Raw genomic sequence first — 57,671 nt, forward strand, 5'->3', positions numbered from 1 at the left:
TCGCAGTCCTGATCGGCACCGCGGGATGGGGCAGCCCAGTCCCGCCGAGATGGGCAACCTGGGCGGGCACCCCCACGCTTGCCGCTGGCGGCGCCGCAGAAGATCGAACCGCCAAGGGCGCCAAGGACGCCAACGTGTTGAGATTTCTTGGCGTCCTTGGCGCCATGGCGGTTCCCCCAATGCCGCGCTTTCGGCCAAAGGACCGCACTGCCCGAGAGAGCCATGGGCGGGCATCGCTCGGCGTGGCGCCCTGTCGGGTCGGTAGCCCCCGGCGAGGGCCGCCGGATGGGCAGCCCCGCGCGGGCATCGCCGTGGATGGGAACAACGCGGGCGGGCGCTCCGCGGAGAGCGGCGCGCCCGTCGTCGAGGCTCAGCTGGCCTGGGTCCGCCGTCCGGCGGTCGCGCGCTTCTGGCCGGCCCGCTGCGCGCGCGGCTGCGCCGCCCTCGTGCGCCGCGCGCCGCCGCGCCCGGCGGACGGCGTCTGCCTCGCCGCGCCGCCACGCTGCGGCGCGGCCCGCTTGGCCCCTGCCGCCTTGCGCGCCGTCTTCTGCCCGCCGGCCGCCGCCGGCCCGGCCGCGCCCCGGCCGCGCCCCGCCGTACCGCCGGCGGCGGCCCGCTTCCGCGTCGTGGCCGCCTTCTTGGCGGCGGCGCTCCGCGGCCGGCCCATCTGGCCGGCGGCCGTCTTCCTCGCCGCGCTGCCGGCCCGCTGCTTCGTCCCGGCCTTCGCCCCCGCCGAGGTGCTCCGCGTCGTGCCCGGCCGCGCGGCGGCGCCTGCGCCCGCCTTGCGCGACCCCTTCCTGGCCTGGGTCGCGCGCCGGGTCGGGCTCGCCGCCTTCGCGCCGCCGGCCGCGGCCCTGGTCCGCCTGCCCGACGCCGTCCGACCGGCCTCGCCCTGGGACGTCGCAGGCGAAGCCTGCTCGCGCTCGCCGCTCCCGACCCGCTTTCTCTGCTTGGACGTATCCTTTGCTGTCTCGCCTCTCGGCATAGAGCCCTCCCCCGAGCTCTCTCGACATGAGCTCGCTCGTGGACTCATGGTGCCACAGCCTTTCCTCTTTCCCGGTCGGAAAGTCGGCGGGAAGGACCGGAATCGAAATCAGGATCCGCTGTAGCCCACCCCGGCGGAGGCGCCTATTGCGCGTCAGGACCGCGGCAGATCGGCGCCGCAAATCCGCTCGAAAGCGCTCAGAAATCCCAGTCGAAGCCGACGCGGGCGCCGCCCTTGAGGTTCCACTGCGCGGGGCGCCGGTGGGTCTCGATCACGTGCTCGACCGCGAGGCCCAGGCCGGCCCACGGCATGATGCCCCGCATCCGCAGCGAGGAGACGCCGACCAGCGCGCCGGCGCGCAGCCCCGGGCTCACGCGGAGGTCGTCCTGGGTGAAGTACGCGAGCGACGCGAGCTCGCCTTCGTAGTGCCACGTGCGGGCGTGGTACCGCAGCACCATCGGCAGCGCGGCGACGAAGCTGATGGGGAAGCGGGTCTTCGTCTCGGTCTGCTCGAGCTGCGCCGTGCCGCCGAACTCGCCGCCGGCCAGGAACGTCCAGCGCTCGTCGATCCCGCGGCCGAGCAGCAGCCGCGCCGAGCCGCCGGCGCCGGGGAGGACCCGGCCGCCGGCGCCCTCGAGCACCGCGATGCCGCCCCCCTCCACGTTGAGCGTGGTCCGGTAAGCGTCGGTCTCGCGCCCCCGGAAGGCCGGCGAGGGGCGGAGCCAGAACGGGCACTCGGCCGGCGCGTCGCCGGCGCCGCTCGCGCGGCGCATCGCCTCGGCGAGGAGCGCGCGCACCCGCGTCGCGAACAGGAGATCCGCGACCTCGTCGAGGTCTCCTCCGCGGCGCCGGAACGCCTCCTCGACGGGACCGCCGAGCTCGACGATCCGGCGGTCGAGCGCCGCGAGCGCGGCGGCGCGCGTCTCCGCCGTCGCCGAGCACACGCTCATCAGCGCCGGCGACATGATCTCGTCGATCTCGTACCGGTCGATCGTCCAGCCGAGCGACTGTTGCACCTCGACCATCTTCTCGAGATCGGCGAGCAGGCCGACCACCGCGAGATCGCGCGGCGCGGCCTCGGCGACGGGCGCGGCGATGAGGGACGTCGCGAGCAGCGCGGCGGCGACGCGCGCCGCGAGCCGCGCGGCGGCGACGCGCGCCGCGAGCCGCGCGGCGACCGCCGCGCCCCGCGCCAGCGCGGACATCCTTCCCAGCGCGCCCCGCACGATCGCCCCGCGCATCATCGCGTCAGAAGCAGGTGCCGCCGCCGCAGCTCCTGCCCACGCAGAGCAGCAGCCGGAACGTCTCCGGGCTGTTCATGCACTCGAACCCGCAGACCGCGGAGTCGTTCCCCTCGTCGAGGCAGCCGAAGAAGCACGCCACGTCCTCGGCGCACGCGGCGCTGGTGAGGCACTGGTTGAGCTGCGCGCAGCAGCCTTCGGCCACGCAGCTCCCGCACTCGGACCCGTCCGACGGGCACGCGGGCCCGCCGCAGAGGCCGTTCTGGCAGTTGTCGTTGCAGCACTCGCCCGAGTCCGCGCAGGGCTGGCCGTCGGGCCTGCACTCGGTCACGCACCCGAGCGCCGGATCGCAGGCGCCGCTGCAGCAGCTCTCCGCCGAGCCGCAGCTCGCCCCGTTCGGCAGGCAGCCGACGCAGGCGCCCTCGAAGCAGCTCCCGCTGCAGCACGAGGCGTCGGCCGCGCACCCGCCGCCCTCCGGCGTGCACGGGGTCCGGCAGACGCCGTCCTCGCACGCGCCGCTGCAGCACGCCGCGTCGGACGCGCAGCGGCCGCCGTCTTCGGCGCACTCGCCGCAGGTCAGCCCGCAGAGCCCGGTCACCTCGCCGACGCAGATCTCGTCCCAGCTGGCGTCGCAGCAGAACGAGTCGAACCGGCAGATCTCCGCCACGCAGCCGCCGCACTCCGCCGCGAGCGGCGCGCCGATCGCGCAGGGCCCGTGCGAGCAGGACACGCCCCCGCAGACGCCCTCGTCACAGACGCCGGAGCAGCACGCGTCGGCCGAGCCGCACATCTCCCCGTCCGGGCTGCATCCGCCGCAGACGCCCGCGTTGCAGCGCCCGGAACAGCAGTCCGCGCCCGTGTTGCAGCCGAAGCCGTCGGGCGAGCACGCGAGGCCGCAGGCGCCGCCGCGGCAGACGCCGCTGCAGCACGCGTCGCCGCCTTCGCAGAGCGCGCCGTTCGGGATGCACGGCGCGCGGCAGGCGCCCTCCTCGCAGCGGAGCGAGCAGCACTGCCCCGCGAAGCTGCACGCGCTCCCGCTCGGGAAGCAGCCCTGCCCGCACGCTCCGCCCGTGCAGGCCCCGGTACAGCACTGCGCCGCGCTCTGGCACGGCGCCCCGTCGACCGAGCAGCCCTGGCCGCAGAGCCCCTCGGTGCACAGCCCGGTGCAGCAGTCGCCCGGGGCGGCGCACGGCGCGCCGTCCTGCGCGCAGCTGCCGCCGCCGCAGATCCCGCGCGCGCACGCGGCGCTGCAGCAGTCCGCCGCGCCCTCGCAGGGGAGCCCGTCCTCCCGGCACACCGGCGCGTCCGGCCGTGCGTCGGGGGCGCCCCCTGCGTCCGCGAGCTCGGGCAGGCCGACGAGCTGCTCGCGGGAGCCGCAGCCGAGGGCCAGCGCCATGAGGACCACCAAGAGAAGGATGGGCGCTCGGGAAAGCACGATCCCGAGGCTATCACGGGGGCAGTTCACGACGGGCGGGCGTGACGGTGGGGAAAGCGGCGGGGAGTCGTGCGCGAGGAGCGGGGAGGGACCGGTGGGGGGCCGATGGGGGGCCGATGGGGGGCCGATGGGGGGCCCGCGCGGCGGGGGGCGCGAACGCCGGCAGGGAGCCGTCGGGGAGGGGACGACGACGCGCGGGGGACCTCGGCGGCCCGCCGAACGTTCGGACCCGGGGCCGCTTCCGATGCTACACTCGCCAGCGTGTCGTTGAAGATCGACCAGGATCACGGGCGCTTCCGTCAGATCGTTCGCGGCCGCATCCGCGAGAACCTGCGCAAGTACATCTCGCAGGGCGAGCTCATCGGGCGAAAGGGAAAGGACCTCGTCTCGATTCCGATTCCTCAGATCGACATCCCGCGCTTCCGCTTCGGCGACAAGCAGCGCGGCGGCGTGGGGCAGGGCGACGGCAACCCCGGCGATCCCGTGGGGGGCTCGGACGACAAGCAGCCCGGACAGGGGCAGGCGGGCAGCGGCGAGGGCGACCACATCCTCGAGGTCGACGTCACGCTCGAGGAGCTCGCCGGCATCCTCGGCGAGGAGCTCGAGCTGCCCGACATCCAGGACAAGGGCAAGAGCAAGATCTCGAACGCCCACGACCGCTACTCGGGCATCCGCCGGGTCGGCCCGGAGTCGCTGCGCCACTTCAAGCGGACGTACCGCGAGGCGCTGAAGCGGATGATCTCGAGCGGGACGTTCCGCCCGACGGCGCCGGTCGTCGTCCCCATCCCGGACGACAAGCGGTACCGCTCGTGGAAGACGATCACCGAGCCCGTCGCGAACGCGGTCATCATCTACATGATGGACGTCTCCGGCTCGATGGGCGACGAGCAGAAGGAGATCGTGCGCATCGAGTCGTTCTGGCTCGATGCGTGGCTCACGCGCCAGTACAAGGGCCTGGAGTCGCGCTTCATCATCCACGACGCCATCGCCCGCGAGGTCGACCGGGACACGTTCTTCCACACGCGCGAGTCCGGCGGCACGATGATCTCGAGCGCCTACAAGCTCTGCTCTCAGATCATCGACAACGACTACCCGCCGGACGAGTGGAACATCTATCCGTTCCACTTCTCCGACGGCGACAACTGGTCGATGGACGACACCCTCTCCTGCGTGGACGTGCTCAAGACCCAGATCCTGCCGCGGGTCAACATGTTCGCCTACGGGCAGGTCGAGAGCCCGTACGGCTCGGGCCAGTTCATCAAGGATCTGAAGGAGCACTTCTCGCAGGACGACCGCGTCGTGGTGAGCGAGATCAGGGACAAGGACGCCATCGTGGGCAGCATCAAGGACTTCCTCGGGAAGGGGAAATAGGGCGGCATGAGCAAGTTCGCGCTGAACACCGCGCTCCCCCGGTACCTGCGCACCGAGAAGGAGCGCATCGAGAAGATCGCCAGGGACTACGGGCTCGACTTCTTCCCTGTCGTCTTCGAGATGCTGACGTACGACCAGATGAACGAGATCGCCGCGTACGGCGGCTTCCCGAGCCGCTACCCGCACTGGCGGTTCGGCATGGAGTACGAGCAGCTCTCGAAGAGCTACGAGTACGGCCTCTCGAAGATCTACGAGATGGTCATCAACAACAACCCCTCGTACGCCTACCTGCTCGAGGGCAACTCGCTCACGGACCAGAAGCTCGTGATGGCGCACGTGTTCGGGCACGTCGACTTCTTCAAGAACAACTTCTGCTTCCGGTCCACCGACCTCGACCAGCGCGGCCCGATCCTCGACCCCGTGCGCAGGAGCGACTCCTACGACCCGGACCGCAAGTGGATCGACAAGATGGCGAACCACGGCGCCCGCGTGTCGCGCCACATCGAGCGCTACGGCATCAACAAGGTCGAGGCGTTCGTCGACCACTGCCTCTCGCTCGAGAACCTCATCGACCCGTGGGCCCCGTTCACCGGCCGCCCGGCGCCCAAGGAGGAAGAGGAGCCCACGGACGAGCCGATGGACACGTACAAGCTCCGGGCCAAGGAGTACATGGACTCCTTCATCAACCCGGAGGAGATCCTCGCGGCGCAGAAGAAGAAGCGGCAGGAGCAGAAGAAGCCGGAGCGCAAGGTGCCGGAGCGCCCGGAGCGCGACGTGCTCAAATTCCTGCTCGACCACGCGCCGCTCGATCGGTGGGAGCGCGACGTGCTCGAGATCATCCGCGAGGAGGCCTACTACTTCGTGCCGCAGCGCCAGACGAAGATCATGAACGAGGGCTGGGCCTCGTACTGGCACTCGAAGATGATGACCGAGAAGGTCCTCGATGCGTCGGAGATCATCGACTACGCCGAGAACAACGCCGGTGTCATGGCGACGGCGCCGGGGCGGTTCAACCCCTACAAGGTCGGCGTGGAGCTCTATCGCTACATCGAGGATCGGTGGAACAAGGGCCGCTTCGGCCGCGAGTGGGAGGAGTGCACCGACCTCGACGCGAAGCGCACCTGGGACATGCGGCTCGGCCTCGGCCGCGAGAAGATCTTCCAGGTGCGCGCGCTCTACAACGACGTGACCTTCATCGACGAGTTCCTGACGCCGGAGTTCGTGATCGACCAGAAGATGTACACGTTCGGCTTCTCCGGCCGGAACGACCGGTTCGAGATCGAGAGCCGCGAGTTCAAGGAGGTGAAGGAGAAGCTCCTCTTCCAGCTCACGAACTTCGGCGATCCCTACATCCGCGTCGTCGACGCCAACTACGGCAACCGCGGGGAGCTCCTGCTCGAGCACGTGCACGGCGGCTTCGACCTGCGCGCCGACTACGCGCGCGAGACGCTCGTGGCGCTCGTCCGCTGCTGGAAGCGGCCGGTCGGCGTGGCGACGAAGATGGATAACAAGCCTGTGCTGCTCCGGTACGACGGCAAGGAGCACGCGATGACCCCGTACAAGCTGTGAGCCCCTGCGGATCGATCCGCGGGCTCGCGGTCCTCGTCGCGCTCGCCGGCTGCGCGGGCGCGCCGGCGGACGCGCCCGCGCGATCGGCCCCGCGAGCGCCGCTCGCGATGCCGCCCGCGCCCGCCGCGCCTCCCGCGGCGAGCGGGGCGGCGGCGAGCGGGGCGGCCGCGGGCGCGGCGGAGCCCCGGGCGACCGGCTCGGGCGTCCCGCTCGACGCGCCGTCCACCAGCGAGGACGCGCCGGCGAGCCCTCCGCCGCGCGTCGCGCGCGGCACCGGCACGCCGGCGGACAGGAAGCTCGAGGAGGGCGACGCCGCCTACGCGAGCGGCGATTTCGCCGCCGCGGAGAGGGCCTATCGCGCGGCCGCGCTGCTCGACAGGAGAGACCCCGCGGCGATCGTGGGGACCCAGCGCGCGGCGATCGCCAGGGCGGGGGTGTCCTCCGAGTACAACGGGGCGCCGGGCGACAAGACGCTCCTCGCCGCGATTCCCGAGCTCAAGCGCGCGGTGAAGCTCGATCCGGAGCACGCGCCGGCGCACCTCGAGCTCGGCCGCGCCCTCCTCGTCCTCGGCCGCGCCGACGCGGCGCTCGTCGAGCTCGCGCGGGCCGCGGAGCTCGCCCCGAGCGACGCCGAGGCCCGCTCCGCCCTCGGCGTCGCGCACCTCGCGCTCGGCCACCTGCAGGACGCCGTCCGCGAGCTCGCGCGATCCGCCGAGCTCGCCCCCGGCGACGCCGAGCGGCAGGCGAACCTCGGGACGGCGCTGCTCGCGGCGGGGAAGACGGCCGACGCGATCCGCGCTTACGAGCGCGCCGCGAGGCTCTCGCCGGCCGACGCGCGGCTGCAAAACGATCTCGGGACGGCGCTGCTCGCCGCGAACGATCCGGCGCGCGCCGTGCCGTACCTCGAGGCGGCCGTGGCCCGCGACCCGGCGCGCGCCACGTACCGATCGAACCTCGGGTATGCGTACCACCTCCGCGGCGACCTGCCCAAGGCGACCGCGCTCTACCGCGAGGCGCTGCGGCTCGACGACAAGCTCGGCAGCGCGTGGATCAACCTGGGCAACGCGCTCGCGCAGTCCGGCCAGCTGAAGGAAGCGCGCGCGGCGTACGAGAAGGCGCGCGCGGTGGACCCCGCCGATCCGCGGGTGAAGGCCGTGATGGACGAGCTCGACGCGATCGAGCGGCGCGGCGCCGCGCCGCGGTGACAGCCGTGAATCCGGCGCTGCCGCCCGGGCGCGTGTCAAGCGCAATCGTCGCTCGGAGCGACGCCCCGCCGACGCCCCGCCCGACGACAACCTCCAGCGCTCGGCGCCGTGGGCGGAGAGAGCGAGTTGGCGGGCCAAGCGAGCTCACGCGGCGCGCGGGCCCACGGCCGCGCGCTCGCGGGCGCCGGGCCCGGGAGCGCGCGCCCGCTGCGTACGTCGCTGTGAAATCACCCGCCGGAGAGGGCCACTCGCCCCCGCGCGCCGCGCCCGCCTGCACTGGGTAGGTCGCCCCACCGAGCTCCGCACAGTTCCGTAGCGACTCGCGACCACACGCCATGAGTGATCTCGGCAGTGGCGGGCGTGGCATGAAAGTGTTGACAGGACCGACGCGCTTTCGATTACCTCCCTTGAAGGTGTTCTCGAGGGCTTCGACGGTCGCAGGCGCCGCCTGCCAGGGTCCGCGGGCGACGCGCGGCGCGGCGAATTCTCCGTCGTCGCTGCACGGCGCGCGCGCGCCGATCTGTGGACAACTCGGCCGGCGAACGCCCGCGCCGCGGGCCGGCCACCTGGCGTCGCGCCCGAGCAACAGCGCACGTCGCGGTCCGGACCTCGGCGGGCGCACGCGAAGAACACCTTTCTCCACCTGCGCGGAATATCAGCAACGAATAAATGTGATCTGTACCACATTATCGTTTCGATCCTGTGGCAATCCGGGCACCTCCAAGGCAGTCCTCGTCAGCGCTGTGCTCGTCCGAGTCCACCATGGCGACCTCGAGCGGGAGCGCGACGCACTCGACGCGGCACCCAGACTCCAGGTACTCTGCGTCCTGCCTCCTCTCGCAAACCAACCCCGAGGCCTTGATGTCCGTTTCGAAGCCGACCGATGTAGCCCCGACGCTGCGACCACCGCCGGTCATGGCGCCGAGCGGCATGATCATCTCAGCCAACTTCTCGGTCACTGGCTTCAGCAAGCGCTGGAGCCACTGCCATCAGATGGCGAACTTCCTCGCGCGGTACGCGAGCGCAAACGAGGACGACCCGGAGCGCTACGCGACCCTGCTCTCGACCTTCTTCAACGAGCTGCTTGAAGCCATTTATCGCAATCACGCTCCGTCGGGCGACATCATCATCACCTTCCAGAGGAACAACGGTCGCATCAGCGTGACGGCCGAGGTGCCCGCCAGCAGCGAGAACGTGGCGTTCTACAAGCACGCGGTCCAGCTGCTCAACCAGCCAGATCCGATGGCCTGGTACCGAGAGCAGCTCGAGCACGACGTGCCCGACAACGATGTTACGACTCTAGGTCTGCTAGAGCTCGCTGTAGTTTACGGTTCGACGCTAAGCCTTACTGAACCCAAGAACGGGACCTCGCTGACCTTGAACATCGAGCTGCCGTTTACTGAGGTAGATGAAAATGAGTGCTTCAATCTACCCTGAGAACGCTGTCCCGCCCTCGTCCTCATCGGGGAGCCTCCCGTCGTGGCGCTCATCGGTGACCTTCAACATGCGGGTCGACCAGGACGATCAGGAGGTGGCCCTCGCCGGCATGCTCCGGCCGTTCGTGGGCGACCAGATGCGGGCGATCCGAGGGACGCTGGAGACCGCCGCGAAGAACGCGACAGGCGAGCTCACCCTCGACTTCAAGCGCCTCAAGTACATGAACAACGTCGCCTTCCTCGAGATCAACCGGTTCGTCCGGTGGGCCGTGGAAGAGCGGCCCAACCTCAAGATCCGCCTCATCATCTCGAGCGTCATCCCCTGGGCGATGCGGAAGTTCCAGGTGATGGAGGAGCTCTATCCGAACGTCTCGGTGGAGGTCTACGACAAGGCGCTCTACCCGATCCAGAGCGTGATCGAGGACGAGGATTTCGTCAGGGTCCTCAGGACCCAGGAGAAGATCGTCTATAACCACGAGCGCAAGCTCCTCCACCGGCACGGCCTCCGGCCGGGCATGAAGGTCGCCGACATCGGGTGCGGGCTCGGGGACTTCGCGGTGCGGCTCAACGCGGAGTACAAGCCGGAGTACGTCACGGCGGTCGACCACTCCAGGGCGTTCTTGAAGCACGCCCAGGCGCACGCGCGGAGCCTCGGGATCGAGAACATCGAGTATCAGTACGGCGACGCCGCCGCGCTCCTCATCCCCGACGACTCCTTCGATTTCGTGTCCTGCCGGCTGGCCATCCAGGTGTTCCACATGCCGGACCAGCTGATGAAGGAGCTCTGCCGGATCTGCAAGCCCGGCGGCCGCGTCTACATCACGAACGAGATGCTCGCGTGCGTGACCGGCTATCCGGATCAGGACCTCATCCGCATGGGGTACCGGCGGTACCTCGAGCTGAGCCGGATGGTCGGGATGGACTTCGACATCGGCGTGAGGACCCGCGAGCTGCTCGCGAACGCGGGACTCGAGGACATCCGCAGCGATCTGATCGACATCAACAACATGAACACCGACCCGAACAACTTCGCGAAGGTCGTGGAGAGCTGGATCAAGTTCTGCGGCGACGTCGCCGCTTCGGCGAACGCCGATCCGGTGATCTTCGAGGAGATTGGCATCGGGCTCAGGGCCCATGTCTCTGCCATCCTCAGCGACAAGGGGTACGCGAACTGGCCGATACTCGCCGGCTCCGGGCGCAAGCCAGAACGGCTGATGCGATAGCTTGAGTGAACTGGAGAGGCCGATGAGGCGCCGCGAGCCGACCTATGGAAGCTAAGGAGCGCAAGAAGTTTTCGATCGTTCAGTGGATCGTCGAGAGGTCCTCCGGGCGCTTCCGTACGAAGTTCATGCTCGTGGCCTCGTTCGGCGTCCTCATCGCTCTTGCGTCGAGCGCGGGCACCGCCCTCTACAACGTCACGCGGCTGGAGCAGGAGGCCAGCGCCGAGGTCTACGGCGGGCTGGCTCGGGCGAACGACGAGTACCTCGAGAACTACATCGAGACGACGGCGCTCCGCCTCGACCTCCTGTTCGAGCAGACGTTCTCCGAGCTCCGGATGACGGCGTCGATGCTCCAGACGCTGATCGACAACCCGGACGCCGCGGAGGCCATAGGCACTCTCCCCGACCAGTCGTCCTTCTTCAAGGACGATTTCGAGGTCGATCCGAACGGGAAGTGGACCCAGAACAAGCCGGGCGAGCAGTCCGTCATGAGCGTGTGGCACTACATGCTCGAGAAGGACGGCTCGATCAAGCCGGAGATCCTGAAGGACGTAAAGAAGAACGCGATCTTCGACCTGTTCGCCCCGGCCATCGTCAAGAACGGGAGCGAGAAGCTCCAGGTCTACTACGTGGGGCCGAAGGAGCGGCCCATCATGCGTCTGACGCCCTGGCTCGAGATGGCGCAGACGTTCGACCGGCTCTACCCGGGGCACACGGACAAGAACTTCTGGGACTCCTTCTTCCCGGGCATCTACGAGGGGTGGCAGCGCTGGCTCAAGGACCCCAGCAGCAAGCCCGTCCCGAAGACCGACGTCACCGGCTATCCGCCCTACATCGACGCGGCGACCGGCGGCAACATCGTCACGTTCTTCAATCCCCTCTGGACGAAGGACCGGACGGACTGCGCCGGGGCGGTCGCGATCGACATCACGCTGGATCAGGCGGTGGCCCTCATTCGGCACGTGCACATCAAGACCTCGGGCTTCGCGTTCATGTCGATGTCCGACACGAACGTCCTCGCGATCAACAGCGAGGGGGAGAAGGTCCTCGGGATCGGGACGCGGGACGGGCAGAACGAGGGCGTGAAGGAGGTCAAGCGCCTCCTCAGCCAGAGCCAGTTCCCCGAGGTCGCCAAGATCGCGATGCCGTCGAGCGAGAAGCCGGTGTTCCACCGGGTCTCGATCCAGCGGGCGCCGGGCGAGCCGGCCACGCCGTACGTCATCGTCCTGCGGCGCCTGCCCGGGATGAACTTCTACCGGGGTGAGAAGCCCATCGGGATGGAGTACTGGGTGCTCGGGTTCGTGGTGCCCGAGTCCGAGCTCTTCTCCACGGTGCACACGGCCCAGCGCGCCATCCAGTCGACGGCGGGGAACATCCTGGGCCAGCAGATCATCGTCGTCGTGCTGAGCCTGTTCGCCGTGCTCGTGGGCATCGCCTGGGTCGCGCGGAGGATCACGGCCAACCTCGTCGATCTCTCCGAGGCGGCGCACCGGCTGATGAACAAGGACTACTCGATGCGGGTCAACATCGACAGCCAGGACGAGATCGGGCGGCTCGGGATGACCTTCAACGCGATGGCGTCCGACATCGAGCGGTACACGACCAACCTGGAGGAGCTCGTCAGCGAGCGGACGATGGCCCTCGAGAAGGCGAACGAGGAGATCAGCGAGCTGAACGCGAAGCTCGCGCAGGAGAACATCCGCCTCGGCGCCGAGCTGAACGTCGCGCGCCAGCTCCAGCTGATGGTGCTCCCCGCGCCGAGCGAGCTCCAGGAGATCCCGGGCCTCGACATCGCCGGCTACATGGCCCCGGCCGACGAGGTCGGCGGCGACTACTACGACGTGCTCCGGAGCGACGGGCTCGTGAAGATCGGCATCGGCGACGTCACCGGCCACGGGCTGGAGAGCGGCGTGCTCATGCTGATGGTGCAGACGGCCGTCCGGACGCTGCTCGCGAGCAACGAGCGGGATCCGAAGAAGTTCCTGAGCATCGTCAACAAGGTCATCTACCAGAACATCCAGCGCATCCGCTCGGACAAGAACCTGTCCTTGACCCTGCTCGACTACAGCGACGGCCAGCTCCAGCTCACCGGCCAGCACGAGGACCTGATCATCGTCCGGAAGGACGGCAGCCTCGATCGCGTCGAGACCATGGGGCTCGGCTTGCCGATCGGCATCGATCTGGATATCAGCGACTTCATCGGCAGCATCGAGGTGAAGCTCGAGCCCGGGGACGTCGTGACGCTGTTCAGCGACGGCATCACCGAGGCGGAGGACTCTTCAGAAGAGCAATACGGCATCGACCGGCTGTGTCAGGTGATCTCGCGCAATCACGAAAGGACCTCGAGGGAGATCAAGGACGCTATCATCGAGGACGTCTTGGCGCACGTAGGCTACAACAAAATCCATGATGACATTACGGTACTTGTCATTAAGAGGGTATGAGCAAGGGGGAGACTGGGCATTACCATGAGCGAAATCATCGGCGTCTACTCTTTAGACGATTCGTTCAGCGAGCACATGTCGCTGACGTTGTACCCCGACTCGTTCGCGGTGAGATGGAGCCTGTGTAACCTGACGGCGAATTTCATGGCCGAGTACTTCGGGGAGCTCTTCCCGGAGATCGACGGCGAGGACAGGCTCATCAGCCGAGACGAGGTCTCAGGCGCCATCGGTTACGTTCTGAACGAGCTGGTTGAGAACGCCGTCAAGTTCAATCAGCACGGTGATATCACCGTGACCGTCGGCATCGGGCGTGAGGACCTGGTGTGCCTCGTCAGCAACCAGATCACGAACGCGGCCGTCCCGTCGCTGCGCGAGAAGCTCCTCGAGCTCACGCAGGAGGACCCGGGGGAGCTCCTGCGTCGGCAGGCGGAGGCGAACGCCGAGGACGCAGAGAACGCCGGGTCGGGGCTCGGCTATCTCATCATCATGAATGATTACGGTGTCAGTCTTGGGTGGAAGCTCGATCCGATCTCGGTGAACAGCTTCAGCATCAAGACGATGGCCAGGATTCCTATTTTGAACGAAAGGTCGAGAATGGAAATCAAAGGTGGCAACTACCGGGTTTGGTACGATCCCTCTGAGGTTGTGGTGTACCTGGAGGGCATCCTTCGTCTTGGCGGCACCACCGAGTACGCCCCGATCGAGGAGCTGCTCGACAAGGTCCTGGCCACGAACCCTCCCACCATCACGCTCGACGTCAGGGCGCTGAACTTCCTGAACAGCTCGGGGATCAACGTCCTCTACAAGTTCGCGATCGCCACCCGGAAGAAGGGAGAGCTCCAGCTCATCGTCCGCGGCTCGAAGTCCATCCCGTGGCAGGGGAAGTCGCTGCCCAACCTCAAGAAGTTCAACCAGAACTTCGAGATGATACTCTGTGATTGAGATCGGATGGGATCTTCCGTCCAACCCGAATCGCGTCCAGGTCGAGCCATGACTGCACCTAAGGACATCAGCTCGATGCACTCCAGAGGCTTCATACAGAAGCAGAGTAATCTGGATGCCATCAGGGCGATCGTGAAGGAGCGGCAAGCGTGGAACACTCTCCTGCGCGACGAGGGGAATTTCACAGACTTCATGGAGCGCTGCAGCGCACTCTTGGAGTACGTCGATAAGCTGAAGCTGGACTTCGACGACCTCTCCCTGGTGCACGAGGCGATCCTGGAGCACGCGACCAGCATCGAGAACGAGCTAGAAGGGTACAACCGGGCCATCGACGACGACCTCGCGGTGGCGCGGCAGGTCCAGCGCGCCCTGCTGCCGGAGGCGAGCGGGCCCATCGCCTCGGCGTTCGACATGGCCATCTTCCACAAGCAGCTAGCGCAGGTGGGAGGGGACTATTACGACTTCTTCTATCTCCCCGGCGAGCGCCACGCGATCGGTGTTTACGATATCTCGGGTCACGGAGTATCGTCGGCGCTCATCATGGCGTTCTTGAAGGCCCAGTTCGCCCACGCCACCAAGCGGCTCGACAGCCCCGGGGCGATCGTGGATTGGGTGAACCGGAGCGCTTACTCGTTCCTCCGAGAGGTTCGCCGGTACGCGACGGTGAACTTCGTCATGTTTACGGACCGATTCCTCCGCTACGTCTCGGGCGGAGGGTACGGGCTCCTGGTCCGTCGGGGTACGCCTCGCTCGTTCAATCGGGTGAGCAACTTCATCGGTCTGCGCATCAAGCCGTTTCACGAGTTCGAGCTGCCGTTCGAGGAGGACGACGTCCTCGCCTTGTACACAGACGGGATGTTCGAGGCGCAGGACGCGAGCGGGGAGATATATTCCGTGCAACGTCTCAACGAAATCGTCGTCAAGCACAGCGAGGAGCCGGTGCAGGTCATCCTCGACCGGTGCATCGAGGACTACACGCGGTTCCGAGTGGCGGACGCCGACGACATCACACTGATCATCCTGCGAAGGTGCGCCTGATGAAGCCCGAGAAGAATCATTCGCAGACGTCGGTCGGTGCATCGATATATATCTCTCCGATCGATCACATCACGGGCGACGTGGCCGGCCTGCTTGCGAACTTTCTGGATGCGCTCCTGGTGAGGTTCTATCCCAGACGGATCTGCCAGAAGGTCAACGTGGTCGTCACCGAGCTGGTCACCAACGTGATCCAGCACGGGACCGAGCGTGACAGCGAGGTACGACTCGATCTGAGCATCGATCCCGACCGGCTACTCATCAAGGTTTCCAACCGCGTTACGCCGGAAGAGTACCGTACCGTCAAGGCGGTATTCGACGAGATCTTCGCCGCGGAGGACCCGAGGGAGCTCTTCGCCAGGACGGTGCGCGAGCGGCGCAACGACCGGCGGAGGGGCGGCCTCGGCCTCATTCGGCTGACCGCTGAGAACAAATTCCATCTCTCGACGCAGTACGTCGATGGAATTCTCGTCGTCCAGGCTACTTTCCCTTGAAAAGGCTCCGTATGTTTTCCACGAAAGGTCGCGTATGAAGGCTCTCAGCTATGGAGAAATCACGGATGGCGGGCTGAGCGTCTTTCAGTCGGTCGCCCGGCTCGATGACGACAACCGCCTCGTCTTGACCTTCGAGGGCGCTATCCGGATCGACAACCCGTACCGGTACCTGTCCAGCTACCTCGACGAGCTGGCGCGAGTCCTGCCGCAGCATCCGATCACGTCCACGGTGATGGACTTCGTGAAGATGCGGTTCTGCAACTCGAACGGCTTCTACGTCATCATGGACATCGTGGACGCCGTGTACAACCTGGTGCCCGGGCGGGTGACGGTGCGGCGGATCCTCGACGACGACTGGCAGCACGAGACCCTGCCGATCCTGCTCAACCTGAACGAGGAGCACGTGGCCGCGCGGACGACGTTCGAGGATGTCAAAGAGCCGTAAGCGTGGGGTGGGGGCTCGGTAAGGCGACCGGCGATGGACGCACCTGCGAACGAAGCGGACGTAGCGAGGTTCTTCGCTGTCTGTCCCGATCCGCTCTGCGTTCTGCGGAGCGACGGATCGTTCCTCCGCGTGAGCGGCGCCTGGGAGAGCACGCTGGGCCTCGGGTCCGAGGAGCTGGTCGGGCGGAACCTGCTCGATCTTGTGCACCAGGACGACCTCGCCGCGACGCGGGAGCAGCTGGCGCGGCTCCGGGAGGGGCCGGTCACGCTCGGGATGGAGAACCGGTGCAGGAGCAGGAGCGGCCTCTACGTGTGGCTGTCCTGGTCGATGCTGTCGGTGCCCGGCGAGGGGCTCGTCTACGCCTGGGCGCGCAACGTGGGCAAGCAGAAGCGCGTCGAGCGGGCGCTGATGCAGCGGATCGAGACCAAGATGCTGGTCGCGTCGATCTCGGCCCATTTCATCAATGTGAAGCTCGCGGACATCGACCGCGGCTTTCAGCGGGCGCTCGCGGAGCTCGGCAAGGCGCTGCGCGCCGACCGGACGAGCCTGTTCTTGCTCTCGGAGGACGGGCGGCGGTTCCTGAACACGCACGAGTGGTGCGCCGAAGGGGTCCCGTCGCTGCTCGCGGAGCGGGCCGTCGTCTCCAAGGACGTGTATCCGTGGCTCGTCGACAGGCTGTGCCGCCTCGAGGTGTGCGACGTGCCGCGCGTGGCCGACCTGCCGGATGAGGCAGAGAGCGAGCGGCGAGCGTTCACGGAGCTAGGGATCGCCTCGTTCGTGCGGATGCCTGCGGCGTACGCGGGCCGGCTCGTGGGGGTCGTGGGGATCGACGCGGTGCGCTCGATCCGGGCTTGGGACAAGAGCGTGCGGGCGCTGCTCCAGGTCGTCGGGGAGATGTTCGCGATCACGCTGGAGCGCATGCGCGCCGAGGAGTCGCTGCGCGCCGTGGTCGAGCAGCAGGAGTCGCTGCGCGCGGTGATCGAGCGGCAGGAGTCCGCGATCGAGACGCTGTCGACGCCGATCATCCAGGTCTGGAACAGCGTGCTCGTGCTGCCGCTCGTGGGGACCATCGATCGGCACCGGGCCACCGAGATCACGGAGAAGCTGCTGCGCACGATCGTCGAGACGAAATCGCGGTATGCGATCGTCGAGGTGACGGGGGTCGAAGAGGTCGACTCCACGACGGCGCAGCACCTCATCAGCATGCTGCAGACGATCGAGCTGCTGGGCGCGCAGGGCGTGGTGGCCGGCGTCCAACCGCAGGTGGCGCAGACGGCGTCGTCGCTCGGGATCGATCTCTCGTCGGTCCAGGTGCACCGGGACCTCCAGGAGGCGCTGCGGTGGTGCATCCGGGAGATCCGGGCGGAAGGGCGGCGAGGGGCGCGGGGGCGCGGCGGCCGGTAGCAGGCCGGCGCCACGAGCTCTCTCCCGACGGCCGGCCGTCGCGGTCGTGATCTGGATACGTCCGCTCGGTACGCGCGTGGCGCGTGAGCCCGCGCGCTTGACGCGACCTTCGGGAGCGAATATTTCGTACACGAAGCATCGTGACCGCGACCCTGCCGCCGCCAGAGAGGCCGGAGATCGACGCCATCGTGGAGATGATCATCTATCTCTACACGGAGTCGCGCCGGCTCACGAAGGGCATGGCGAGCGGGTTCGGCCTCACCGGACCCCAGCTCACCATCCTCAAGCTGCTCGAGTCGTTTCAAGATCTCTCGCTGTCCACGCTGTCGGAGCGGATCCGGGCGCAGAACAGCACCGTGACGGGGATCGTCGACCGCATGGAGAGGGAAGGGCTCGTCCGGCGCGAGCGCTCGAAGGCCGACCGGCGGGTCGTGCACATCCGGCTCAGCGAGAAGGGAGCGCGGCTCGCCCGCGAGATCCAGGTGGAGCCGATGGAGATCTTCCGGAGCGCGCTCCTCGGCCTGAGCTCGACCGATCTGCGCGACTTGCTCCGGATCCTGACGAAGCTGCAGAGGCAGGTGGTCGCCCGGGTCGCGCAGAGCGGACCGAAGAAGGGCGACGGCGGCGACAGGGCGTGAAAGGGAGGCAGGGGGCATGAGAGAGAAGCCGACGTTCACCGGGGAACCGCGGAAGCCGAACGAGCGAGACCCCGATGTCTGCGTGGTGACCTGCGCGCTGTCCGGGGTGCTCGCGAACCGCAAGCAGTGCCCCGCGATCCCGTACACGCCGGTCGAGATCGCCGAGGAGGCGAAGCGGGCCTACGACGCGGGGGCGGCGGCGGTGCACATCCACGCGCGCAACGACGACGGGTCGCCGACGTTCTCCCCGGCCGTGTTCGCGAGGATCAAGGAAGAGGTGCGGCGGCGCTGCCCCGTCATCCTGAACTTCTCGACGGGCACCCTCCTCGAGGACGTCAGCGAGCAGTGCGCGGCCATCCGCGAGAGCCGGCCGGAGATCGCGGCCCTCAACATGGGCACCATGAACTACTCGAAGTACTCGCGCGCGCGGAAGAGCTTCGACTTCGACATGGTGTTTCCCAACACGTACGCGAAGATCGGCAAGCTCCTCACCGCCATGAACGAGGCGGGGACGAAGCCCGAGCTCGAGTGCTTCGACACCGGGCACACCCACGGCGTGTGGCCGCTCATCGACATGGGCCTGCTGAAGCCGCCGCTGCAGTTCTCGTTCATCGTCAACGTGCTGGGCGGCATCCCGGCGCACGTGGAGTCGCTCCAGCTCCAGACCAAGATCATGCCGCCCGGCTCGGAGTGGGAGGTGATCGGCATCAGCCACGGGCAGTGGCGGATGCTGGCGGCGGCGCTCGTGCTCGGCGGCAACGTGCGGTGCGGGCTCGAGGACCACTTCTACCTGCCGAGCGGCGAGATGGCGCGGAGCAACGGCGAGCTGTGCGAGGTGGCCGTGCGCATGGTGCGCGACGTCGGGCGCAGGCCGGCCACGGTCGAGGAAGCCCGGCAGATCCTGGGGCTGCACGGCGACGGCGCGGGCGGTCCGGCGGCGGGGGCGGCGTCGTGACGGGCGGCGCGACCGCGGTCGTCCAGGCCGCCTCCGCGGGGGGCGTCCTGCGGCTCACGCTGAACAACCCGGGGCGCAAGAACGCGATCGGGCCGGCGATGGTGAACGAGCTCCTCCACGCCCTCGAGGCCGGCATGGCCGACGAGGCGGTGCGCTGCGTGGTCCTGACCGGCGCGGGCGACGCGTTCTGCGCCGGCGGCGACTTCGCGCAGCTCACCGGCGCCGAGGGGGCGCCGGCGCCCGCGCCGAAGGGCGACTACGCGGACCTGCTGCTCGCCCTGGCGAACTCGAGCAAGCCGATCGTGGCGCGGGTGAACGGGCACGCGCTGGGCGGCGGGCTCGGGCTCGTCGCGGCGTCGCATTTCGCGATCGCCGCCCGCGGCGCGAAGCTCGGGACGCCGGAGATCGACGTGGGCCTGTTCCCGATGATGATCATGGCCGTGCTCCAGCGGCACGTGAGCCGCCGCAGGCTGCTGGAGATGATGCTGCTCGGGCAGCGCCTCGACGCCGACGAGGCCGCGCAGTGCGGGCTGCTCAACCGCGTGGTCGAGCCGGGCGCGCTCGACGCGGCGGTCGACGAGGTGACCCGGGCGCTCGCGGGGAAGAGCCCGATCGCGGTGCGGCTCGGCCTGGAGGCGTTCGCGGCGCAGGACGATCTCGACCTGGAGTCGGCGCTGCCGCTGCTGCGCGAGCGGCTCGCGGGCTGCCTCGCGACCGACGACGCGCGCGAGGGGCTCATGGCCTTCCTGGAGAAGCGGCAGCCCCGCTGGTCGGGCAGGTAGGCGCCGGGGGGCGCGTGGGTGCTTTGCGGGGGACGGGCGAGCGCCGCAGGCCGCGGCGCTCGCTGGCTCTCGGTTGAGGCGGCCCCGCTCGCCGCCGCGCGCCGCGCGCCACGTAGACATGGCGCGCGGCGCGCGGCGGCGAGCGGGGCGCGCAGGATGAGGTGGCCCGTGAACATGCGAGAGCTCGTGAAGGACCTCGAGGCCCGCCGGGAGCAGGTGCGGCGGATGGGCGGCGAGGAGCGGGTGGCGAAGCAGCACGCCCGCGGGAAGATGACGGCGCGGGAGCGGCTCGCCGCGTTCTTCGACGACGGCGTGTGCTTCGAGGTCGGGATGCACGGCACGCAGATGGGGCTCGCGGCCGGGCCGGAGGGGAAGGACCGGCCGCCGGCCGACGCGGTGGTGTGCGCGTTCGGCAAGGTCGACGGGCGGATGGTGTGCGCGGCGGCGTACGACTTCACCGTGAAGGGCGGCAGCATCGGGCAGACGGGCGAGGAGAAGGTGACCCGGCTGCGGCAGATGGCGCTCCGCGGGCGCTGGCCGATGGTGTGGTTCATCGACTCAGGTGGGGCGCGCATCGATCCCGGCTCGATGCACCCGGACAGCATCTCGCTGTTCGCCGGCTCGGGGCACCTGTTCCGCGAGCAGGTGCACATGAGCGGCGTGGTGCCGCAGGTCGCCGCCATGGTGGGGCCGGGCGCCGCGGGCACCGCGTACATCCCGGGGCTCGCGGACTTCGTGCCGATGGTCAAGGACGTCGGCTCGATGGCGCTCGGCGGCCCCCCGCTCGTGCGCGCGATGACGGGCGAGGACATCTCCGAGCAGGAGCTCGGCGGCAGCAAGGTGCACGCGACGAAGAGCGGCGTGGGCGACGCGGAGTACGCGAGCGACGCCGAGTGCATCGCCGCGGTGAAGCGGTACCTCTCGTTCTTCCCGTCGAGCTGCGACGAGGAGCCGCCGCGCCTGCCGGTGACGGATCCCGTCGAGCGGCGGGAGGAGTCGCTGCTCGACCTCCTGCCGGAGAGCCCGCGGCGCGCCTACGACATGCTGAAGCTGATCGACGCGATCGTGGATCACGGCGAGCGGTTCGACCTGAAGCCGCGGTGGGCGCGCTCGATCATCACGTGCCTCGCGCGCATCGGCGGCCAGCCGGTCGGCATCGTGGCGAACCAGCCGACCCAGATGGGCGGCATCCTCGACGTGGACGCCTCCGACAAGGCCGCGCGCTTCATGCAGATCTGCGACGCGTTCAACGTCCCGCTCGTGTTCCTGCAGGACGTGCCGGGCTTCATGATCGGCTCGAAGGTCGAGCACGAGGGGATCATCCGCCACGGGGCGAAGATGCTGCACGTCATGGCCGCGGCCACCGTGCCGAAGATCACGGTGGTGGTGCGCAAGGCGTACGGCGCCGGCTATTACGTGATGTGCGGGCGCGCGTACGAGCCGGACCTCATCGTCGGCTGGCCGACCGCGGAGATCAGCGTGATGGGGCCGGAGGGGATGCTCGGGATCGCGGCGAAGAAGATGTTCGGGGACGCGCCGCCGCCGCCCGAGGTGAAGCAGGGGATGATCGAGGCGCTCCAGAAGAACATCGACGTGATGAAGGTCGCCGGGTGGGGGCTCATCGACGACGTGATCGATCCCCGGGACACGCGCCGGGCGATCGCGTGGGGGCTCGAGCTCGCGCGGAAGAAGCGGGTGGAGCGGCCGGAGAAGAAGCGGGGGATCATCCCCGTGTAGCGCGGGGCTCGGCCGCGCCCGGCGCGGCGGTCCGCCTCGAGGTTACTCGCCGTCCTCCTGCTCCGGCGCCTTCCCCTCCTCGGGCTTCGGCGTCGGCACGGCGCGGGGCGCGGCAGCGTAGAACGGCTCCGGCGCGCTCTTCACGCGGAGCAGCGTCGCGCTCTTGGCGTGGACGACGGCGGTGTACGCGTCCACGCCGAGCCCCGTGCCCGGCTCGTTCGCGTGCAGCGTGGCCGTGACCTGGTAGAGACCCTCGCGGGCGAAGGTGTTGTCGGGGCAGACCTCCCGCAGGAGGAGCGAGAGGTCGACCGACGCGCCGGGCTTCAGCGTCCTGAACATGTCGCGCGGGATCGCCCCCGTCGGCGGGGACGCGTCGCACACGGTCGTGCCGTTCGGCCCGGCGACGTGGAACGCGAGCATGCGCGACCGGATGGCCACGGTCATGGGGCGCTTGCCGGCGTTCTTCGCGCTGACGCGGACGACGATCGAGCGAGGGCTCGCCGCGTCGGACCAGGGCTCGCTCTTGAGCTCCAGGCGAGGCGCGTTGGCGTCCACGATCGGCTCGCCCGGCGCGCCCGCAGCGACTTGAACCGGCTTGTCGGCCGGCGGCTGCGGCGCCTTGTCGGCCGGGGGCTGCGGCGCCTTGTCGGCCGACGGCTGCGCCTCAGGGTCCGCCGCCGAGGGCGGCTCGGCGTCGCCCGCGCCGTCCGCGGGGGCCTCCTTGTGGGGCAGGCCGTAGCTCAGCACGACGGTCGGCGCCGCGAGCCCGGGCGCCGGGGCGAACGCCGGCGGATCGTCGGTCGACTCCGCGGCGAACGGCGGCGAGGGCGCCTTTCTCGACCACTTGGGCGGCGGGCCCCAGCCGTACCACGCCCTCACCACGGCGCCGCCGGCGAGCGCGGCTTCGTCCTTGCCGAAGCAGAGCAGGCGCGGATCGAAATGCTCCACGTACGACTGCCCGGGCGCGAGCAGGAGCGCGCGCCGCTCGGGAAAGCCGCTCGGCTTGAGCCCCGCGGGGGCGGCGCAGCGGGTCGTCTTCTTCGTGCGCTTGTTCAGCGTGTCGATCTCGAAGCGCAGCAGGCGCACGTCCGCCGGGACGCGCATCGGGCGCTCCCCTTCGTTGTCGATCCGCAGCGTCCACGGCCCCTCGGGCGATGGCGCGATCAGCCAGACGCGCGCCGGCGCCGGCGGCAGGGGCGGGGGCTCGGTCGCCTTCTTCTTCGCGCCCGCCCTCGGCGCGGCCGCGCTCGTCTTCGGCGCCGCGGCCTTGGCCCCGCCAGGCGGGGCGGCGGCGTCGGCCTTCGGGCCGTCGGCCGGCGCGGCGGAGCTCGGCTTCTCCGCCTGCTGCGCGGGGCCCGGCTTCTCCTCCGCGAGCGCAGGGCTCGACGCGAGCCCCAGGGCGGCCACCGCGGCCGACGTGAACAGACAGGCGATCCGGACGAGACGTGTGCGCATGGAGGATCCGTTCGGGAGCGAACGCTTCCGCTTTCTTTCTGGGGGCGTCAACCTTAGCGTAGCCGGCAAGCCCGGCCTCCCTCGGGGGCGCCCGGGCGCTCTCCCACCGCTCGAAGCGTGGTCATGCGCGGCCTGTACGCCATCGTCGACACCGATTCGCTCGAGCGCCGCGGGCTCGATCCGGCGGCGTTCGCCGAGGCCGTCCTCGACGCCCGCCCCGGGGGCCTCCAGCTGCGCGACAAGCGCGGCGGGGCCGCGCGCACGCTCTCGCTCCTCCGCGCGATCCAGCCGCTCGCGGCGCGCGCGGGCGTGCCGCTGTTCGCGAACGATCGGGCGGATCTCGCGGTGCTCGCGCGCTGCGACGGCGTGCACGTCGGCCAGGACGATCTCCCGGTGCCCGCGGTGCACCGGCTCGCGGAGCGCGCCGGCGTCCGGCTGCGCGTCGGGCTCTCCACCCACACGCCCGCGCAGATCGAGGCCGCGCTGCGCGACTCGAGCGAGCACCTCGATTACATCGCGATCGGTCCGATCTTCTCGACGTCGAGCAAGGAGCGCCCCGACGCCGTGGTCGGCCTCGAGGGGCTCGCGTCGCTGCGCGCGATGGTCGAGCGGGCGCGGCCGGGGCTGCCGGTCGTGGCGATCGGCGGCATCTCGCTGGAGCGGGCGCGCGACGTGGGCCCGCTCTGCTCCGCCGCGTCGATCATCGCCGCGCTGCTGCCGGCGCCAGGCGCGCCGACGTCGCGCGCCCTCGAGGAGGTGAGCGCGCGGGCGCGGGCGCTCAAGGACGCCCTCGCCGCCGCGGCGCCGCGCGGCGCGGGCGCGGGTGCGCGATGAGCCTCACGCTGCTCGCCGCGGCCGCCGCGGCGGTGGCCGCCACGGTGGGCTACATGGCGGCGCGCCGCGAGCGGGAGGCGCTGTGGGAGGACCGCGACGAGGACGAGCGCGCCGCGCCCGCGGCGTCCCCCGAGGGCGCGCCGTGGGACGAGCTGCCGTTCGCGCTCGGCGACGTGGTCCTGGCCGGGAGCGAGGAGCGCTGGCTCTCGGGCGCGATCGTGGCGCGCGAGCGGGGCGAGATCGTCGCCGCGGTGTTCCTCGCGCCGGAGGGCGCGACGCAGCGGGCGGTGGTGGCCTTCCCCGCGCCGCGGCGCGAGATCCTGTGGCTCGCGCCCGCGGCGGTCGACTCGCCGGACGAGCCGCCGGCGACGCTCGAGATCGCGGGCATGACCCTGCGGCGGCGCGCGCGGCTGCCGGCGGCGCTGGAGCGCCTGGGGCAGGGCGCGCCCTCGCTGGGCGACGCGGGGATCATCGCCCTGTACGAGGGCGGCGGGCACGACGCGGCCGTGGTGCTCGCGAGCGAGGGGCGCATCCACGCCTGGGTCGGGCGGCGCGTCGAGGAGGGCGGGTACGAGCGGCTCGGCGGCGGCGGCGAGGGCTGACGCGGCCTGCGTTGCCTTGACGCGGCCTGCGTCGCCTTGCCGAGCGATCGCGGCGGCCGTCAGCCGATGACGCCGCGCAGCTCCGCGATCAGCGAGGCCATCGCCAGGCTCGGCGAGGCGTTGCGCTCGAGCTGCGCCACGGCGCGCGAGACCGCCGCGTAGCGCCTGGCCGAGACGACGGCGCGGCGCGGATCGGCCGCGACCGCGGCGCGGGCCTCGCGGGCGAGCGCCGCGTTGAGCGCGCGGAGGTCGTCCTTGAGGGCGCCCTTGTCGCGATCCAGCGACTCGGCGAAGGCGACGGCGGGCCCGAGGTCGCGGGCGGCCGCGGCCGTGAGGATGCTCTTCACGAACGCGTCGCGCGAGGCGGTCTGCTCCTCGTCCGCGAGCTCGAGCGCCGTGGAGGCGCTGCCCGCGGCGAGCTCCACGGCGAGGTCGTGCCGCTCCTCGGGCACGCCGTGATCGCGGAGGATGCCGCGGACGATCGGCTCGGAGAGCGGGGCGAAGCGCACGGGCAAGGTGCGCGATCGGATCGTGTTGAGCAGGCGATCGCCGCGCGAGGTCAGCAGGATGAAGTGGGTGCCCGGTCGCGGCTCCTCGAGCGTCTTGAGGAACGCGTTCGCGGCGCCGACGCTGAGGTCCTCGGCGTCGCGGACGATGAACACCCGCGCGCGCCCCTCGTGCGGCGGGTAGGACGCGTGGGCGAGCACGATGGAGCGGACCTGGTCGACCGAGATCTCGGTCAGCTCGTCGCGGCTCCGGCCGATGACGGCGGCGGGGTAGAAGTTCTTCGCGACGATCTGCACGTCGGGGTGGAGCGGCGCCGCGGGGCGGCCCTCGGAGCGCGCGGCCGCGCGCCGGCACGCGTCGCAGCGGCCGCAGCCGAGCGGATCGCCCCCGGTGCAGACGAGCGCCTGCGAGAGCGCGACGGCCGCGAGCTCCTTGCCCACGCCGGGCGGGCCCTCGAAGCGGTAGGCGTGGTGCACGCGGCCCGTCTCGAGCGCGCGCACGAGGGTGCCGACCGCGGTGTCCTGGCCGAGGAGTTGGGAGAACGGCACGGACCGCTCTCTACCACGCCCGGGGCGCGGCCTGATCCCGCTCGAGCGCGAGAGGCCGCTCGTCGCCCGCCCGCCCGCCCGCGCCGCGATCGCGTCGTCCGCGTCGTCCGCATTGCGCGCGGCGGTGATAGGTTGCCGCGCATGCGCGTCCTCGTGCTCGGCGGCACCCGGTTCATGGGCCATTTCCTCGTCTACCGCCTGCTCGCGGCGGGCCACCAGGTCACCCTGCTGAACCGCGGCGCGACGCCCGATCGGTTCGGCGACCGCGTCGCGCGGGTCCGCTGCGACCGCGCGGCCGACGACCTGGCGCGGGCGCTCGGGGGCCGCGAGTTCGACGCCGCGGTGGACTTCACCGCGTACACGGCCGCGGACGGCCGCGCGGCGGCGCGGGCGCTCGGCGGCGGGCGCGTCGGGCACTACGTGATGATCAGCACCGGCTCGGTGTACCTCGTGCGCGAGGGGTGCCCGCGGCCGTCGCGCGAGCGCGACTACGACGGCCCGCTGCTCCCGGAGCCCGCGGGCGAGGAGGATCGCGCGGCGTGGGCCTACGGCATGGACAAGCGCGGCTGCGAGGAGGCGCTCGCGGCCGCCTTCCGGGACGACGGCTTCCCTGCGACCGTGCTGCGCATCCCGATGGTGAACGGGGAGCGCGACCCGCACCGCCGCCTCGAGCGCTACATCGCGCGGGTGCTCGACGGCGGCCCGCTGCTCGTCCCGGACGGCGGCGGGCACGCCGTGCGGCACGTGTACAGCGGCGACGTGGTGCGGGCGATCGTGCAGCTGCTGCTCGTGCCGTCGACGTTCGGGCAGGCGTACAACCTCTGCATGGACGAGACGCCGACGCTCTCGGAGCTGCTCGCGCTGGTGGCCGAGCTGCTCGGCGCGCCGGCGCGCCTGGCGCCGGTCGACTCGGCCGCGCTCCGGGCGCGCGGCATCGACCCGGTCGCGATGTCGCCGTTCAGCGATCGCTGGATGTCGACGCTGGATCCCGCGAGGGCGAAGGCGGAGCTCGGCTTCCAGCACACGCCGCTGCGGCGGTGGGTGGAGACGGTGGTCACGTCGCTGCTCGCGAACCCGCCGTCCGATCCGCCGCCGGGCTACGAGCGGCGCGCCGAGGAGATCGCGCTCGCGGCGGCGCTCGCCGGCGAGGCGGGGGCGGGGAGCGCCGGCCGCGCGTGAGGTAAGCTGGGCCCGCGGGGAGGGCGGGCGCGGCGGGAGGCCTCGCGCCGCCCGCGCGCCTCGCCGTGAAACGTCCGAAGGAGGGAGATCTCGCGATGCAGGATGCAGCACCCAGGCGGGTCTTGGCGGCCATCGACGCCTTCCTGAGCACGCCGCTCGACGCGGCGCTGTCGCGGCATCGCGAGGTCGATCCGGCGGCCGGCGCGCTCGCGTTGTTCCACGAGGTCGCCGCGACGGTCCCCGCGTACCGGCGCTTCCTCGACGAGCACGGCGTCGATCCGGCGGCGGTCCGGACCCCCGCGGACTTCGCGGCGCTCCCGGTGATCACGAAGCAGAATTACGTGCTCCGGCACCCGATCGCGGACCTGTGCCGGGGCGGGCGCGTCGAGTCTTGCGATATGGTCGCCGTCTCGTCGGGCTCGACGGGCAAGCCGACGTTCTGGCCGCGGTCGGTCGCGGACGAGCTCCCGGTCGCCCGGCGGTTCGAGCAGGTGTTTCACGACAGCTTCCGGGCCGACGCGCGCCGCACGCTCGCCGTCGTGTGCTTCGCGCTCGGGTCGTGGGTCGGCGGGATGTACACGACCGCGTGCTGCCGCCACCTCGCGGCGAAGGGATATCCGATCACGGTCGTCACGCCGGGCAACAACAAGGACGAGATCTTCCGCGTCGTGCTGGACCTGGGGCCGGCGTTCGATCAGGTCGTCCTGCTCGGGTATCCGCCGTTCCTGAAGGACGTGATCGACACGGGGCGGGCGCGCGGGGTCGACTGGGCGCCGCTCCGGATCAAGCTCGTGATGGCCGGCGAGGTGTTCAGCGAGGAGTGGCGGAGCCTTGTCGGCGAGCGCGTCGGGTCGACGTCGCCCTGCTACGACTCGGCGTCGCTGTACGGGACGGCGGACGCCGGCGTGCTGGGCAACGAGACGCCGCTCAGCATCGCGATCCGCAGGTTCCTCGCGGGGAGGCCGGACGCCGCGCGCGCCCTCTTCGGGCAGGACCGGCTCCCCACGCTCGTGCAGTACGACCCGGCGGTGAGGTTCTTCGAGCAGCGCGAGGGGATGCTGCTCTTCTCGGGCGACAACGGCGTCCCGCTGGTCCGTTATGCGATCCTCGACAGCGGGGGTGTCTATTCGTACGCGGACATGATGGCGGCGCTCGCCGGCTTCGGGTTCGATCCAGGGCGGGAGCTCGACGGCGAGCGCGGTGCTCGGGAGCTGCCGTTCGTCTACGTGTTCGGGCGCTCGGATTTCACGGTGTCGTACTTCGGGGCGAACATCTATCCGGAGAACGTGGTTGTCGGCATCGAGCAGCCCGGCGTGAAGGAGTGGGTGACCGGGAAGTTCGTGCTGGAGGTCCGCGAGGGCGCGGACAGGGACGCGTACCTCTCGGTGGTGGTCGAGCTCGCGCCGGGGGAGGGGGAGAGCGAGGCGCGGCGCGAGGCCGCGGCGCGGTCAATCGAGGAGCACCTGGTCCGGCTGAACAGCGAGTTCAGGAACTACGTGCCGGCGGGGAAGCGCGCGCCGCGGGTGACGCTGCGGGGGGCGGGGGATCCGGAGTACTTCCCGCTGGGGGTGAAGCACCGGTACACGAGGAAGCCGGGCGGGTGAGGATGGCCGAGGCTTGGGGCTAGAGCGCCGATACGTGAGAATCCCGAAACATCAGCAGATGGGAAGAGAACCGCGAGGGCACAGGGGAAGCAAGGGGGGGAGAAGAAACAGATTCTATCTCTGTCTCCTTGCGTCCCTCGCGCCCTTGCGGTCCCTCTCCTCCACTCCGTGTCCTTCAACCGGAGTTGCTACGCCTTGAGCTCCTCCACACGTCCGGTCGCGATCCGGATCTCCCTCCGCCTCCGCTGCACGATCCAAGCTCCCAGGCCGGCGCTCGCGAAGGCCCGGCGCGCGCGGTGGAGGAGGACGTTCAGGTACGCCTCATCGACGCGGAGCTGTCTCGCGAGGTCGACCGCGTGGATCCAGCCCTGCTCGTCCTCGGGAACGCGCCCGCGAACGGCGTCCTTCCGCCGCTCGCGGGCGAGCAGCAGCAGCGCGTAGAAGGCGGTGAGCTCTCCGAGCTGCCGCACGTCTTCCCCGTCCACCGCGTCGATGCGCACCTGCTTGTCGCGGCCCACGTGAAATCGCAGGGTCAGCGTGCCGAGCGAGGGCAGGGGCTTCGTCTTGGCGGCGACCGGCGAGGCAGGCGGCACCGTGAGCTCCCACCCTTCTCCCTCTCCCGCGACCGTGATCTCCTCCTGTTCAATCGCTTGGCGAAGCGGGCCGTGTTCTTCCGGATGTCGCTCCAATGCCTCCACGAGCCCGTCCGCTGCGCGCCGCGAGCCCTGATGCGCTTGTGGCCTTGTCTCGCCCTGGAGCACCCCTGCGCCGCTCGAGCCCTCCAGCGGCGCCCCCCCGCCCCCGCCCCCCGCCGCGCCCCTGAGCGCCTCGCAGAACGCCGCCACATCCGGGTACCGCTCCGACGCTTCGAACTCGATCGCCCTCTCGAGCACCTTCCGCACCGCGTCGCTGCACGGCAGCCTCTCGATCACCCGCCCCGGATACCGCATCATGATCGGCGGCAGCTCCCCCCCGTGCAGGCAGAACACCGCCGTCATGCCGAGCCCGTACACGTCCGCGCGCGCGTCCGCGTCCTGCGGGCGGTGCATCAGCTCCGGCGCCGCGTAGAGGAAGGTCCCCAGCGCCCCGCTCCTCGTGCCCCCCGTCGTGTCGCGCGCCCAGACCAGATCGAAATCCGTGATCCGCGGCAGCCCCTCTCCGTCGAGCAGGATGTTCGCCGGCTTCACGTCCCGGTGCACAAGCCCCCGCCCATGCGCGAACGAGATCGCCTCCCCGGCGCGCAGGATCATCGGGATCACGCCCTCTGCCGGCAGCCGCTTCCCGACGACCGCGCTCTGCACGTCCTCGCCGTGCACGAGCTCCATCACGAAGTAGTGCCAGCCGCCGTCCTCGCCCTTCGGCTCCAGGATGCGCACCACGCCGGGGTGGTCGAGCTCCGCCATCGCGCGCGCCCCGCGGAAGAACCGCTCCCGCCGCCCCTCGTCGCCCGCGAGGTTCGGGTGCAGCACCTTGATCGCCACCGGCTGGTCGCCCCGCCCCGCGTCGAGCGCGCGCCACACCGTCGCGAACCCCCCGCGGCCGATCCGCTCGAGCAGCAGGTACCGGCCCTCGCTGAGCTCCTCGCCCACGTGGAGCTGGCCGCCTTCCCGGCGCTTGCGCCGGAGGTCGACGATCTCCTGGTCCACCTCCACCGTGCTCGCGCCGGCGGCCTTCAGCCTCACCCGCCGCATCTGCGCCGCGGCGATCTGCTTGTCGATCGCGCGGATCGCCTCCTCGGCCTCGCGCAGCGTCGCGGCGAGCGCGCTCGCCGGTGCGGCCCTCTCGGGCGCCGCCTCCGGCCGCGCGCTCGCGGCCGCCTCCTCCACCGCCGCGCGGATGCCCCGGACCACGTCCCTCCAGGCCTCGTCCGGGTTGGCCCAGCTCGTCACCGCCCCGCCGTCCCGCGGCAGCGCCTCCAGGTCCGCCAGCGCGGTGCCCTCCCGGTCGCACGCGCGCACCAGGATCGGCACCACGCGCGCCTCGCCCCGGCGGTGCCGCTCCAGCGCGGCGCCGAGCTCCCGCTCGTAGCAGCTGTCCGAGGCGAGGAACGCCTCGCTCACCAGCAGCACCACCACCTCGGCCGCGGAGAGCTCCGCCGCGATCGACGCGTCGCGCGCCGCGCCGGCGCCGATCCGGCCGCGGTGCCACGTGCTCACCAGGCCCTGCCGCTTGAGGGCGGCGAGGTGCCTCTCGAGCGCTTCGAGGTGCGGCCGATCCGCGGGGGCGTAGGAGATGAAGACGTTGACCGCCATGCGCTGAGGAGCGTCGCTGCGGCGAGCGCGCTGCGTCCCGACCGTCCGCTCCGCGCCGACCAGGCTACCAGAGGCGGCGCTTGCCTCGACACTCCGCGGGCTCCACGCCCCCATGGCCGTGGAAAGGAGCTATCAGGGCGGTCTCCCCGGGGCGCCGGGCAGCGACCCGTGACGTCGAGGATCCACGACGCCGGCGCGGAGCCGCCCTCGCCGGCTCGATCAGCCTCTCGGCCGGGTCGACGCCCGGCCTCGCCGGCCAACGTCACCACGCGCCCCGCCGGCCGCCGCCTCGATGTTGCCGGCGGCGTTCGTCCCCGCCACGTGCTCGCCGCCTCCCGGCGCGCACTGCTCGTCTTCGCCGCCGTTGCATTGCATCACGTCGAGCGAGGCGTGCCGGTACGGAAGGAACGGCAGCGCGTCGCGCCTCGTGACCTCGACGCGGCCACTCTCGTCGATCGTCAAGGTGAACGTGCGGTCCACGTCGCACGTCGTCTCGGGGTCCGTGAGCTTGCCGCGCACCTGGAAGCTCGCGGTCGTGGCTCCGTCGTCCATGACGGCATGGATGTTCCTCGAATCGAAGGAGGTGCCGATGGAGGTGATGGTCATCCCCGAAAGGGCCGTCACGATCGGGGGGTCGACCCATGCGCCCTCGTGGTTCAGCTCGATCCACAGAGCGCCGGGCTGCTGAGGATCCCTGGTGAGCGTCCCCCTGGCCCACAGCGCCGAGCCGTCGGCGACCTCGTCGCACACGAGCGGCGGAGGCGGAGGGTTGATGTGGCTGTCGTCCTCACACGCGGTGAGCCCCGCCGCCGCGACCACGAGCAGCAGCTTCTTCGTCCGTTTCCTGTGACCCATCGCCCTGTCCTTCCCGCGCTTCCGTGCGCGCTCGCCCACCACGCCCGGTCGCAACGCGGCCGCCGGCCGTAGGGCGGGCATCCTAGCGGCGGTGAGCAGACCAGCCACCCACCGGCACGAAAACATCCTCGCTACGTCGCGATCCCCTCGGTGCAGCCTGAGCCCGGCGGCCGGCAGCGCCCTCGCGCTGCGGGAAGCGCCCCTCGCTCTCACTGTTGGTCTCCTCGCCCTTGCTGTGAGAAGGATGCCCAGATCATGCTCGATCCCTCCCCCCCGCTCGTCGTCCTCGGCTGCGGCTTCACCGGCGCGGTGGTCGCCGGCCTGCGGCTGGCCTCCGGCGGCCGCGTCGTCGCGACCACGCGCTCGTCCGAGCGCGCCGCAGAGCTCGCCCAGGCCGGCATCGAGGTGAGCGTCCTGCCGGCGCTCACCGCCGCGGCCGTCGACCGGCTCGTCGGGGACGGCGCGGACGTGCTCGTCGCCTTCCCGCCCGACGGCGCGACCGACGCCTCGATCGCGCCGTCGCTCCGCCGCGCTCGCGCGATCGCGTACGTCTCGTCGACCGCCGTCTACGGCGACGCCACGGGGCGCATCGACGAGGCGACGCCCACGTCGGCCGACGGCCCCCGCGCCGCCGCGCGCCTCGCGGCCGAGGCCGTGTACCTCGAGCGCGGCGCCGTGGCGCTGCGCGCCGCCGGCATCTACGGCCCGGGCCGCGGCCTGCACCAGCGGCTCTTGCGCGGCGACTTCCGCATGACCGGCGAGGGCGATCGGCAGGGCAGGAACGTCGTCTCGCGCATCCACGTCGAGGACCTCGCGCGCCTCGCGCTCGCGGCCCTGGAGCGCGCCGCCCCCGGCGACGTCTTCGTGGTCGCGGACGACGCGCCCGTGCCGCAGATCGAGGTCGTCCGCTGGCTCTGCGCGCGGCTCGGCCTGTCGCTGCCGGCCGGCGCGCCGCGGGAGGATCTCCACGAGACGCTCCGCCACGATCGCGCGGTGGACAACGCGAAGATCAAGCGCGCCCTCGGCATGACGCTGCTCTACCCGAGCTACCGCGAGGGGTTCGAGGCGTGCCTGGCCGTCGAGGCCGCGGCGCCGGCCCTCGCCGCGGCCGCGGGCGCCCCGCGGCATCGCGGGTGATCGAGGTCGCGCGCTACAGCACGTCCGAGCCCTTCCTCGTGACGACGATATCGTCGCTGCCGCCCGCCGCGCCGCCGGCCGCGGGCGGAGCGTCGGCCGTGCCGTTCTCGCCGACGCTTGACAGCGTATACCCATCTCCGCCCGGGCTCCGCTCGTACACGAGCGGGCCTGTCCCACAAGGGTCCTGCGGGAGCGCCCGCAGCGCCTCCGGATAGCCGCCGTCCGCATACCTCCGCTCTGCCTCGACGGCCGCGCGGGCCAGGAGATACGACGCCCGCAAGGCGCAATCCCGCCTCGCGGTCCTCTGGAGATGCTCGGCGTCCAACATGGCACCGAGCCCGGTGACATCGGTGGCGAGTGAATCGGCGGCGATCTCCTGAAAGCGCGCGACCTGGGGAGCATCGCGCTGCGCGCCGAGCGCGATCTGCTCCGCGGCGCGCAGCTGCGCGTCGAGCGGCGGGAGGGCGTGACCGAACACGGCGGCCATCGGGAGGACCGCGGTGAGCGCGCGGGCGCCGGTCGACGACGCGAGAGGGCGGAGCTCCTCCTCGGGGAGGGGCCCACCGTCGCTCAGGCTCATCGCCATCTGGCGGAGGTGCAGGCGCTCTCTCCGGAGCACGTCGACGAGCCGCGGCAGGTGGCGCCCGCGCTCCTCGAGCGCGCGGTCCAGCTCGGCGAGCTCCGCCGCGGGGAGCCGGGGCGCGCCGGCGACGAGGGCCGCGGCGCGGCGGTAGGCGCGCTCCGCGTCGTGAATGCCGATCAGGCCGGCCATGGCCGAGCCCGCGGACAGGTCCGCGCCGACCTTGGCGACGGTGAGATAGCGGTCCAGGGCGCCGCGCGTATCCCCCTTGGCCTCGAGCCAGCGCCCCTGGACCAGGACAGCGCGGTTTGCGTGCCACACTGGATAGATGGGACCGTAGTCGATCCACGCGCCGCCCTCCGGCAGCTCGTAACGGGAGCAACGCGCCGTCTGCCGGAACGCGTCGATCTCCGGGCGGCGCCGCTCGACCTCGGCGGCGAGCTCGGGGGAGAGCGGCGCGCCCGGCGCCGCCTCGAGCGCTCGCTTGATCCACTCGGGATGGACGTCCAGCTGAATCGACGCCGTCCTCGCGTAGCTCGCCCCGCAGTCCTCCTGCGCGGCGCCCTCGCCGGCAGGCCGCGCGCGCTCGCGGATCCGCGCGCGCTCCGCGTCCCATTCGGCCTGGGTGGCATCCCGGTAATCCCGGAGCCGGGACTGACCCCACGCCGACGCGCCGGCCCGGACCAGCGCGAGAAGCGCGGCCGTCGCCGCGAGCCCGATCCCCACACGTCTCACCCTCCCGAGGAGGCGCCCCTTGCTGTCTGTCATCGCACCGAAAAAGCCCGGGCGCGACGAATCATTCCGTGCCTTTTTGTCAACTGGATCGCACGGAGATGCTCCCGACTCGGGGCGGACAGAGACGGCCTCTCGAACGGCCAGGCCCGGGGATCCGCGACGCGAAAAACAGGGATCGACGCGCGCGAGGTGCACGATTACGCTCGAAGCCGCTGAAGGAGCGTGCATGAAGCTTACGTGTTGGACATGGCTTGTGCTGGCGGCCGTCGCCGCGGGCGCGGGATGCGGGGATGACGAGGGCGGGACCGGCGGCGCCGGGCCGGGAGGCTCGGGCGGGGCGAACGCCGGAGGCGGAGGCTCGGGCGGGGCGGGCGACGGCGGCGGAGGCGGCGCGGGCGACGGCGGGGCCGGCGGAGAGGCTCCGCCGATGCCGCCGTGCGGGCCGCCCGACCCCACGCTCGCCGACCGCGACGCGGACGAGCTGTATGCGGCCGACGAGGTCTCGCGCTTCGACTTCCTCCTGCCGGAAGAGCGCTGGGCCGAGCTCAAGGCGAACGCCCGCGACGAGGAGTACGTGGAGGCCGAGGCTTGCTACATGGGCAAGCGCCTGGGCGTCGTCGGCCTGCGCTTCAAGGGCGGTTATGGCACCCTGCAGATGTGCTTCGACGAGGAGGGAAACCTCACCTGCCCGAAGCTCAGCATGAAGGTGAAGTTCGACGAGTACGTCGACGGTCAGCGCTTCTACGCGCAAGAGCGGCTGAACTTCCACTCGATGATCTGGGATCCGACGAAGCTCCACGAGCGCATCGCCTATGGCCTGTACCGCGAGATGGGCGTCGCGGCCCCGAGGAGCGGTTGGGCCACGCTTTATGTGAACGGCGAGCCCCAGGGGCTCTTCTCGATGGTCGAGGAGGTGGACGGCCGCTTCCTGGAGAGCCATTTCCCCGGAGGGCCGGACGGCGACCTCTACAAGGAAGCGTGGCCGGTCACGGACGACGCCAGCTACTACGCGGAGCGCATCGAGACGAACGAGGACGAGGCCACGCACGAGCGCTTCGTCGCGTTCGCCGCCGCGCTCTCGTCCGCCGAGGGCGACGAGCGTCTCGCCGCGCTGTCGCAGTGGGCGGACGTCGAGCAGCTGCAACGCTACATGGCCGTCGACGAGGCGATCGTGAACTGGGACGGGGTCACGACCTTCTACGTCGACCCCGCCGGCGGCGCCAACAACCACAACTTCTACATTTACGACGAGCCCTCCTCGGGCAAATTCCACCTGATCCCGTGGGATATGGACCAGACCCTCGGCGCCAGCACCTACTTTGGCCAGGTGCCCCGCTGGACCGAGGCGCCGGCGACCTGCCCCGCCGTGGTCCCGGTGTTCATGGGCGCCGAGCGGGTGCGCGTGCCGGGATGCGACGCGCTGTTCGGCGCCTTGAGCCAGGACCCCGCGGGCTACCAGGCCGCGCTCCAGGCGCTGCTCGACGGGCCGTTCGGCGAAGGGAAGCTCGAAGCGCAGGTGGACGCGTACGCGGCGCAGATCCGCGCCGCCGTCGAGGAGGATCCGCTCGGGCCCGGCCTCGCCGGGTGGGAGCCGGCGGTCGCGCGCCTCAAGAGCGAGGTGCCGATCCTGCGCGAGCGCCTGCGCCGGTTCGCCAGCGACACGCCGCTCGTGCCGTTCTCGTTCACCGCGGCAGGGGTCAACGATTTCGAGGCGGCGGACGCGGTCGAGCTGTACGTCGGCACGCTGCTCGCCACCAACAACGCGTCCGGCGCGGTGCAGGGCCTCACGCAGGACGCGCCGCTCAGCGGGGCGCAGAGCCTGCTCCTGAGCTTCGACTTCCGCGACGAGGCGTACGCCTGGGGCCAGTACGTGTACTTCACGGTGCCCCTCGCCGAGGGCTCGGTCGACGTGACGGCGCTCGAGGGCGTCCGCTTCCGGGCGCGCGCCGACGCGGCGCGCCGGCTGCGCGTCGACGTCGAGAGCCCCGCGCAGAGCAACGGGCTCAGCGGGGTCCGCCACGGCTGGGACGTGCGGCTCGGCGTCGAGCCGCAGCTCATCGAGCTCAAGTTCGCCGACATCGCGCTCCCCGGCTGGGCGATCGACCAGGGGCTCGACCCCGGCGACGACGTGAACGACGTGCTCGCGTCGATCATCGGCCTCGCCTTCAGCCCGGAGATGAACGGCGTCGGCGCGAACGGCTTCCTCGGCCGCGGCAAGGCCGACTCGGGCGCCGTCGTGATCGACGATGTCGAGCTCTTCGGCGCGACCTCCGGCGATCCGTGATCGGCGCACGCGGAGGCCCGAGGCGAGCGCCTCGGGCCCGCGGAGACGTCGCTTCGGGAGGCCCTCTCGCCGCCCGGTCCCCCGGACGCGAGCGGCAGATCTCCGGAGCGCGGGTTAAGCTCGGTCCACGCTAGCCGCTGCGCCGGCGCCCCCACCGCGGGGCCATGCTCGCGAACACGTCGTCTCTTCGGATCAAGAGGTGAAAGAGCGCCGCCGCGAGGTGCTGGAGGAAGACGCCGAAGAGCAGCAGGGCGAGGTAGGTGTGAGCGCGGCGCAACGCCGCGTGAAGCGCGGGGCTCTGCGGCGCGATCGAGGGCAGTTGAAGCCCGCCGAGCAGCGTCACCGGATAGCCGCCCGCCGAGAGCATCGCCCAGCCGACGATCGGAATCGTGAACATCAGGACATAGAGCACGATCTGCGATGCGCCCGCCGCGCGCCGTTGCCAGGCCGGCATGTCCTCCGGCAGCGGCAGCGGCGGCGCGCGGCGCGCGAGGCGCACCCCCAGGCGGACCGCCGCGAGCGCGAGGAGCACGACGCCCAGCGACCGGTGCGCCGGCAGCAGGAAGGTCCGGGCGCCGCTCACCGTCGAGGCCATGCCGACCCCGATGAACAGCATGGCGACGATCGCGGCGGCCATGGTCCAGTGCAGGGCGCGCGATAGAGGGTGAAACGTTCGCGGAGGGCTCATCGGCGCGCGCCCTCCCCGGCGGGGCCGCGGGACAGCGCGCTCGGCGCCGGCCCCTCGCCGGCGCGGCGCGCGAGCGAGACCGCGTAGGTCGAAGAGCGCGCGCTCAGCAGCGGATCGTCCGACGGCTCGATCCCGGCCGGCAGGATCAGCGGATCGAAGGTGATGTCGCGACACGGCCCCGCCTCCTCCGTCGCGGCGCGCTCCACCACGAGCGCGCCGACCTCGACCTGCTCGCGATCGCGGGGCCACTCGCGGGTCGCGTCGCCCGTGGGATCGCCCGGGGCCGCGAGCGTCACCCGCATCCGCCAGCGCAGCGGGCCCCGCGCGAGGCGCGCGACGACCTCCTCGAAGAGGAAGCTCGGCGGCCTCGAGGCGAGCGTCGCCTTGTCCAGCGCCTCCAGCGGGGCCTCGGGCACCATCGACCAGCGGACGTCGCGCGCCGGGCCGGCGCCGCCGGTGAAGCGGAACGCGTTCACGCTGTGGTAGGTGCCGTTCGCGAAGCTCGACGGCAGATCGCCGTCGCGCAGCCGGGCCATGAAGGCGCGCGTCTCCGGGTGCGCGGCGAGGAAGCCGTCCACGCGCGCGGCGTCCGGCTTCCCCGTGGCCGCGACGGGCGAGGTGGCGCGCTGAAAATCGAGGAACGCCGCGGGCGTCGCGACCGGGAAGACGGGGATGTGGTTCATGGCGGTGCGCCATGGCTCGCCGTTCGGCAGCGAGAAGCTGAGGGCCATGCTGCGGAGCGCGACGCGCCCGTCCGGCGCGTACGGCATGCCGCCGCCCGTCGAGAAGCGCCCGACCACGGGGACCTCGCCGCGCGCGAATACGCTCGCCCTGGAGAGCCGCGCGCCCGCGCCGCTCGCCTCGAAGCGCCCGGTGAAGCAGACGCCCTTCGCGTGCGCGCGGCGAAAGCCCGGGTGCACGCCGTCACGCCCCTCGAGCGCGTCGACGAGCTTCGCCGGGGTCAGCCGCGAGGGATCCAGGACCCCGGCCGCGAAGGCGAACGCCGCGGCCGAAGCGGCCACGATCGCGAAGATCAGCGAGGCACGGGCGATCTCCCCGGCCCTCGCGCGCAAGAGGCCCTGGAGGCCCCCGCGGGAACGCAGAAATCCGAGCATCACGAGCTCCTCCGCCATCGCGGCGGCGTGGGATGATGCTGCCGTGACGCCCCCCGAGGGGCGTTATTCCGTGGACGACAAAGAAGATCCCCCATGGAATAACCGCCGCGCGGGCGGCGTCTCGCGGCCGTGGAGGGCTTGAAGCCGAGGAGCGGGCAGGAGCGGCGATGAGCGATCTGAACGACGAAGAGCTGCGCGCCCTGCTGCCGGGCATGCGGAGGTTCGCGGTCTCGCTGACGCGCGACGCGAGCGCCGCCGACGATCTGGTGCAGAGCTGCCTCGAGAGGACCCTCTCGCGCTGGCGGACGAAGCGCCCGGACGGGAGCCTGAAGGCCTGGCTGTACGCGATCATGTACCGCCAGTTCCTCGACAGCCGGAGGCGCGCGGGGCGCGTCCGGCGCTTGCTGGAGGCGTTCGGCGTCCACGCCGAGGGCGAGCACCCCGGCGAGGAGACCGTCATCGCGCGCTCCTCGCTCGGCGCGTTCGACAGGCTCTCGGACGATCAGCGCGCGGTCCTTTTGCTGGTCTCGGTCGAGGGGTTCTCCTACCAGGAGGCGGCCCAGGCTCTCGACGTGCCGATCGGCACCGTGATGTCGCGCCTCTCCCGCGCGCGAGACGCCTACCGAGCGCTGACCGAGGGCGAGGCGGCACCCGCCCGGATCCGGAGAGTGAAATGAGCCGCAACACCCCGACCGAGGACGAGCTTCACGCCTTCGTGGACGAGCGGCTCGATCGTGATCGAGCGCGCGACGTCCAGGCGTACCTGGCGTCGCACCCCGACGAGCGCGCGCGCGTCGCCGCCTACCGGCGGAACGCCGAGGAGCTGCGCGCCCAGCTCGCCGGGGCCTCGCTGCTGCCGCCGAACCCGCGCCTCGACCCGCTCGCGATCCGGCGCGATCTGCGCCACCGCTCCCGGCAGCGCGCGATGCTCTGTGCCTCGCTCGTGGTCGCGCTCGGGCTCGGCGGGCTCGGCGGCTGGAAGGCGCGCTCCATGAGCCTCATCGGGTTGCCCCCTCCCATGGAGGACGCGCTCGTGGCGTACCGCACCTTCGCCACGGACCGCGAGCGGCCGGTGGAGATGACGGCGGGGGAGGGGATCGACCTTCAGGCCTGGCTGTCCGTCCGACTGGGGCGCCCGGTGGCGCTGCCCGATCTGGCGCCGTTCGGGTTCGACCTCCTCGGGGTCCGGCTGCTCGCCACGGACGATGGCGCCGCGGTCCTGCTGATGTACGAGGATCGAGGCGGTCAGCGCGTGAGCTTCTATATCCGCCCGACCCGGCCCCTGTTCGAGCTCACCGGCACGCGCCGCGACGGCGGGCTCGCGACGAAGTACTGGTTCCGAGACGGCTACGGGTTCGCCGTGGTCGGCCGCGCGGACGACCCGCGCCTCAGGGAGGTCCAGGAGGCCGCGCGGCTCTCGATGTGACGCCGCGGCCCGGCCCGGGCGACGACGATGCTGCTGTCCTTCATGCGCCGAGAGGTCGCCTGCGCTCCGCGGCCACACTGGCACGCTCACGGGAGAGCGATCCTCGTCGTGCATGCACGGCTCGACCTGGACTCGACGGCGCGCCGGCCGCGCTGAGCGAACCTTTCTCGTGGATGTGCACGAGCTCCGACAGGCCAGACCGCTCATCCAGCGCTGTCGATGTTCTACGCCTGGAACGCCGCCGTTCCAGAGCGCCGCCTGGCGTTGCCCGGGTATCGCCGCATACTCCGGACGTGACCATGCGGAGATGAAATGAACAAAAATGAGCTTGGTAATAGGTTAGGTATCGCAATCTGCGCCGGCGTCACGTTTGGTCTCTCCACGGCTTGCTCGGGCGAAGGCGCGTCGGACGAGCCGCTCGAGTCGCTCGAGTGGCAGTCGTCCGAGATCATCGGCGGCGAGATCGCCGAGGCGAGCCCCTGGGCCGTCCAGGTCTTCGACGTGCGCGGGGACACGGGCGACTTCTACCAGTGCACGGGCACGCTCGTCGCGCCGCGCTGGGTGCTCACCGCGCAGCACTGCATCGCGGATGAAGGCGAGACGTCGGCGGTGCGCATCGGCAGCAACACGTACCGCGAGGGCCGGCGCATCGAGGTCGACGCCGTCGAGGTGCCCTCGGCCGAGGTCGACATCGCGCTGCTTCACCTGACCGAGGACGCCGGCGGCGCGGTCGTCGAGCTCGCCCCCGCGGGGCCGGCCGTGGACGGGAGGGACGCGACGGTCTACGGCTGGGGGAGCGAGGGCACGCCGCTGGTGATGGCGCCGTCGCTCAAGAAGGCGATCGTCCACATCGACGGCCGGCGCTCCGACGACGAGCTCCTGGCGACGGGCGTGACGGGCTCGGGCTGGAGCGGCGACTCCGGCGGCCCGTGGTTCGTCGACGGGCGTCAGGTCGCCGTGTTCTCGGCCTCGAGCGGCCAGGACGGCACCAACGTGCACGCTTCGCTCGCCGGCGTCGACGTCGCGCGCCACCGCGCGTGGATCGACGCGACGATCGCCGGCGGCCCCACCGACCACCCCGACGACGAGGTCGTGCTCCACGACCTCTCGGACTTCTCCGGCGTCTCGCAGGGCTTCGGGATCGGCCGCCACAACCTCCCGGACATGGCGATCATCGGCAACGACCGCGCGAGCGCGATCGAGGTCCCCGCCGGGCTCCGGGTCACGGTCTTCTTCCACCACAACTTCGAGGGCGAGGCGCGCGTCTTCACCTCGGACGTCGATCTCGTGGCCGCGGGCTTCAGCGATGTCATCTCGAGCTTCGTCGTCTCGCGCGCCTCGGACCCGCAAGAGGACGTTGTCGCCCTCTACGAGCACGCCGACTTCTCGGGCGACTCGCTCCTCTACGGCGTCGGCGGCAGCTACCTCATCGGCGGCGCCTGGGACAAGCGGATCAGCTCCGTCCGCGTCCCCGACGGCTTCACGCTGACGCTCTACGACCTGTTCTTCAGGTATTCGCCCCAGTCGCGCGTCATCACGGCGGACGCGAACCTCGACAGCTACGACTTCGACGACCAGACCTCGAGCTTCATCGTCGAGCGCCCGTAGGAGCGAGGGCGCGCGGGCGGCTCGCGCGCCGCGCGCCCTCGCGAGCTTCAGCGCATCTCACCGCCGCCGGACGCGCGGCGCTGCCCGCGGGCCGGCCGGCGGCGCACCCCGCGGCGGAACGCGAGGCCGGCGGCGAGGAGCAGGGCCGCGACGCCGCCCGCGGAGGGCGTGTCGGCGCCGAGGCGGCACCCGCAGCCCGACGACTCGCCGCTCCCGGAATCGCCGCCGCCCGCGCCGGCGGGCGGCGCCCCGCCCGAGCCCGACGCGGGGGCCCCACCCGAGCCGGACGCGGCGTCGCCCGCCCCGGACGACGCGACGGTGTCGAGCCCCGCGCCGATCGAGGTGGTGGCGGTGGTCGGCGGCGGCGGCGCCTCGACGCACGCGCCCGCCTCGCACCGCTCGCCCGCGGGGCACGCGACCCCGTCGCAGACATCGACGCACGCGCCCTCGCGGCAATACGTGCCTTCGTCGCACGAGACGTCGGCGCACGCGGCCTCCACGCACCGGCCGCTCTCCATGTCGCAGCGCTCGTTCGTCGGGCACCCGCGGCAGTTGCACTGGAGCACGCACACGCCGCCTTCGCACACCTGGCCGGAGTTGCACACGACGTCCTGGCACGGGTCGATGCAGCGCCCGGCGCGGCACACCTGGTCGTGCGGGCACACCACGCCGTCGCACGGCGCGCTGCACTCGCCCCCGCGGCACACCTCGCCCACCTCGCACATCACGTCGACGCAGGCCTGCTCGACGCACAGGCCCCCTTGGCACACGAACCCTTGCTCGCACGGGAACTCCGCGGACCCGCAGCGATCCACGCAGCGGCCGCGGTTGCACACCTGGCTCTCCGGACAGGGCGCCTCCTCGTCGATGACGTCGTCGCAGTCGTTGTCGACGCCGTCGCACTGCTCGGCCTGGCTGCCGGGCAGGACGAAGGGAGTGCAGATCACCTGCCCCTGAGCGTCGCAGTCGGAGATCCCGAGGCGGCACGCGCCGACGTTCTCGTCCACCTCGCAGGGCTGGCCGGCCTCGGGGCAGGTGATGCCGGAGAAGCGGAACAGGAAGTCCTCGTAGTCGAGATCGTTGCCGTTGACGCCCGCGGCGCCGGCCGCGTTCTGGAAGTCGAGATCCTCGAAGCCCAGGTAAAACGTGTTGAGCAGCTCGTTCGATCGATAGATGAGGTCCGAGTACCACGGGCCCGGCGTCTCGCACGCCGTACACGCCACGTTGAACCGGTGCTCGGTGTAATGGTATTGCGTGGCGTTGTTGTTCCCGGTGCCGTTCGGGTTGGGGATCAGCACGAAGCCGATCAGCCCGCCGGCGTACGCGGGGCTCTCCCGGATCGACACCGCTGTCAGCTCGCGCATCGCGGCCGGCGGCAGGCTGGTCGAGAAGGGAAAGAGGATCTGGATATCGCTCTCCGGCGCCGCCGTGTTGAGGTTGGCGCCGGTGTCCACCGAGACGTACTTCGGCGGGTCGTCGCTCGCGCGGCTGTCGTCGACGTTGTACCAGCCGACGGCGAAGTTGGCGCCGCCCCCCTTGGCGATGTACTTGCCGCTGAACTCGCAGAGCGGCGAGAACACCTGCGGCTCCACCGCCGCGTCGGCCACGACGTCGATCATCTCGTCGATGTTGTCGTTGTTCGCTGACCCGTTGAGCAGGTCGCTCAACCGTCCGGTGACCGCGGGGATCGTGGTGCCGTTCGGTTGCACGATGTCGGCGCGCGCCGTCCCGCTCGCGCCGAGCGCCGCCGAGAGGGCCACACACCACGCAAGGGCAGACGGTTTGCTGAAGCTGAAGATCGACCAGCGCATCGGGCCTCCTCTCCTGGCAGGACGCGTGAGTCCGAAACGAAAAGTGGACGCCAACTTCGCCGCCTTGTCCAGACGGCGCGCGTTCGCCAGATCGGCGACCGATGTGCACGGTCGACCCACGTGAGGACACCGTGTGATCTGCGCGGAGCGAGCTCCCGCGCTCGGCCGCTCACGCCTCGCGCTTGCGCGCGCTCACGCCTCGCGCTTGCGCGCGCTCACGCCTCGCGCTTGCGCGCGCTCACGCCTCGCGCTTGCGCGCGCTCACTCCTCGCGCTTACGCACGATCGCCGCGAGCTCACGGATGAGCTCGGTCACGCCCTCGCCCGTCGCGGCGCTGACGAGGTGGAGCTTCACCTTCGCCTTCGCGAACCGTGCCTTGAGCTTCGGGTAGGCCTCGCGCACCTCGGTCAGGTCGGCCTTGGTCAGGGCGACGACCTCGGGGCGGTCCGCGATCTCCGGGCTGAACTTCTTGAGCTCCTTGCGGAGCGCCCGGTAGTCGGCGAGCGGCTCGCGGCCGTCGCCGGGATCGAGCGTCACGAGGTGGAGGAGCGCCCGCGTCCGCTCCACGTGCTTCAGGAACCGGGTGCCGAGCCCGACCCCCTCGCTCGCGCCCGGGATCAGCCCCGGGATGTCCGCGATGACGAAGCTCGACCCGCCCGAACGCACCCCGCCGCCAATCTCGACCATGCCGAGCGTCGGGGTCAGCGTCGTGAACGGGTAGTCGCCGATCTTCGGCCGGGCGGCCGAGACGGCGGCGACGAAGGTGCTCTTGCCCGCGTTGGGGAAGCCGAGCAGGCCGACGTCGGCGAGCACCTTCAGCTCCAGGCGGAGCTCGCGGGCCTCGCCTGGCTCCCCCGGCTCGGCGCGCCGGGGGGCCCGGTCGTGCGGCGACTTGAAGTGCAGGTTGCCGCGGCCCCCCTTGCCCCCGCGGGCGACCACGACCCGCTGGCCGTGCTCGGTCACGTCGGCGACCAGCTCGCCGCTCTCCGCGTCGAAGATCTGCGTCCCCACCGGGAGCTTCTCGACCCGGTCGGCGCCGGCGCGCCCGTGGCAGTCGCTCCCCATCCCGTGCTCGCCCCGCTCGGCCTCGAGGGTGCGCGCGTAGGTGAAGTCGAGTAGCGTGGACAGGCCTTCGTCGCCCACGAAGACGACGTCCCCGCCGCGGCCGCCGTCGCCGCCCGCGGGGCCGCCGAACGGGATGTACTTCTCGCGCCGGAATGCGATCGCTCCATTGCCGCCATCCCCCGCGATGACCTTCAGACGGCACTGATCGACGAACCGCATGGTGGCGGCTCATAGCATAAAACTCAGGAAAGACCCCACAGCGGAAGGCAGCCCCGTGCATCGGGCCGCCCGCCGGACCGCTCGACCAGGAGATCCCAGGTGCGCGCTCGAATCCTGATCGTGGACGACAACACGAGCCTCGCCGGAAACCTTCGCGACGTCCTCGAGGGCGCGCGCGAGCTCGACGTGGAGGTGGCCCTCGCCCCGAACGGCAAGCAGGGGCTCGCGGCGGCCCGCCGCGACGGCTTCGACGTGGCCGTGGTCGACGTCAAGCTCCCGGACGCGAGCGGGCTCGAGCTCATCGCCCCGCTCCGGGCCGCGGCCCCCCACGGCGAGATCGTCCTCGTGACCGGCTTCGCGACCGTGGACACCGCCATGGCCGCGCTCCGCGCCGGCGCCTTCGCCTTCGTCCTCAAGTCGTTCCGGCCCGAGGAGCTCATCTCCACGGTGGCCCAGGCGATCGAGAAGATCTCGCTGAAGCGGGAGCGGGAGGAGCTCGAGCGGCGGTACCGGGCGATCGTCGACGCGGCGGACGTGCTCATCCTCGGCCTGAACGCCGACGGCCGCGTGGCCCTCTTCAACCCGCGCCTGTCCGCGCTGACCGGGGTGGGCGGCGACGCCGCGCTCGGCATGCCGTTCTGCGAGACGCTGGTCGACGAGTCCGAGCAGCGCCGGTTCAACCAGTCGTTCCAGAGCGTCGTCGAGGGCGACGCCGCCGCCGCCGAGGTCGAGGTCGGCGTCCGGGACGCGGTGGGGGCGATCCGCCGGGTGCGCTGGCACCTCTCCGGCGTCCGCAGCGGCGGGCGCGGCGGCCGGACCGACCTCGTCTACGGCATCGGCATCGACGTGACCGAGCGGCGCGCGCTCGAGCGGCGCGCCGCCGACGCCGAGGCGCTGAACGCGATGGCCCCGCTCGCCCTCGGGCTCGCGCACGAGATCCGGAACCCCCTGAACGCCGCGGTCCTGGAGCTCCACCTGCTCAGCCGCGGCATCGACCGCCTCTCCGACGAGGCGATCCGCGAGCCCATGAAGCGGCGGGTGGGCATCGTCGAGGCCGAGATCGGCCGGCTGGGCCGGCTCCTCGGCGAGTTCCTCGAGCTCGCCCGCCCGCGCGCCCCGCACCGCGAGCCGGTCGACCTGGCCCGCGTCGTGCGCGACGTCCTCGACCTGGAGGAGGAGGCGCTCGCGAGCCACCGCGTCGAGGTCGTCCGCGATCTGGCCGACGACTGCTTCGCGCTCGGCGACGTGGAGAAGCTCAAGCAGGTGGTCCTGAACCTCGTCGTCAACGCGCTGGACGTCATGCCCGACGGCGGGGTCTTGCGGGCGTGCGCGTCGGGGGACGCGCACGAGGTGTGGCTGTCGATCGGGGACACCGGGCCCGGGATCGACCCGACGATCCTCGCCGAGATCTTCGATCCGTTCTTCACCACGAAGGCGGCGGGCACCGGCCTCGGGCTCGCGATCGTCCGGAAGATCGTGGACCAGCACGCGGGCCGGGTGGAGGTGAGCACGCACGCGGCCGAGGGGACGACGGTCCGCGTGCGGCTCCCCCGCTTCACCCCCGAGCCGGTGCCCGTGTCTCGCCCCACGACGAGCTCCCTGCCGCCGCGGGGGGCCGGGATCTGAGCGGCGCGGGCTCAGCCGACGATGCGCATGGGGGGCTTCAGGGGCAGGGGCGGCTTGGAGCCGGGGGCCGAGGGGATCGCGGACGGGGCCGGCTTGGGGACCTCGCCCTCGAGGGCGGCGAGCGCCACGAAGAGCCGGTCCATGCCGTAGTCGAGCGCCACCTCGCGCTGGAAGACGTGGGCGACCTTGATGAGGCGCAGCGACGTCTGCTTGCCGAGGTCGATCTCGCGCTCGAGGAACGCCTCGAACGAGCCGTAGCCCTTCGCCTGATACAGCTCCTGCTGCTGGATCTCGGCGAGCACCACCCCGATGTCGAAGAACCCCTTGTCGAGCCGCTTGCGGAGCGTGCGGATCTTCTGGGTCTGGTTGTGGAGCTCGGCGATCTTCGCCTTGATCTCCTCCGCGCCGGTGGGCACGCGGATGGTCGCCCGGGCGCTGCCGGGGGGCGCCGGCTCGGCGGCCCGGGCCCGCGCCTCGGCGGCGTGCTTCGCGGCGTGCCGGGCAGCCCAGGGCGCAGCGCCGCGGAGGCCGAGCTTACGCTTCGAGGCGCTTGACGCCGATTTCGAATCTTCCTTGATTACCGGATTCACGGGTTTCGCAAGCTGAGCTTCAGCGCCCCCCTTGGCGCTCGAAGAGGCCTTCTTCTTCGTGCCCGTCGCCTTCTCGGAGCTGCCCTGCTTTGTGATCTTCGGCATGTCGCTGCGTCCCCCGCTGGGTACGAGATCGTCGCGGCCCTTCGCCACAAGCGCGCCGCCCGCGCGGGGGAAAGACCCGCACGGCTGTCAAGCCCAATTGGCTCGACAGGTCGTCGCCTTACCAAAAAATCGACCACCCCGTCCACTATGTTTCGGGGGAGGCTCCTCTCTTTCCCGTTGGTCAGCATGACCCAAGATCGGCCCGAGAGCCAAAACCCATGAGCATCGCACGCTTGGGGCTCTCTCGGACAGCGGCGACCGCCGCGTGCGCGCTGTTTTGGCCACGTTGGCCTACAGCACGATCCCGGCGGGCTCGACGCGCCGGTCGAGCGAGGCCCCCCGCGCCGGCGCCGGCGCCCGCGTCGGCCTCGTGGCGTCGTCGTCGTTCCTTCCACTTCCACGGCGCGCGCCCGCGCGATCTCCAAGCGCGGGGGGCGGTCGTGGTAGATCGCGGTGCATGACCTCTCCGCCCGCCGGTCGCGGCTCCGCTGACGTCTCCCAGGCCGCTGATGCGTCGCGTCGTTCGAGCGACGTGCCGCGGGGCGCGGCGAGCAACCGGATTGCCGTGGTGGTGAACGGCAACGCCAAGAGCGTGACGGCGGAGGTGATCGAGACGCTCGATCAGATCCTTGACACGGGGGATCTGTTCGTGTCGCGGCGGGTGGAGGAGAGCGAGGGCATCGCGCGGATCCTCGTCGACCGGGGTTACGGCACGATCCTCACGGGCGGGGGCGACGGGACGTTCACCGTGGTGGTGACGGCGGTGGTGAACGAGGCGAAGCGGCGCGGGCTGCCGCTGCCGCGGTTCGGGCTGCTCCGGCTGGGGACGGGCAACTCGCTGGCGTGGGTGCTCGGCGCGTCCGGGGGCGCGGGCGCGAAGCCCGGGCTGGCGGTGGATCTCCAGCGGCTGCGCGCCGAGGCCGGGAGCCGCAACCTGCGGCTCGTGGAGGCCGAGGACATCCTGTCGCCGTTCTGCGGCTTCGGGATCGACGCGGTGATGCTGCGCGACTACAACGCGGTGAAATCGGCGCTCGCGCGCGGCCCGCTGAAGCGGCTCGCGCCGGGGCCGGTGGCGTACGCCGTCGCCGCGACGACGCGGACGATCCCGAGCTACCTCGTGCGGCGCACGCCGCACTGCCGCATCATCAACGAGGGCAACGACGCGATCCGCGTCGGCGAGAAGGGGACGATCCTCGGGGCGCCGATCAAGAAGGGCGGCGTCATCTACGAGGGTCCGGCGAAGATCGCGGCGCTGTCGACGATCCCCTATTACGGCTTCGGCTTCCGGATGTTCCCGTACGCCGACGATCGCCAGGACCGGATGCAGCTGCGCGTGTCGATGATCTCGCCGATCACGTTCGTGCGGAACTTCTCGAGCATCTGGAACGGCGAGTTCGACGACCTGGAGACGGTGTTCGACTACTTCGTGGACGAGGTGACGATCGAGATGGATCCGGCGACGAGCTTCCAGATCGGCGGCGACGTCCGCGGGGACCGCTCGCGCGTCCGCGTGCGGCTGACCGAGCCGATCCGGATCGTCGACTTCTACGCGCCGCCGCGGGGGTAGCGCCCGAGGAGCGCGTCCCGCCTGGGGTTCCATCCGCCCCGGGCGCAGCTGCCGGGTCCCGCATCGGGGGCCCGCCCCCGCACGAGCGGCACAGATCGACGCGCGACCAATCTGGCACAAGTGCTTGTCGCGCCCGGCACACGCTGGCAAACGCGTCGAGACAGGGGCGCTCTTCGCTGCCTCGATGCATGCAAGATCAATGGTTTGCCGGGCGGAGGGGGGCTGGCGCGTGGCTTGCTCGGGAGCTGTGCCATGAACACGACCTTTTCACGGGCTCGCTTGGGTTTCATGGGAACGCTCTCCTTCTCGCTGCTCCTCGCGGCGGTGCCGTTCGGCGCCGGGTGCGTCGGAGAGGTGATCTCGGCGGAGGGCGAGGGGAGCGACGACAGCGCGCTCGAGGGCGCGGAGGAGGTGACCCCCGAGGACGGGAATGAAAACGGAGGGAGCGGCGGGAACACGCCCGGCGGCGAGGAGGCCGAGGCGGCGTGCACGGTCGGCGAGTCCCGGAATTGCACCGACCACGGGATGGGCGGCTACGAGCTGTGCGAGGACGTGGAGGGGGTGCCGACCTGGACCGGGTGTCAGTCGAGCAGCGTCAGCACGCCGCTCGTGCTCTCGTTCGATCAGCGTCCGGTCGAGTACCTGACCGCGATGAACGGCGCGTTCGATCTGAGCGGGCTCGGGGCCACGATCGCCACCGACTGGCCCACCGCGGCGACGCCGTGGCTCGCGCTCGATCGGGACGGCAACGGGGCGATCGACGGCGGCGCGGAGCTGTTCGGCTCGGCGACGGTGCTCGCGAGCGGGGCCCGCGCGGACAACGGGTTCACCGCGCTCCGCGAGCTCGACTCCGACGGAGACGGCAGCATCACGGCGCGGGACGAGGCGTGGTCGCGGCTCGTGCTGTGGAGCGACCGCGACGCGAACCGCGCCTCGAGCGCCGGAGAGCTCGAGCCGCTCGCGTCGCGCGGGCTCGTCGCGATCGAGCTCTCGTACGGGCGCGACCGGCGCTGCGACGGGCGCGGCAACTGCGAGATCGAGCGCGCCGCGTTCACGTTCTCGGACGGCGCCGCAGCCCGGACGGGCGCGGTCATCGACGTGCACCTGCGCTGGCAGTGACGCCACCGCCGGCGGGCGACCCCGCGCGCCCGCCGGCTCGACGCGGCCACCGGCGCGCCGCGGGCAGCGCGAAGAGGAGGTCGCGTCGACCCGTCGACGCGCGCATGCCTGCGCAGCACACAAAAAGACGGGCTCCCGCGAAGGAGCGGTGGGCGCGCGCTCCGGCGGGAGCGAGACGGCGTCTCGACAGCATCAGGGAGCCGGGAACCGGCGCGTGTGGGGGCTTCCCACGAAAGGCGGTTGCACCGAAGATGGCGCCGCGCGGGTGACATGTGACGCCGCGTCATCGACGGGCGAGTCCCCCTTTTCCCTGGAGCGACAGAATGAGACTACGATGGACGACCTGCCTCCTCATGCTGGGGCTGACGGCCAGCGCCGCGGCGTGCGGGGACGATGACGGCACCCCGAGCTCGAGCACAGGAACGGGCGGCGAGGGCGGCGCGGGGGGCGGAGGCCGGGGCGGCGAGGGCGGCGAGGGGGCGACGGGAGGCGGAGGCCGGGGCGGCGCGGGCGGCGTCGGTGGCGCCGGAGGCCTCGGGGGCTCCGGCGGTGAAGGCGGAGTGAGCGGTTCCGGCGGCGGTGGCGGCACGGGCGGGATCGGCGGCTCGGGCGGCGGTGGCGGCACGGGCGGTGATGGCGGCACGGGCGGGATCGGCGGCACGGGCGGCAGTGGCGGCACGGGCGGCAGTGGCGACACGGGCGGCAGTGGCGGCTCGGGCGGGAGCGGCGGCTCGGGAGGCGGTACCGGTGGCTCCGGCGGCGGCATCGGGGGCGCGGGCGGCTCTGGCGGCGGCATCGGGGGCGCGGGCGGCTCCGGCGGCGGCATCGGGGGCGCGGGCGGCTCCGGCGGCGGCATCGGCGGCACAGGCGGCTCCGGCGGTGGCACAGGCGGCTCCGGCGGCACAGGCGGCTCCGGCGGCGGCATCGGCGGCACAGGCGGCTCCGGCGGCGGCATCGGCGGCACAGGCGGCTCCGGCGGCGGCATCGGCGGCACAGGCGGCACCGACGGCGCGGGCGGTGACGCTGGCGCGGGCGGCTCCGGCGGAAATCTCGACCGGCCCGACGGCGCCGCCTGCACCGACGACGCGATGTGCGCGGGGAACTTCTGCAACCGGGAGGACCTCAACGGATGGCCCTCCGGCTACTGCATCAGCTCGTGCGAGCACACCGGCGGCACCTGCCCCGGCAACGGCATCTGCATCGAATCCGGCAGCAACGGGCACCTCTGCTACGGGGCGTGCACCACCTCGAGCGATTGCCGCCCCGGCTATGCCTGCGTCCCCGCCTCCGACGGGACGCTGAGCTGCCGGCCGGCGTGCACCGAGGACGCGCAGTGCCCGACGCGCGGCAGGTGCAACCAGCTCACCGGCCTTTGCCGGATCTACGAGGCGAGCTGCGCCGACGGCGAGGACAACGACCGCGACGCGGCCGTCGATTGCGACGACGACGATTGCGGCGAGCCCTGCGTCGCGATGGTCGCGGAGGCCTGCGCGGCCGCGCCGCGCCTGCCGCCGGAGGTCTCGGGCGACACCTCGCTCGGCACGGGCGCGTTCAAGGCCGGCTGCACGGGCGGCGGACGCGAGGACGTGTACCTGTTCGTCCCGCCCGAGGAGCAGTACGGCACGCTCTCGGTCGCGCTCGAGTCGGACACCGGCCAGGGGCTCTACGCCCGCGGCGCGTGCGAGGACCCCACCACCGAGCTCGCGTGCGCCGAGCCCGCTGCCGGCGGGGGCGCCGAGGCGATCGAGGTCGCCCTGAGCCCCGGCGAGCCGGTGAGCATCGTCGTCGACGCGCATGCGCGCGGCGAGGAGGGCCCGTATACGCTGCGCTCCACGTTCACCCAGGCGATCTGCGGCGACGGCGCCGTCACGCGGCCCGAGCAGTGCGACGACCCGGACGCCTTCGCCGCCTGCGCCGACGACTGCTCCTCGGTCTGCGAGGGCGCGCGGGAGGCCATCGTCGGGGTGAACACCGGCGACACGCGGACCGGCACGATCGCCCTCCGGGGCGACTGCTCCATGCCGGACACGCGCGAGGACGTGTACCGGTTCACGCCCCCGGCGGACGGCACGCTCACGCTCGTGATGTCGTCCGTCACCGATCAAACCCTGTCCGTGAGGTCGAGCTGCCTGTGGGCGAGCTCCGAGCTCACGTGCGAGGACGCCGAAGGGCCAGGCGTCGGCGACGCGCCCGCGATCGAGACGCTCGCGCTCGAGGTGACCGGCGGCGTCCCGCTGTTCATCGTCGTCGACGGCTTCTGGTCCCAGGCCGACGCCGGGCCGTACTCGCTCGACGTGTCGTTCGCGCCCTGAGCGCCGGCGCCGCCGCGCGCCACCATCCCAACCCGGCCTGCGCTCCGGCGCGCTCCGATCCCCCCTGACGACTCCCCCCTGGAGGGCGGCGCCTCCAGGCCGAGGGGGCGCGCCCTCAGCGCGCCGGCGCGGGCGCGGACCGCCCGGGCCGCGGAGCGCGCGAAGGCGCGAAAATGCCGGCGTGCGCGCGGCCGAGCGCCGGAACCGGGGAGTGGCACGCTTCCTGTTTAAAGGCGTCGCGTGACGCTCGGCGCGGTCCAAGCGGCGAGCAGGGCGACCCGGGCGACGGATGGACTCGACTCCGTCGCACCCGCGGCGGACCGCCCGCGCGTCAGATCACGTGTCGTTCAATTAAATAACGGAAAGAGAGCTCAATCATGAAGCGTGCAATGAACCTCCTCGCCTCGTCCCTCGTGTCCTCGTTCGCGCTCGTGGGTTGCGTCGCCGACGCGACCGACCTCGACGCGGAGCTGGCCGGCCTGGAGGAGGTCGAAGAGACCTCGCAGGCGCTGTGCGTCGCCCCGCCGACGGCCGACCAGACCGCGGCCCAGTCGAACTCGAGCGACGTCGGCAGCTTCACCCTCCGCGAGTCGCCGGACAACACCTACTACAGCAGCAAGGGCAACTACGTCGTGGAGGTCACCAACGTGAAGAACGCGTTCGCGTCGACGCAGACGGCGATGGCGTACAGCGTCAACGCCGGCAAGTCGAAGAGCGTCTGCGAGCACACGACGACGACGGCGACGCTCTACGGCTTCGACGAGGTCGAGGGCTGCTGGGTGCAGATCGGCGCGACGAAGAGCAAGACCGGCGTGTACTACCCGGGCGGCGGCTTCATCCAGCCGAGCTGCGATGACGTCGTGAGCTGGTCTATCCCGAAGACGGTGACCAAGGTCCGCATCCAGGGCAAGTCGGTGCTCCAGACGACGTTCGGCCCGGCCGGTCAGAAGATCGCGGAAGGCACGAGCTGGAGCCACTGATCCAGCGCGGAGGTTGGGGGAGCGCGCGGCCTCCTGCGCGCTCCCCGCTCGTCGAGGCCTGTCGCCAGGCGGCGTGATCAGGCTCAGTCGTAATACTCGTTGCCCAGGTGGGTGATGAGGTCCTCCCCCATGAGCCAGCGCATCGTGTTCTTGAGCTTCATCGACTGGATGAAGAGGTCGTGCTCCGGGTACAGCGCCGGCGCGGTCATCGGGCTCTTCCAGTAGAAGCTCAGCCACTCCTGCGTGCCGCTCAGCCCGGCGCGCTGCGCGAGATCCAGGAGCAGCGCGAGGTCGAGCACGATCGGCGCGGCGAGGATCGAGTCGCGGCAGAGGAAGTTGATCTTCATCTGCATCGGGTAGCCGAGCCAGCCGAAGAGATCGATGTTGTCCCAGCCCTCCTTGGCGTCGCCCCGAGGGGGGTAGTACTCGATCCGCACCTTGTGAAAGAGCTTGCCGTAAAGCTCGCCATGGACGTCGGGCTTCAGGATGTGCTCGAGCACCCCGAGCTTCGAGACCTCCTTCGACCGGAACGACTCCGGGTCGTCGAGCACCTCGCCGTCGCGGTTGCCGAGGATGTTCGTCGAGAACCACCCCGCGACGCCGAGCATCCGCGCCTTGAGCCCCGGGGCGATCACGGTCTTCATCAGCGTCTGGCCGGTCTTGAAGTCCTTGCCGGCGATCGGGACCTCCTGCTTGCGCGCGAGCTCCCACGCGGCCGGGAAGTCGACGGTGAGGTTCGGGGCGCCGTTCGCGAACGGGATGCGCTCCTTCAGGCAGGCCCAGGCGTAGATCTGGGAGCTCGAGATGGCCGGGTGGTCCTCGGCGAGCCCCGACTCGAAGCGCGCCATCGACTGGTGGACCTCCGCGGGCGGGATGTGCACCTCGGTCGAGCCGCACCAGACGGCCACGGCGCGCGCGGCGCCGCTGTCGCGCAGGAAGGCGCGGAGATCTTCCCGGACCTGCTCCACCATCTCGGCCTTGCTCGCGCCCTTCTTCACGTGGGTGCCGTGGAGCCGCCGCACGTACTGTGGGTAGAACACCGCGGGCATCGGCCGGATCCGCTCGAGCTCGTCGCGGACGGCGTCGAGGTGGCGGCGCTCGAGCACGTCCGCGTGCCGCGCCGACTCGTAGGCGTTGTCGGGGAAGATGTCCCACCCGCCGAACGCCAGCTGATCGAGCGCCGCGAGCGGCAGGAAATCCTTGATCTTCGGCGCGCGGTGGTCGGTGCGCCGGCCGAGCCGGATCGTGCCCAGCTGCGTGAGCGACCCGATCGGCGGGGCGAGCCCGCGCCGCGCGAGCAGGGTGCCCGCGATGGTCGTCGTGGCGACGGCGCCCAGCCCCGGCAGCAGGACCGCGAGCTTGCCCTCTGCCTTCTTGATCTCTTTCGGCTGCTTCACGTGACGTGTTCCCCCCCGGTCGCGGGCGCTCCTCGGGCAGAGGCGGGGCGTCCGCCGGTGCCGTGCGCGCGGCGCGCCGGCGCCTGCCGGGGCCGCGCGGCGCTGCGACCGCCGGGAGCATGAGGCCCGGCGGCCGCGATCACCACGGCCCGGCGCGCGCGCGCGGGCGTTTCCGGCGCGCTCCCTTCGTCGGTTTGCGGCGCGCCCTGCGGGGCAGCGCCTCGGACGGCGGCGGTCAGGCGGCCGGAGACGGCTGGAGAGGGCGCGCGCAGGGGCTCCGGCGCGGTCAGGTCGGACGCTTGCCCGTGCTCGTCAGTCGTCGTCGCCGTCGAGCAGGCCGTGCACCGAGAACGCGACGGCCTCGAACGGCTCGGCGTGGACGCGCTCCTCTCCCTGGGCGTCCAGGACCACGAGATAGCCGTCCTCCGTCCTGCGGTAAACGATGAGCGTCTCGGCGATCGGATCGATCAGCCAGTAATGAGGTACGCCCGAGCGCCTGTAGGTGCGCATCTTCTTCACGACGTCGTTGCGCTCGTTGGAGGGCGAGAGGATCTCGCAAACCCAGTCCGGTCGCACCGAAATGGGACTTTCCCTGGGGAGCTCGGGCAGCCGCTCCCTGCGCCAGCCGGCGATACCCGGGCGGTAGATCTCGCTGCCTTCGAACTGGACCTCGGTCTCGGTCAGGAAGCGCCACCCGCCGGGCCACGGCCCGCCTGGGCGACGATCGTACGGGCCGCCGAGCCGGATGGTGAGGCGCGCCTGGGAGCTGCCGTGGCGTGGGCTCGGCATGGCCTTGCGCACGAGGTCGCCGCCGATGATCTCGTGAAACCGCTCCGGCTCCGGGATGGCGAGGAGGTCGGCGACCGTGGCGGGCGCCTTCTTCAGCGCGGCGGGCGGCATGGCCGGAGGATAGGCCTTCCGGCTGCGGGGAGCCACCCGGGGCCGGTACGGACGCCTCCAGCGTGCGGCGGTCAGGGCGCGGCCGGCGGGTAGCCGGCGGCGGGGGTCATCGCCTCGATCCAGGCGCGGATCGCGGCGACGGCGTCCTCGTCGACGCGGCGGGTCGCGAGCGGCGGCATCTGCTCGGGCGGCGCGCCGGGCGCGTCGCGCCGGGCCATGGCGCGCAGCAGGGTGCTGCGATCCGGATCGCGGGGCCTCAGCCGGTAATAGCGCGCTCCCGGCGGCGCGCCGGGCGGGCGCAGCTTCGCTGGCTGGTTGATCGCCGTCTGGTAGGCGCGCGTGCCGCGCACGCCGCCCACCCGGCCGGCAGCGTCGATGTCGAGGCGCAGCTCGAAGTGCGTCGCGACGCCGAGCGGATGGTGGCACGAGACGCCGCAGTTCGCGTGGAGCAGGCCGAGGGCGCGCCGCTCCGTCTCGGTCCCGGGCACCTCGAGCGCGTCCGCGCTGGGCAGCGCGCCGCCGGCGCTCGTCGAGAGCAGGCCGCGCTGGACCAGCTCGGGGTACGTCAGGCCGCTTGCGCCCCGCGCGGCGAGCTGGATGGCCTCGAAGCCGAGCGGGTTGTCGGTCTTGCCCGCATGGCAGCGGATGCAGTCGACCTGCGCCGGGATCGCATAGCCGTCCGCGCCGGGCACGTGGGGGACACCCGCCTTGACCTGCGGCGCGCTTTCGCCGTCCTCGGACCAGACGTAGGTGGCGCGCGTCCAGCGATCCTCCGCGGTCTTCCAGAGGAGCCTCGTCTCGAGCCGGCGGCCCCCGGCGGACGCGGGCGTCCGGAACTCCTTCCACAGCTTGGCGCCGACGGGGAAGATCCAGTCGTTCATCCTCGAGACATCGATGGTCGAGCCCGAAGGGAGGTAGATCCATCGCGTCTTCTCGGCGCCGTCGCTCCACAGCTCGAAGGCCGGCTTGAACTCGCGGACGCCCGCCGCGATCGCGCGCGCGCCGAAGTCGCTGTACAGGCCGGTACAGCGGAGATCGTGAGGATCCGTGTCGCCGTCCTTGCAAGGCGGCTCCCGGGGCGCCGCGGGCGCGCTCTCGGCGGGGCGCTCGTCCGCTGCGGCGACGCGCGCGGCCGCTCCGGCGTGCGGGCGGACCGGCGCCGGCCCGGGCGGGGCCGACGCGGGCGGGGCAGGCGCGGGCGGGGTCGACGCGGGGAAGCGATCGGCCCGGGGCGTCTCCTGCGCGCCGCAGCCGCCGCAGCTCGCCAGCAGCAGCGATGCGAGCACGGCTTGCCAGAGGTGGCCGCTCATGATGAAGGTGGAGGCGGAGGTGTCCGCTTGCCCGAGAGACCGATCCACCGGCGCGCGGGGCGCGCTGCCTGGCTGACGAGAGCGTGCCATCGGACCGCCTGGTGCCTCCTGCTCGCGGGCAGTGTACCCGCCTGCGACCGGCGCGTGCAGGTCGCTGGGCCGCCCGAAGAGCCGCGCGAGGGCGTCGCCGCCGGTCCGGCCGCGGCAGGGAACGCGGCCCCGCCGCCGGCGCAGGCAGGCGCGGCGGCCCCGGGTCCGGCGCCCGCGGCGGCGGACGGCGCGGCCGCCGCGCAAGCCGCGCCCGCGGCGCAGGGCGCGCCCGCGCCGCCGCCGGCGAACGCGGCGGAGCTCGCCCGGCCGGCGAAGTGCGGCGGCGTCCCGCCGCTGAAGCTCACGCTCGTCGCGAGCGGGCTCGATCAGCCGACGTACGTCGCCGCGCCGCCCGGCGATCCGGCGCGCCTCGTGGTGCTGGAGAAGGCGGGGACCCTCCGGCTCGTCAAGGACGGCGCGGTCCAGCCGGCGCCCTTCCTCGACGTGCGATCGCGCGTGTTCTTTCCGGCGCCCAACGCGGAGGGCGGCCTGCTCGGGCTCGCCTTCCACCCGGATTACGCGAAGAACGGGCGCTTCTGGCTCCACTATTCGTCGGCCCCGCGCGGCAACGTGGTGATCGAGGAGTGGAAGCGCGGGGCGCAGGGCGCCGACACCGCCCATCCCGAGCCGGTCCGGTCGCTCGTCGACGTGAAGCACGGCGCCTGGAACCACGTCGGCGGCATGCTCGCCTTCGGCAAGGACGGTTACCTGTACGCCGCGATCGGCGACTCCGCGCGATCGCCGAGCCCGGCGGCCGATCTCACCTCGAAGCTCGGCAAGATCCTCCGCATCGACGTCGATCAGCCGACCAAGGCGCCGGCGGGCAACATGACCAGCGGCGATCCGATGATCTGGGATTACGGGCTCCGCAACCCGTGGCGGTTCAGCTTCGACCGGCTCACGGGGGATCTGTACATCGGCGACGTGGGCCAGAAGAGCTGGGAGGAGATCCTCGTGGAGCGCCCTGGCCAGGGCAGGAACGATTACGGCTGGGAGGCGATGGAGGGCGCCCATTGCTATCCTCCGGGCGCGACGTGCAAGCCGCGCGGGCTCCCGCCCACGGTGGAGCACCCCCGCAGCGAGGCGGGCTCGATCGTCGGCGGTTATGTGTATCGCGGGGCGAAGATCCCGTGTCTGCGCGGCCGTTACGTGTATGGCGATTACGTGACAGGCCGCTTCTTCTCCTTCGTGTGGGACGGCAAGGCCGCGACCGATCGCGTCGAGCTCACCTCCGCGCTGAGCCCGAACGGGCTCCCGTCCTCGTTTGGGGAGGACGCCGCCGGGGAGATCTATGTGGTGATGTTCAACAACGGGCGCATCTACCGGATCGACCCGGGGTGAGGCGCCGAGCCCGGCGCGCCCCCGGCGAGGCGCGTCACCCGGCGCGGGCGAGCTCGTCGCGCGCCTCGGCCGTGATCTCGAGCGAGCGCACGCGCGCGGCATGATCGAAGATCGACGAGCTCACCATGAGCTCGTCGGCGCGGGTGCGGGCGATGAACGCGTCGAGCCCCCGCCGCACGGCCTCGGGCGAGCCCACGACCGTGCAGGACAGCGCCTGATCGAGGCCGGCGCGCTCCATCGGGCTCAGCTCGCGCTCGAAGCCGTCGACCGGCGGCGGCAGGGGCCCCGGCCGGCCGCGGCGCAGGTTGACGAACGCCTGCTGCAGGGACGTCGACAGCCGGCGGGCCTCCTCGTCGGTGTCGGCGGCGAACACGTTGATCCCCAGCATGACGTGGGGCTGCGCGAGCTGCGCCGAGGGGCGGAACTCCCGGCGGTACACCGCGATCGCCTGCGCCATGTGGCCCGGCGCGAAGTGCGAGGCGAAGGCGTACG

Annotated in this window: 48 protein-coding genes (2 of these 48 running past the window's edge); 31 read left to right on the top strand and 17 right to left on the bottom strand. The window is 71.6% G+C overall.

The annotated features are described in order from the left end of the window. Nucleotides 1–12, top strand: the 3' portion of a protein-coding gene (locus tag WME83_RS11220; protein WP_437319265.1) for a hypothetical protein. 204 nt of this gene lie to the left of the window's left edge; the window shows 12 of its 216 coding nt (coding positions 205–216); its start codon lies beyond the left edge, outside the window; the stop codon is at nt 10–12. Between the two features lie 358 nt (nt 13–370). Here the strand turns inward: WME83_RS11220 and WME83_RS11225 are convergent, their stop codons facing one another. The 3 genes from WME83_RS11225 to WME83_RS11235 form a co-directional block, all read right to left on the bottom strand. After that, nucleotides 371–985, bottom strand: coding sequence for a hypothetical protein (locus WME83_RS11225; RefSeq protein WP_437319266.1), 615 nt, complete (start codon nt 983–985; stop codon nt 371–373). A gap of 197 nt (nt 986–1,182) precedes the next feature. After that, nucleotides 1,183–2,190: a hypothetical protein gene (locus tag WME83_RS11230; protein WP_437319267.1), complete on the bottom strand. Its 1,008-nt coding sequence runs from the start codon at nt 2,188–2,190 to the stop codon at nt 1,183–1,185. A gap of 43 nt (nt 2,191–2,233) precedes the next feature. After that, entirely contained in the window at nt 2,234–3,622 is a 1,389-nt protein-coding gene (locus WME83_RS11235) for a hypothetical protein (RefSeq protein WP_437319268.1), read from the bottom strand. Between the two features lie 300 nt (nt 3,623–3,922). On the opposite strand from WME83_RS11235, the gene WME83_RS11240 reads away from it, so the two are divergent. From WME83_RS11240 to WME83_RS11310, 15 genes are all read left to right on the top strand, one after another. Further along, on the top strand, nt 3,923–5,032 hold the full coding sequence (locus WME83_RS11240) for a DUF444 family protein (protein ID WP_061624955.1): 1,110 nt from the start codon (nt 3,923–3,925) through the stop codon (nt 5,030–5,032). A gap of 6 nt (nt 5,033–5,038) precedes the next feature. Continuing rightward, complete coding sequence (locus WME83_RS11245) at nt 5,039–6,601, top strand: SpoVR family protein (protein WP_437319269.1); 1,563 nt, start codon at nt 5,039–5,041, stop codon at nt 6,599–6,601. Then, nucleotides 6,598–7,806, top strand: a complete 1,209-nt coding sequence (locus WME83_RS11250) for a tetratricopeptide repeat protein (protein ID WP_437319270.1) — start codon at nt 6,598–6,600, stop codon at nt 7,804–7,806. The genes WME83_RS11245 and WME83_RS11250 overlap by 4 nt, the downstream gene beginning before the upstream one ends. 861 nt (nt 7,807–8,667) lie before the next feature. Further along, nucleotides 8,668–9,243: a hypothetical protein gene (locus WME83_RS11255; protein WP_237245226.1), complete on the top strand. Its 576-nt coding sequence runs from the start codon at nt 8,668–8,670 to the stop codon at nt 9,241–9,243. 55 nt (nt 9,244–9,298) lie between these two features. Next, nucleotides 9,299–10,465, top strand: coding sequence for a class I SAM-dependent methyltransferase (locus WME83_RS11260; protein ID WP_129574225.1), 1,167 nt, complete (start codon nt 9,299–9,301; stop codon nt 10,463–10,465). Nucleotides 10,466–10,509: 44 nt separating this feature from the next. Further along, complete coding sequence (locus tag WME83_RS11265; RefSeq protein WP_437319271.1) at nt 10,510–12,906, top strand: PP2C family protein-serine/threonine phosphatase; 2,397 nt, start codon at nt 10,510–10,512, stop codon at nt 12,904–12,906. Between the two features lie 24 nt (nt 12,907–12,930). Beyond that, on the top strand, nt 12,931–13,848 hold the full coding sequence (locus tag WME83_RS11270) for a slr1658 superfamily regulator (protein ID WP_012234413.1): 918 nt from the start codon (nt 12,931–12,933) through the stop codon (nt 13,846–13,848). A gap of 75 nt (nt 13,849–13,923) precedes the next feature. Beyond that, complete coding sequence (locus WME83_RS11275; protein ID WP_148314768.1) at nt 13,924–14,886, top strand: SpoIIE family protein phosphatase; 963 nt, start codon at nt 13,924–13,926, stop codon at nt 14,884–14,886. Continuing rightward, a complete protein-coding gene (locus WME83_RS11280; RefSeq protein WP_236644532.1) occupies nt 14,886–15,377 on the top strand; it encodes an ATP-binding protein in 492 nt (163 codons plus the stop codon). The genes WME83_RS11275 and WME83_RS11280 overlap by 1 nt, the downstream gene beginning before the upstream one ends. A 34-nt stretch (nt 15,378–15,411) precedes the next feature. Then, nucleotides 15,412–15,822, top strand: a complete 411-nt coding sequence (locus WME83_RS11285) for a hypothetical protein (RefSeq protein ID WP_020734190.1) — start codon at nt 15,412–15,414, stop codon at nt 15,820–15,822. A 33-nt stretch (nt 15,823–15,855) separates the two neighbouring features. Next, nucleotides 15,856–17,226 carry an STAS domain-containing protein gene (locus tag WME83_RS11290; protein WP_437319272.1) on the top strand — a complete coding sequence of 457 codons (1,371 nt, stop codon included), beginning with the start codon at nt 15,856–15,858 and terminating at the stop codon, nt 17,224–17,226. Nucleotides 17,227–17,366: 140 nt separating this feature from the next. Beyond that, nucleotides 17,367–17,864 (top strand): MarR family winged helix-turn-helix transcriptional regulator, encoded by a 498-nt coding sequence (locus WME83_RS11295; RefSeq protein WP_437319273.1) that lies wholly within the window; start codon nt 17,367–17,369, stop codon nt 17,862–17,864. A gap of 16 nt (nt 17,865–17,880) precedes the next feature. Next, nucleotides 17,881–18,819 (top strand): 3-keto-5-aminohexanoate cleavage protein, encoded by a 939-nt coding sequence (locus WME83_RS11300; protein WP_437319274.1) that lies wholly within the window; start codon nt 17,881–17,883, stop codon nt 18,817–18,819. Next, nucleotides 18,816–19,601 (top strand): enoyl-CoA hydratase/isomerase family protein, encoded by a 786-nt coding sequence (locus WME83_RS11305; RefSeq protein ID WP_437319275.1) that lies wholly within the window; start codon nt 18,816–18,818, stop codon nt 19,599–19,601. The genes WME83_RS11300 and WME83_RS11305 overlap by 4 nt, the downstream gene beginning before the upstream one ends. 174 nt (nt 19,602–19,775) lie before the next feature. Continuing rightward, nucleotides 19,776–21,338 (top strand): acyl-CoA carboxylase subunit beta, encoded by a 1,563-nt coding sequence (locus tag WME83_RS11310; protein WP_437321984.1) that lies wholly within the window; start codon nt 19,776–19,778, stop codon nt 21,336–21,338. Between the two features lie 42 nt (nt 21,339–21,380). On the opposite strand, the gene WME83_RS11315 is transcribed toward WME83_RS11310, so the two are convergent. Beyond that, nucleotides 21,381–22,793: a hypothetical protein gene (locus tag WME83_RS11315; RefSeq protein WP_437319276.1), complete on the bottom strand. Its 1,413-nt coding sequence runs from the start codon at nt 22,791–22,793 to the stop codon at nt 21,381–21,383. A 123-nt stretch (nt 22,794–22,916) separates the two neighbouring features. On the opposite strand from WME83_RS11315, the gene WME83_RS11320 reads away from it, so the two are divergent. Both WME83_RS11320 and WME83_RS11325 read left to right on the top strand, forming a co-directional pair. Continuing rightward, nucleotides 22,917–23,627 (top strand): thiamine phosphate synthase, encoded by a 711-nt coding sequence (locus tag WME83_RS11320; protein WP_437319277.1) that lies wholly within the window; start codon nt 22,917–22,919, stop codon nt 23,625–23,627. Continuing rightward, nucleotides 23,624–24,229 carry a hypothetical protein gene (locus WME83_RS11325; RefSeq protein ID WP_437319278.1) on the top strand — a complete coding sequence of 202 codons (606 nt, stop codon included), beginning with the start codon at nt 23,624–23,626 and terminating at the stop codon, nt 24,227–24,229. Before WME83_RS11320 ends, WME83_RS11325 begins: the two co-directional genes overlap by 4 nt. 59 nt (nt 24,230–24,288) lie before the next feature. Here WME83_RS11325 and WME83_RS11330 read toward each other — a convergent pair whose 3' ends face one another. Further along, entirely contained in the window at nt 24,289–25,284 is a 996-nt protein-coding gene (locus WME83_RS11330; protein ID WP_437319279.1) for an ATP-binding protein, read from the bottom strand. 141 nt (nt 25,285–25,425) lie between these two features. Between WME83_RS11330 and WME83_RS11335 the strand changes: the two genes are divergently transcribed. After that, nucleotides 25,426–26,463, top strand: a complete 1,038-nt coding sequence (locus tag WME83_RS11335; protein ID WP_437319280.1) for an NAD-dependent epimerase/dehydratase family protein — start codon at nt 25,426–25,428, stop codon at nt 26,461–26,463. 95 nt (nt 26,464–26,558) lie between these two features. Continuing rightward, entirely contained in the window at nt 26,559–28,067 is a 1,509-nt protein-coding gene (locus tag WME83_RS11340; RefSeq protein WP_437319281.1) for a phenylacetate--CoA ligase family protein, read from the top strand. A 188-nt stretch (nt 28,068–28,255) separates the two neighbouring features. Here WME83_RS11340 and WME83_RS11345 read toward each other — a convergent pair whose 3' ends face one another. Continuing rightward, entirely contained in the window at nt 28,256–30,319 is a 2,064-nt protein-coding gene (locus tag WME83_RS11345) for a protein kinase domain-containing protein (protein WP_437319282.1), read from the bottom strand. A 219-nt stretch (nt 30,320–30,538) separates the two neighbouring features. Next, the gene (locus WME83_RS11350) at nt 30,539–31,174 is read right to left on the bottom strand and encodes a hypothetical protein (protein WP_437319283.1); all 636 of its coding nucleotides are present in this window, start codon (nt 31,172–31,174) and stop codon (nt 30,539–30,541) included. A 255-nt stretch (nt 31,175–31,429) separates the two neighbouring features. Between WME83_RS11350 and WME83_RS11355 the strand changes: the two genes are divergently transcribed. Then, nucleotides 31,430–32,311: an NAD-dependent epimerase/dehydratase family protein gene (locus tag WME83_RS11355; protein WP_437319284.1), complete on the top strand. Its 882-nt coding sequence runs from the start codon at nt 31,430–31,432 to the stop codon at nt 32,309–32,311. 13 nt (nt 32,312–32,324) lie between these two features. On the opposite strand, the gene WME83_RS11360 is transcribed toward WME83_RS11355, so the two are convergent. Then, a complete protein-coding gene (locus WME83_RS11360; RefSeq protein ID WP_437319285.1) occupies nt 32,325–33,617 on the bottom strand; it encodes a hypothetical protein in 1,293 nt (430 codons plus the stop codon). A 235-nt stretch (nt 33,618–33,852) separates the two neighbouring features. Here WME83_RS11360 and WME83_RS11365 point away from each other — a divergent pair, with 235 nt between their 5' ends. Continuing rightward, nucleotides 33,853–35,910 carry a CotH kinase family protein gene (locus tag WME83_RS11365; protein ID WP_437319286.1) on the top strand — a complete coding sequence of 686 codons (2,058 nt, stop codon included), beginning with the start codon at nt 33,853–33,855 and terminating at the stop codon, nt 35,908–35,910. Between the two features lie 130 nt (nt 35,911–36,040). Here the strand turns inward: WME83_RS11365 and WME83_RS11370 are convergent, their stop codons facing one another. Continuing rightward, entirely contained in the window at nt 36,041–36,598 is a 558-nt protein-coding gene (locus WME83_RS11370; RefSeq protein WP_437319287.1) for a cytochrome b, read from the bottom strand. Then, nucleotides 36,595–37,713: a catalase family peroxidase gene (locus WME83_RS11375; RefSeq protein WP_437319288.1), complete on the bottom strand. Its 1,119-nt coding sequence runs from the start codon at nt 37,711–37,713 to the stop codon at nt 36,595–36,597. Before WME83_RS11375 ends, WME83_RS11370 begins: the two co-directional genes overlap by 4 nt. Before the next feature lie 167 nt (nt 37,714–37,880). Between WME83_RS11375 and WME83_RS11380 the strand changes: the two genes are divergently transcribed. From WME83_RS11380 to WME83_RS11390, 3 genes are all read left to right on the top strand, one after another. Then, a complete protein-coding gene (locus WME83_RS11380; RefSeq protein WP_437319289.1) occupies nt 37,881–38,390 on the top strand; it encodes a sigma-70 family RNA polymerase sigma factor in 510 nt (169 codons plus the stop codon). Further along, nucleotides 38,387–39,139 (top strand): anti-sigma factor family protein, encoded by a 753-nt coding sequence (locus WME83_RS11385; protein WP_437319290.1) that lies wholly within the window; start codon nt 38,387–38,389, stop codon nt 39,137–39,139. Before WME83_RS11380 ends, WME83_RS11385 begins: the two co-directional genes overlap by 4 nt. Before the next feature lie 312 nt (nt 39,140–39,451). Further along, on the top strand, nt 39,452–40,747 hold the full coding sequence (locus tag WME83_RS11390) for a trypsin-like serine protease (protein ID WP_437319291.1): 1,296 nt from the start codon (nt 39,452–39,454) through the stop codon (nt 40,745–40,747). Nucleotides 40,748–40,794: 47 nt separating this feature from the next. Here the strand turns inward: WME83_RS11390 and WME83_RS11395 are convergent, their stop codons facing one another. Continuing rightward, complete coding sequence (locus tag WME83_RS11395; RefSeq protein WP_437319292.1) at nt 40,795–42,558, bottom strand: hypothetical protein; 1,764 nt, start codon at nt 42,556–42,558, stop codon at nt 40,795–40,797. A gap of 261 nt (nt 42,559–42,819) precedes the next feature. Then, nucleotides 42,820–43,842 carry a GTPase ObgE gene (obgE, locus tag WME83_RS11400; protein ID WP_437319293.1) on the bottom strand — a complete coding sequence of 341 codons (1,023 nt, stop codon included), beginning with the start codon at nt 43,840–43,842 and terminating at the stop codon, nt 42,820–42,822. 99 nt (nt 43,843–43,941) lie between these two features. Between obgE and WME83_RS11405 the strand changes: the two genes are divergently transcribed. After that, entirely contained in the window at nt 43,942–45,468 is a 1,527-nt protein-coding gene (locus tag WME83_RS11405; protein ID WP_437319294.1) for an ATP-binding protein, read from the top strand. Nucleotides 45,469–45,479: 11 nt separating this feature from the next. On the opposite strand, the gene WME83_RS11410 is transcribed toward WME83_RS11405, so the two are convergent. Then, nucleotides 45,480–46,163, bottom strand: a complete 684-nt coding sequence (locus WME83_RS11410; protein WP_437319295.1) for a hypothetical protein — start codon at nt 46,161–46,163, stop codon at nt 45,480–45,482. A gap of 457 nt (nt 46,164–46,620) precedes the next feature. Between WME83_RS11410 and WME83_RS11415 the strand changes: the two genes are divergently transcribed. The 4 genes from WME83_RS11415 (at nt 46,621) to WME83_RS11430 (ending at nt 52,141) form a co-directional block, all read left to right on the top strand. Then, nucleotides 46,621–47,730 carry a diacylglycerol/lipid kinase family protein gene (locus WME83_RS11415; RefSeq protein ID WP_437319296.1) on the top strand — a complete coding sequence of 370 codons (1,110 nt, stop codon included), beginning with the start codon at nt 46,621–46,623 and terminating at the stop codon, nt 47,728–47,730. A 288-nt stretch (nt 47,731–48,018) separates the two neighbouring features. Further along, complete coding sequence (locus WME83_RS11420) at nt 48,019–48,849, top strand: calcium-binding protein (RefSeq protein WP_437319297.1); 831 nt, start codon at nt 48,019–48,021, stop codon at nt 48,847–48,849. Between the two features lie 323 nt (nt 48,850–49,172). Continuing rightward, nucleotides 49,173–51,161 (top strand): hypothetical protein, encoded by a 1,989-nt coding sequence (locus WME83_RS11425; protein WP_437319298.1) that lies wholly within the window; start codon nt 49,173–49,175, stop codon nt 51,159–51,161. Nucleotides 51,162–51,538: 377 nt separating this feature from the next. Then, on the top strand, nt 51,539–52,141 hold the full coding sequence (locus WME83_RS11430; RefSeq protein ID WP_437319299.1) for a hypothetical protein: 603 nt from the start codon (nt 51,539–51,541) through the stop codon (nt 52,139–52,141). Between the two features lie 83 nt (nt 52,142–52,224). Here the strand turns inward: WME83_RS11430 and WME83_RS11435 are convergent, their stop codons facing one another. From WME83_RS11435 to WME83_RS11445, 3 genes are all read right to left on the bottom strand, one after another. Beyond that, nucleotides 52,225–53,538 (bottom strand): inositol-3-phosphate synthase, encoded by a 1,314-nt coding sequence (locus tag WME83_RS11435; protein ID WP_437319300.1) that lies wholly within the window; start codon nt 53,536–53,538, stop codon nt 52,225–52,227. A gap of 312 nt (nt 53,539–53,850) precedes the next feature. Continuing rightward, nucleotides 53,851–54,438: a Uma2 family endonuclease gene (locus tag WME83_RS11440; RefSeq protein ID WP_437319301.1), complete on the bottom strand. Its 588-nt coding sequence runs from the start codon at nt 54,436–54,438 to the stop codon at nt 53,851–53,853. A 71-nt stretch (nt 54,439–54,509) separates the two neighbouring features. Then, nucleotides 54,510–55,838, bottom strand: a complete 1,329-nt coding sequence (locus WME83_RS11445) for a hypothetical protein (RefSeq protein ID WP_437319302.1) — start codon at nt 55,836–55,838, stop codon at nt 54,510–54,512. A gap of 54 nt (nt 55,839–55,892) precedes the next feature. Here WME83_RS11445 and WME83_RS11450 point away from each other — a divergent pair, with 54 nt between their 5' ends. After that, on the top strand, nt 55,893–57,179 hold the full coding sequence (locus WME83_RS11450) for a PQQ-dependent sugar dehydrogenase (protein ID WP_437319303.1): 1,287 nt from the start codon (nt 55,893–55,895) through the stop codon (nt 57,177–57,179). A gap of 34 nt (nt 57,180–57,213) precedes the next feature. Here the strand turns inward: WME83_RS11450 and WME83_RS11455 are convergent, their stop codons facing one another. Next, nucleotides 57,214–57,671, bottom strand: partial view of an LLM class flavin-dependent oxidoreductase gene (locus WME83_RS11455; protein ID WP_437319304.1) — the 3' portion only. 544 nt of this gene lie beyond the right edge of the window; 458 of the gene's 1,002 nt are visible here — the last part of the coding sequence; its start codon lies beyond the right edge, outside the window; it ends in the stop codon at nt 57,214–57,216.

It is taken from the genome of Sorangium sp. So ce385 (genome assembly GCF_051474135.1).
Classification (GTDB): domain Bacteria; phylum Myxococcota_A; class Polyangia; order Polyangiales; family Polyangiaceae; genus Sorangium; species Sorangium cellulosum_D.

Bases quoted from the DNA above. Each gene is read 5' to 3' on its own strand.
- WME83_RS11365 (WP_437319286.1), top strand. From the start codon at position 33,853: ATGAAGCTTACGTGTTGGACATGGCTTGTGCTGGCGGCCGTCGCCGCG.
- WME83_RS11430 (WP_437319299.1), top strand. From the start codon at position 51,539: ATGAAGCGTGCAATGAACCTCCTCGCCTCGTCCCTCGTGTCCTCGTTC.
- WME83_RS11230 (WP_437319267.1), bottom strand. From the start codon at position 2,190: ATGTCCGCGCTGGCGCGGGGCGCGGCGGTCGCCGCGCGGCTCGCGGCG.
- WME83_RS11340 (WP_437319281.1), top strand. From the start codon at position 26,559: ATGCAGGATGCAGCACCCAGGCGGGTCTTGGCGGCCATCGACGCCTTC.
- WME83_RS11290 (WP_437319272.1), top strand. From the start codon at position 15,856: ATGGACGCACCTGCGAACGAAGCGGACGTAGCGAGGTTCTTCGCTGTC.
- WME83_RS11325 (WP_437319278.1), top strand. From the start codon at position 23,624: ATGAGCCTCACGCTGCTCGCCGCGGCCGCCGCGGCGGTGGCCGCCACG.
- WME83_RS11280 (WP_236644532.1), top strand. From the start codon at position 14,886: ATGAAGCCCGAGAAGAATCATTCGCAGACGTCGGTCGGTGCATCGATA.
- WME83_RS11320 (WP_437319277.1), top strand. From the start codon at position 22,917: ATGCGCGGCCTGTACGCCATCGTCGACACCGATTCGCTCGAGCGCCGC.
- WME83_RS11375 (WP_437319288.1), bottom strand. From the start codon at position 37,713: ATGCTCGGATTTCTGCGTTCCCGCGGGGGCCTCCAGGGCCTCTTGCGC.
- WME83_RS11265 (WP_437319271.1), top strand. From the start codon at position 10,510: ATGGAAGCTAAGGAGCGCAAGAAGTTTTCGATCGTTCAGTGGATCGTC.
- WME83_RS11270 (WP_012234413.1), top strand. From the start codon at position 12,931: ATGAGCGAAATCATCGGCGTCTACTCTTTAGACGATTCGTTCAGCGAG.
- WME83_RS11310 (WP_437321984.1), top strand. From the start codon at position 19,776: ATGCGAGAGCTCGTGAAGGACCTCGAGGCCCGCCGGGAGCAGGTGCGG.
- WME83_RS11285 (WP_020734190.1), top strand. From the start codon at position 15,412: ATGAAGGCTCTCAGCTATGGAGAAATCACGGATGGCGGGCTGAGCGTC.
- WME83_RS11335 (WP_437319280.1), top strand. From the start codon at position 25,426: ATGCGCGTCCTCGTGCTCGGCGGCACCCGGTTCATGGGCCATTTCCTC.
- WME83_RS11395 (WP_437319292.1), bottom strand. From the start codon at position 42,558: ATGCGCTGGTCGATCTTCAGCTTCAGCAAACCGTCTGCCCTTGCGTGG.
- WME83_RS11420 (WP_437319297.1), top strand. From the start codon at position 48,019: ATGGGAACGCTCTCCTTCTCGCTGCTCCTCGCGGCGGTGCCGTTCGGC.
- WME83_RS11225 (WP_437319266.1), bottom strand. From the start codon at position 985: ATGCCGAGAGGCGAGACAGCAAAGGATACGTCCAAGCAGAGAAAGCGG.
- WME83_RS11385 (WP_437319290.1), top strand. From the start codon at position 38,387: ATGAGCCGCAACACCCCGACCGAGGACGAGCTTCACGCCTTCGTGGAC.
- WME83_RS11425 (WP_437319298.1), top strand. From the start codon at position 49,173: ATGAGACTACGATGGACGACCTGCCTCCTCATGCTGGGGCTGACGGCC.
- WME83_RS11255 (WP_237245226.1), top strand. From the start codon at position 8,668: ATGTCCGTTTCGAAGCCGACCGATGTAGCCCCGACGCTGCGACCACCG.
- WME83_RS11300 (WP_437319274.1), top strand. From the start codon at position 17,881: ATGAGAGAGAAGCCGACGTTCACCGGGGAACCGCGGAAGCCGAACGAG.
- WME83_RS11390 (WP_437319291.1), top strand. From the start codon at position 39,452: ATGAACAAAAATGAGCTTGGTAATAGGTTAGGTATCGCAATCTGCGCC.
- WME83_RS11445 (WP_437319302.1), bottom strand. From the start codon at position 55,838: ATGGCACGCTCTCGTCAGCCAGGCAGCGCGCCCCGCGCGCCGGTGGAT.
- WME83_RS11275 (WP_148314768.1), top strand. From the start codon at position 13,924: ATGCACTCCAGAGGCTTCATACAGAAGCAGAGTAATCTGGATGCCATC.
- obgE (WP_437319293.1), bottom strand. From the start codon at position 43,842: ATGCGGTTCGTCGATCAGTGCCGTCTGAAGGTCATCGCGGGGGATGGC.
- WME83_RS11315 (WP_437319276.1), bottom strand. From the start codon at position 22,793: ATGCGCACACGTCTCGTCCGGATCGCCTGTCTGTTCACGTCGGCCGCG.
- WME83_RS11440 (WP_437319301.1), bottom strand. From the start codon at position 54,438: ATGCCGCCCGCCGCGCTGAAGAAGGCGCCCGCCACGGTCGCCGACCTC.
- WME83_RS11410 (WP_437319295.1), bottom strand. From the start codon at position 46,163: ATGCCGAAGATCACAAAGCAGGGCAGCTCCGAGAAGGCGACGGGCACG.
- WME83_RS11370 (WP_437319287.1), bottom strand. From the start codon at position 36,598: ATGAGCCCTCCGCGAACGTTTCACCCTCTATCGCGCGCCCTGCACTGG.
- WME83_RS11355 (WP_437319284.1), top strand. From the start codon at position 31,430: ATGCTCGATCCCTCCCCCCCGCTCGTCGTCCTCGGCTGCGGCTTCACC.
- WME83_RS11235 (WP_437319268.1), bottom strand. From the start codon at position 3,622: ATGGCGCTGGCCCTCGGCTGCGGCTCCCGCGAGCAGCTCGTCGGCCTG.
- WME83_RS11380 (WP_437319289.1), top strand. From the start codon at position 37,881: ATGAGCGATCTGAACGACGAAGAGCTGCGCGCCCTGCTGCCGGGCATG.
- WME83_RS11245 (WP_437319269.1), top strand. From the start codon at position 5,039: ATGAGCAAGTTCGCGCTGAACACCGCGCTCCCCCGGTACCTGCGCACC.
- WME83_RS11345 (WP_437319282.1), bottom strand. From the start codon at position 30,319: ATGGCGGTCAACGTCTTCATCTCCTACGCCCCCGCGGATCGGCCGCAC.
- WME83_RS11350 (WP_437319283.1), bottom strand. From the start codon at position 31,174: ATGGGTCACAGGAAACGGACGAAGAAGCTGCTGCTCGTGGTCGCGGCG.
- WME83_RS11415 (WP_437319296.1), top strand. From the start codon at position 46,621: ATGACCTCTCCGCCCGCCGGTCGCGGCTCCGCTGACGTCTCCCAGGCC.